At 62.7% G+C, this 57,015-nt stretch carries 55 protein-coding genes and 2 pseudogenes (1 of these 57 only partly in view); 17 read left to right on the top strand and 40 right to left on the bottom strand.

Annotation, left to right across the window (positions count from 1 at the left end):
- Positions 1–397 precede the first annotated feature (397 nt).
- Positions 398–862 carry a 3'-5' exoribonuclease gene (locus DID96_RS01870; RefSeq protein ID WP_124597584.1) on the top strand — a complete coding sequence of 155 codons (465 nt, stop codon included), beginning with the start codon at positions 398–400 and terminating at the stop codon, positions 860–862.
- Positions 863–965: 103 nt separating this feature from the next.
- Here DID96_RS01870 and DID96_RS38180 read toward each other — a convergent pair whose 3' ends face one another.
- Entirely contained in the window at positions 966–1,301 is a 336-nt protein-coding gene (locus DID96_RS38180) for a hypothetical protein (protein WP_185732152.1), read from the bottom strand.
- Positions 1,302–1,730: 429 nt separating this feature from the next.
- Between DID96_RS38180 and DID96_RS01880 the strand changes: the two genes are divergently transcribed.
- Positions 1,731–1,967: a hypothetical protein gene (locus DID96_RS01880; RefSeq protein WP_260463780.1), complete on the top strand. Its 237-nt coding sequence runs from the start codon at positions 1,731–1,733 to the stop codon at positions 1,965–1,967.
- A 176-nt stretch (positions 1,968–2,143) separates the two neighbouring features.
- On the opposite strand, the gene DID96_RS01885 is transcribed toward DID96_RS01880, so the two are convergent.
- The 9 genes from DID96_RS01885 to DID96_RS01925 form a co-directional block, all read right to left on the bottom strand.
- Positions 2,144–3,145: an NADP-dependent oxidoreductase gene (locus DID96_RS01885; protein ID WP_124597585.1), complete on the bottom strand. Its 1,002-nt coding sequence runs from the start codon at positions 3,143–3,145 to the stop codon at positions 2,144–2,146.
- Between the two features lie 55 nt (positions 3,146–3,200).
- Positions 3,201–4,184 carry an NADPH:quinone oxidoreductase family protein gene (locus tag DID96_RS01890; RefSeq protein ID WP_124597586.1) on the bottom strand — a complete coding sequence of 328 codons (984 nt, stop codon included), beginning with the start codon at positions 4,182–4,184 and terminating at the stop codon, positions 3,201–3,203.
- Positions 4,185–4,307: 123 nt separating this feature from the next.
- The gene (locus DID96_RS01895) at positions 4,308–5,171 is read right to left on the bottom strand and encodes an alpha/beta fold hydrolase (RefSeq protein ID WP_124597587.1); all 864 of its coding nucleotides are present in this window, start codon (positions 5,169–5,171) and stop codon (positions 4,308–4,310) included.
- Positions 5,172–5,241: 70 nt separating this feature from the next.
- The gene (locus DID96_RS01900) at positions 5,242–5,823 is read right to left on the bottom strand and encodes a TetR/AcrR family transcriptional regulator (RefSeq protein ID WP_124597588.1); all 582 of its coding nucleotides are present in this window, start codon (positions 5,821–5,823) and stop codon (positions 5,242–5,244) included.
- A gap of 45 nt (positions 5,824–5,868) precedes the next feature.
- Complete coding sequence (locus tag DID96_RS01905) at positions 5,869–7,119, bottom strand: NADH:flavin oxidoreductase/NADH oxidase family protein (RefSeq protein ID WP_045579693.1); 1,251 nt, start codon at positions 7,117–7,119, stop codon at positions 5,869–5,871.
- A 6-nt stretch (positions 7,120–7,125) separates the two neighbouring features.
- On the bottom strand, positions 7,126–7,524 hold the full coding sequence (locus DID96_RS01910; protein WP_124597589.1) for a helicase: 399 nt from the start codon (positions 7,522–7,524) through the stop codon (positions 7,126–7,128).
- A 56-nt stretch (positions 7,525–7,580) separates the two neighbouring features.
- On the bottom strand, positions 7,581–8,426 hold the full coding sequence (locus DID96_RS01915) for an alpha/beta fold hydrolase (RefSeq protein ID WP_124597590.1): 846 nt from the start codon (positions 8,424–8,426) through the stop codon (positions 7,581–7,583).
- A gap of 246 nt (positions 8,427–8,672) precedes the next feature.
- Complete coding sequence (locus DID96_RS01920) at positions 8,673–9,461, bottom strand: SDR family oxidoreductase (protein ID WP_124597591.1); 789 nt, start codon at positions 9,459–9,461, stop codon at positions 8,673–8,675.
- A 56-nt stretch (positions 9,462–9,517) separates the two neighbouring features.
- Positions 9,518–10,600: an alkene reductase gene (locus DID96_RS01925; protein ID WP_124597592.1), complete on the bottom strand. Its 1,083-nt coding sequence runs from the start codon at positions 10,598–10,600 to the stop codon at positions 9,518–9,520.
- A 132-nt stretch (positions 10,601–10,732) separates the two neighbouring features.
- On the opposite strand from DID96_RS01925, the gene DID96_RS01930 reads away from it, so the two are divergent.
- The gene (locus DID96_RS01930; protein WP_124597593.1) at positions 10,733–11,362 is read left to right on the top strand and encodes a TetR/AcrR family transcriptional regulator; all 630 of its coding nucleotides are present in this window, start codon (positions 10,733–10,735) and stop codon (positions 11,360–11,362) included.
- An 85-nt stretch (positions 11,363–11,447) separates the two neighbouring features.
- On the opposite strand, the gene DID96_RS38185 is transcribed toward DID96_RS01930, so the two are convergent.
- The 3 genes from DID96_RS38185 to DID96_RS01940 all read right to left on the bottom strand — a co-directional run bounded on the left by DID96_RS38185 (position 11,448) and on the right by DID96_RS01940 (position 14,646).
- Positions 11,448–11,624 (bottom strand): hypothetical protein, encoded by a 177-nt coding sequence (locus DID96_RS38185; protein ID WP_185732153.1) that lies wholly within the window; start codon positions 11,622–11,624, stop codon positions 11,448–11,450.
- A gap of 161 nt (positions 11,625–11,785) precedes the next feature.
- The gene (locus DID96_RS01935) at positions 11,786–12,775 is read right to left on the bottom strand and encodes an alpha/beta fold hydrolase (protein ID WP_260463781.1); all 990 of its coding nucleotides are present in this window, start codon (positions 12,773–12,775) and stop codon (positions 11,786–11,788) included.
- Positions 12,776–12,993: 218 nt separating this feature from the next.
- Entirely contained in the window at positions 12,994–14,646 is a 1,653-nt protein-coding gene (locus DID96_RS01940; RefSeq protein ID WP_124597594.1) for a GMC family oxidoreductase, read from the bottom strand.
- 739 nt (positions 14,647–15,385) lie between these two features.
- On the opposite strand from DID96_RS01940, the gene DID96_RS01945 reads away from it, so the two are divergent.
- Both DID96_RS01945 and DID96_RS01950 read left to right on the top strand, forming a co-directional pair.
- Positions 15,386–16,099 (top strand): winged helix-turn-helix transcriptional regulator, encoded by a 714-nt coding sequence (locus DID96_RS01945; RefSeq protein WP_260463782.1) that lies wholly within the window; start codon positions 15,386–15,388, stop codon positions 16,097–16,099.
- 1,310 nt (positions 16,100–17,409) lie between these two features.
- Positions 17,410–18,132 carry an OmpW/AlkL family protein gene (locus DID96_RS01950; protein ID WP_409333753.1) on the top strand — a complete coding sequence of 241 codons (723 nt, stop codon included), beginning with the start codon at positions 17,410–17,412 and terminating at the stop codon, positions 18,130–18,132.
- 424 nt (positions 18,133–18,556) lie between these two features.
- On the opposite strand, the pseudogene DID96_RS01960 reads toward DID96_RS01950, so the two are convergent.
- From DID96_RS01960 to DID96_RS02090, 27 genes and pseudogenes are all read right to left on the bottom strand, one after another.
- A pseudogene (locus DID96_RS01960) lies at positions 18,557–18,903 on the bottom strand (transposase); the annotation flags it as partial.
- A gap of 362 nt (positions 18,904–19,265) precedes the next feature.
- Positions 19,266–20,069 (bottom strand): metallophosphoesterase, encoded by an 804-nt coding sequence (locus tag DID96_RS01965; RefSeq protein ID WP_185732154.1) that lies wholly within the window; start codon positions 20,067–20,069, stop codon positions 19,266–19,268.
- A gap of 66 nt (positions 20,070–20,135) precedes the next feature.
- Positions 20,136–20,381: a hypothetical protein gene (locus DID96_RS01970; RefSeq protein ID WP_060343152.1), complete on the bottom strand. Its 246-nt coding sequence runs from the start codon at positions 20,379–20,381 to the stop codon at positions 20,136–20,138.
- 414 nt (positions 20,382–20,795) lie between these two features.
- Positions 20,796–22,400: an IS66 family transposase gene (tnpC, locus tag DID96_RS01975; RefSeq protein WP_124457133.1), complete on the bottom strand. Its 1,605-nt coding sequence runs from the start codon at positions 22,398–22,400 to the stop codon at positions 20,796–20,798.
- Positions 22,401–22,499: 99 nt separating this feature from the next.
- The gene (gene tnpB, locus DID96_RS01980) at positions 22,500–22,853 is read right to left on the bottom strand and encodes an IS66 family insertion sequence element accessory protein TnpB (protein WP_185658309.1); all 354 of its coding nucleotides are present in this window, start codon (positions 22,851–22,853) and stop codon (positions 22,500–22,502) included.
- The gene (gene tnpA, locus DID96_RS01985; RefSeq protein ID WP_260435033.1) at positions 22,853–23,332 is read right to left on the bottom strand and encodes an IS66-like element accessory protein TnpA; all 480 of its coding nucleotides are present in this window, start codon (positions 23,330–23,332) and stop codon (positions 22,853–22,855) included. Before tnpA ends, tnpB begins: the two co-directional genes overlap by 1 nt.
- Positions 23,333–23,522: 190 nt before the next feature.
- Positions 23,523–23,765, bottom strand: coding sequence for a helix-turn-helix domain-containing protein (locus tag DID96_RS01990; RefSeq protein WP_060343153.1), 243 nt, complete (start codon positions 23,763–23,765; stop codon positions 23,523–23,525).
- 101 nt (positions 23,766–23,866) lie between these two features.
- Entirely contained in the window at positions 23,867–24,235 is a 369-nt protein-coding gene (locus DID96_RS01995; RefSeq protein ID WP_124492152.1) for a hypothetical protein, read from the bottom strand.
- A complete protein-coding gene (locus DID96_RS02000) occupies positions 24,232–25,872 on the bottom strand; it encodes a hypothetical protein (RefSeq protein WP_124597597.1) in 1,641 nt (546 codons plus the stop codon). The genes DID96_RS01995 and DID96_RS02000 overlap by 4 nt, the downstream gene beginning before the upstream one ends.
- A gap of 392 nt (positions 25,873–26,264) precedes the next feature.
- Positions 26,265–28,181: a hypothetical protein gene (locus DID96_RS02005; RefSeq protein ID WP_124597598.1), complete on the bottom strand. Its 1,917-nt coding sequence runs from the start codon at positions 28,179–28,181 to the stop codon at positions 26,265–26,267.
- The gene (locus DID96_RS02010; RefSeq protein WP_124597599.1) at positions 28,153–29,319 is read right to left on the bottom strand and encodes a site-specific integrase; all 1,167 of its coding nucleotides are present in this window, start codon (positions 29,317–29,319) and stop codon (positions 28,153–28,155) included. The genes DID96_RS02005 and DID96_RS02010 overlap by 29 nt, the downstream gene beginning before the upstream one ends.
- A 363-nt stretch (positions 29,320–29,682) precedes the next feature.
- Positions 29,683–29,949: pseudogene (locus DID96_RS02015) on the bottom strand (DUF924 family protein); the annotation flags it as partial.
- Positions 29,946–30,695, bottom strand: coding sequence for an alanyl-tRNA editing protein (locus DID96_RS02020; protein ID WP_124597600.1), 750 nt, complete (start codon positions 30,693–30,695; stop codon positions 29,946–29,948). The gene DID96_RS02020 and the pseudogene DID96_RS02015, both read right to left, overlap by 4 nt.
- Positions 30,696–30,798: 103 nt before the next feature.
- On the bottom strand, positions 30,799–31,209 hold the full coding sequence (locus DID96_RS02025) for a group II truncated hemoglobin (protein WP_042585938.1): 411 nt from the start codon (positions 31,207–31,209) through the stop codon (positions 30,799–30,801).
- Positions 31,210–31,251: 42 nt separating this feature from the next.
- On the bottom strand, positions 31,252–33,756 hold the full coding sequence (locus DID96_RS02030; RefSeq protein WP_260463789.1) for an ABC transporter permease: 2,505 nt from the start codon (positions 33,754–33,756) through the stop codon (positions 31,252–31,254).
- A 167-nt stretch (positions 33,757–33,923) separates the two neighbouring features.
- On the bottom strand, positions 33,924–34,541 hold the full coding sequence (locus tag DID96_RS02035; RefSeq protein WP_124597602.1) for a DUF4126 domain-containing protein: 618 nt from the start codon (positions 34,539–34,541) through the stop codon (positions 33,924–33,926).
- A gap of 187 nt (positions 34,542–34,728) precedes the next feature.
- Complete coding sequence (gene sugE, locus DID96_RS02040) at positions 34,729–35,049, bottom strand: quaternary ammonium compound efflux SMR transporter SugE (RefSeq protein ID WP_124597603.1); 321 nt, start codon at positions 35,047–35,049, stop codon at positions 34,729–34,731.
- A gap of 167 nt (positions 35,050–35,216) precedes the next feature.
- Complete coding sequence (locus DID96_RS02045) at positions 35,217–35,504, bottom strand: DUF333 domain-containing protein (RefSeq protein ID WP_124597604.1); 288 nt, start codon at positions 35,502–35,504, stop codon at positions 35,217–35,219.
- A 134-nt stretch (positions 35,505–35,638) separates the two neighbouring features.
- A complete protein-coding gene (gene kdpE / locus DID96_RS02050) occupies positions 35,639–36,337 on the bottom strand; it encodes a two-component system response regulator KdpE (RefSeq protein ID WP_124597605.1) in 699 nt (232 codons plus the stop codon).
- The gene (locus DID96_RS02055; RefSeq protein ID WP_124597606.1) at positions 36,330–39,185 is read right to left on the bottom strand and encodes a DUF4118 domain-containing protein; all 2,856 of its coding nucleotides are present in this window, start codon (positions 39,183–39,185) and stop codon (positions 36,330–36,332) included. The genes kdpE and DID96_RS02055 overlap by 8 nt, the downstream gene beginning before the upstream one ends.
- Before the next feature lie 162 nt (positions 39,186–39,347).
- The gene (gene kdpC / locus DID96_RS02060; RefSeq protein ID WP_124597607.1) at positions 39,348–39,929 is read right to left on the bottom strand and encodes a potassium-transporting ATPase subunit KdpC; all 582 of its coding nucleotides are present in this window, start codon (positions 39,927–39,929) and stop codon (positions 39,348–39,350) included.
- Positions 39,930–39,956: 27 nt separating this feature from the next.
- Positions 39,957–42,068 (bottom strand): potassium-transporting ATPase subunit KdpB, encoded by a 2,112-nt coding sequence (gene kdpB / locus DID96_RS02065; protein ID WP_124597608.1) that lies wholly within the window; start codon positions 42,066–42,068, stop codon positions 39,957–39,959.
- A gap of 39 nt (positions 42,069–42,107) precedes the next feature.
- The gene (gene kdpA / locus DID96_RS02070) at positions 42,108–43,913 is read right to left on the bottom strand and encodes a potassium-transporting ATPase subunit KdpA (RefSeq protein WP_124597609.1); all 1,806 of its coding nucleotides are present in this window, start codon (positions 43,911–43,913) and stop codon (positions 42,108–42,110) included.
- Complete coding sequence (gene kdpF, locus DID96_RS02075) at positions 43,910–44,002, bottom strand: K(+)-transporting ATPase subunit F (protein ID WP_006752209.1); 93 nt, start codon at positions 44,000–44,002, stop codon at positions 43,910–43,912. The genes kdpA and kdpF overlap by 4 nt, the downstream gene beginning before the upstream one ends.
- Positions 44,003–44,310: 308 nt before the next feature.
- Complete coding sequence (locus DID96_RS02080) at positions 44,311–45,285, bottom strand: quinone oxidoreductase (RefSeq protein ID WP_124597610.1); 975 nt, start codon at positions 45,283–45,285, stop codon at positions 44,311–44,313.
- A 257-nt stretch (positions 45,286–45,542) separates the two neighbouring features.
- Complete coding sequence (locus DID96_RS02085; RefSeq protein WP_124597611.1) at positions 45,543–45,935, bottom strand: methylglyoxal synthase; 393 nt, start codon at positions 45,933–45,935, stop codon at positions 45,543–45,545.
- 60 nt (positions 45,936–45,995) lie between these two features.
- Positions 45,996–46,775 carry an SDR family oxidoreductase gene (locus tag DID96_RS02090; protein WP_124597612.1) on the bottom strand — a complete coding sequence of 260 codons (780 nt, stop codon included), beginning with the start codon at positions 46,773–46,775 and terminating at the stop codon, positions 45,996–45,998.
- Between the two features lie 244 nt (positions 46,776–47,019).
- On the opposite strand from DID96_RS02090, the gene upp reads away from it, so the two are divergent.
- From upp to DID96_RS02150, 12 genes are all read left to right on the top strand, one after another.
- Positions 47,020–47,670: a uracil phosphoribosyltransferase gene (upp, locus tag DID96_RS02095; RefSeq protein WP_124597613.1), complete on the top strand. Its 651-nt coding sequence runs from the start codon at positions 47,020–47,022 to the stop codon at positions 47,668–47,670.
- Positions 47,671–48,046: 376 nt separating this feature from the next.
- Entirely contained in the window at positions 48,047–48,775 is a 729-nt protein-coding gene (locus DID96_RS02100; protein WP_124597614.1) for a YebC/PmpR family DNA-binding transcriptional regulator, read from the top strand.
- A 104-nt stretch (positions 48,776–48,879) separates the two neighbouring features.
- A complete protein-coding gene (gene purD, locus DID96_RS02105; RefSeq protein WP_124597615.1) occupies positions 48,880–50,157 on the top strand; it encodes a phosphoribosylamine--glycine ligase in 1,278 nt (425 codons plus the stop codon).
- Between the two features lie 117 nt (positions 50,158–50,274).
- Complete coding sequence (gene hemF / locus DID96_RS02110) at positions 50,275–51,198, top strand: oxygen-dependent coproporphyrinogen oxidase (protein ID WP_124597616.1); 924 nt, start codon at positions 50,275–50,277, stop codon at positions 51,196–51,198.
- A 119-nt stretch (positions 51,199–51,317) separates the two neighbouring features.
- Complete coding sequence (locus tag DID96_RS02115; RefSeq protein ID WP_409333754.1) at positions 51,318–51,974, top strand: nicotinate-nucleotide adenylyltransferase; 657 nt, start codon at positions 51,318–51,320, stop codon at positions 51,972–51,974.
- 4 nt (positions 51,975–51,978) lie between these two features.
- The gene (gene rsfS / locus DID96_RS02120) at positions 51,979–52,428 is read left to right on the top strand and encodes a ribosome silencing factor (RefSeq protein ID WP_124597618.1); all 450 of its coding nucleotides are present in this window, start codon (positions 51,979–51,981) and stop codon (positions 52,426–52,428) included.
- A 19-nt stretch (positions 52,429–52,447) separates the two neighbouring features.
- The gene (rlmH, locus tag DID96_RS02125) at positions 52,448–52,918 is read left to right on the top strand and encodes a 23S rRNA (pseudouridine(1915)-N(3))-methyltransferase RlmH (RefSeq protein WP_124597619.1); all 471 of its coding nucleotides are present in this window, start codon (positions 52,448–52,450) and stop codon (positions 52,916–52,918) included.
- 51 nt (positions 52,919–52,969) lie between these two features.
- Positions 52,970–53,602 (top strand): nucleoside triphosphate pyrophosphatase, encoded by a 633-nt coding sequence (locus DID96_RS02130; RefSeq protein WP_124597620.1) that lies wholly within the window; start codon positions 52,970–52,972, stop codon positions 53,600–53,602.
- Positions 53,603–53,610: 8 nt separating this feature from the next.
- Complete coding sequence (gene rng / locus DID96_RS02135) at positions 53,611–55,080, top strand: ribonuclease G (RefSeq protein WP_124597621.1); 1,470 nt, start codon at positions 53,611–53,613, stop codon at positions 55,078–55,080.
- A 67-nt stretch (positions 55,081–55,147) separates the two neighbouring features.
- Complete coding sequence (locus DID96_RS02140; protein WP_124597622.1) at positions 55,148–55,483, top strand: YggL family protein; 336 nt, start codon at positions 55,148–55,150, stop codon at positions 55,481–55,483.
- Positions 55,484–55,749: 266 nt separating this feature from the next.
- A complete protein-coding gene (locus DID96_RS02145; RefSeq protein ID WP_124597623.1) occupies positions 55,750–55,950 on the top strand; it encodes a hypothetical protein in 201 nt (66 codons plus the stop codon).
- Between the two features lie 38 nt (positions 55,951–55,988).
- Positions 55,989–57,015 carry the 5' portion of a collagen-like triple helix repeat-containing protein gene (locus tag DID96_RS02150; RefSeq protein ID WP_124597624.1) on the top strand. The gene runs 227 nt beyond the window's last position, so 1,027 of the gene's 1,254 nt are visible here — the first part of the coding sequence; it begins with the start codon at positions 55,989–55,991; its stop codon lies beyond the right edge, outside the window.

The following is a 57,015-nucleotide window of genomic DNA, read 5'->3' on the forward strand; positions in this document are numbered from 1 at the left end:
CCTTGAATTCCATTGCCGCCCAACTCTCCGTTGCTCGTGCCATTCGCGCGTCATGCAAAAAGCAAGAGTAAACGGCAAGCCGCGAAAGTTTACAAGCCGCTCACGCCGACTTGTGTGTAATGGAATGCTCTAAAATACCCGAAAAACGGACAATCAATTTCCCTTTATTTTCATACGCTTAGCCGAATGTGCGCTGTCCATTTTTTCTTACGCACAAATGGACATTCATGAGCCCACCGTCCGTTTCTATCCTGCATTGACCGCCCCGTGCTCAAGTAAATGCAACATGCTCCAATCAAGCCGCGCCGTCGCGACTCACGGCGTTCAGCATCGTCTATCGCGCACTCAGCGGATGTGTGAACATTCTTCCGGAGTAAGTTCGTCGGGGAGATAAGTTATGCCGTTCCATGTCTTTGTTGACACTGAGTTCACTGATTTCATCGATTGCGACCTTATCAGCATCGCTCTCGTTGCCGAAGACGGTCGTGAGTTCTACGGTGAACGCTCAGATTTTGATCTATCAAGCTGCAGCGAATTCGTCCGTGCGGCGGTGCTACCTCAGCTTGGGCAATTCCCCGAGCAGGTGTATTCCCGCGAAGCCTTACGGTGCGCCCTCCTGACATGGCTATCGCAACTGGAGGACGAACTCCCTCCTCGTATGCTGTGCTTCGACTACGGCGGTGACTGGGAACTGCTAGTTGATCTTCTGGGTGACGTTCCCTCTGGCTGGCTTGCGTGCCGTCTCGGCGAAGAGGCATTAGATATACATCGCATGGAGATGTACTTCAAACAATACGGTGGTCGGCACCACGCACTCTTCGACGCCCGCGCAAACTGTTATGCGACTCAAGGCCGACTTTAAACACCGCATTGTTCAATCCAGCTCAAACGGCAGAACCTATCCTTCGAATGGAAAGTGCACATACTGTCACATCAATGCAATTCTCGAAGCCCCGAAATCATATTTACTCGTCACGAATAATCACACCCCAGCGCCTCACTTTAATTCTGTTAATCAACGACCGCTTCCCAATAGTCGTTAGTGCTGCGGTGACATTCTCATTGACCTGCTCTCGGTACTCCAAGCCGACCGGAAGACGCAATATTCCATTTACAAGCTTCTGTAAAGCCGGCCCTTGGTTCGCCATCAGCAGATCTACGATCTGCGCCGGCTGAGCACGAACGAAAGCCGGAACTATACGATCGTCCCACTGTTCGTTTTCGACGATGATCGTTGCAGCCTGCTCCAAAGACAGCGCATCTTCGGAGCTGTTAAACGCTTCAAGACAACGAGCCCGCAAGCGTGGATCCCCACTTGCCTACTACGTTGTGTATCGGAGCGACTGCTCCGCGCTACCCAAACTCACCACATTCCGCGATTGGCTACTTGAAGAGGCTGCAGCCTAGCCAGTGCTGTGTCGCCAGGGCGTAACGCTCGCGGACAGATCACCTTTGTGGTGCTGGCGTCGACCGCGCTCGCGGCAACCAGACCAACGCGATGGCGGCCAGCACTACTGGAGGAATGATCAACGAGGTGACGACAACCAGATCGCACCAACACATCGAATGCCGCATTTCCAATCAAACCAGCTACCCGCAGCGTACATGCTGGCCTGACTGCAGTGCCACCGATGTATCTAGGAATGCTTGGATGACGCCCGGTCCGCGGCGCGCCCCGAGCCACGGGAATGCGCTGCACCGGCTATCCGTTACCCGATCCGGAACAGCGAATGCAGATCATCCTTGAGAAGATCGAACACTTGCGACGCTCGACAGGGAAGGTTATCGAACTCGAAGAAGGTAGCGCAACGGGCCTTGCGGAACGCACTGACCTGGATCTGCGCCAACTTCATCGCATCGTGATCGATGCGTTCGCGATTGCGCTCGCGACCAGAAAAGGTATTGCCACGCTGGCGCTATCACCCCCGGCTAAGCGACACGCGATCGGGTTCACGCGTCATGGATAGATGGCTGTGCAGCATTGCCGCCGAATCCTCGTTCAACGGGGTACGCATCGGGAAAATCACGCTCGCTCCCGTGTGTGCGGTCGACGACTGGCGCCAGCTCGCCCAGGGTCAGGCGTATCGAGAGTCTTGCATCATTGCCGAGCTCGGCACGCCTCAACAATCAACCCTTAGGTACCTTACTTGATCTTGACCACGACTTTGCCCTTGGCGCGTCCTTGCGCCAGGTACTCAAGCGCTTCCTTTGCCTGTTCAAACGGAAACACCTTGTCAATCACAGGATGGATGCGTTCTGACTTGAGCAATTTGCCAATCTCGGCGAGTTGAGCGCCGTCAGGGCGGACGAAGAGAAACGAGTAGGTGACGTCCCGCTTTTTCGCAAGACGCATGATCTTACGGCTCATTAGGCCGAATACGAACCTCAGGACAAAGTTCAGCCCGCGAGCACGGGCGAACGCTGCGTCCAGCGGCCCGATAAGAGAGACGACCTTGCCTCCAGTGTTAAGGATTCCGATTGATTTCTCAATCGCATCACCCCTGATCGTGCCAATCACCACATCGTAGCCGCGCAACACTTTCTCGAACTCTTGCTTCTTGTAGTCGACTACCTCGTCCGCGCCCAAGCTTGTAACCAATGGGATATTACCCGTGCTGGTGTTGGTCCCCACTTTAGCACCAAAATACTTGGCCAATTGGATCGCGAAAGTGCCAATACCGCCCGAGCCCGCAGGAATGAACACCTTCTGACCCACCTGAAGATTGGCACGTTCCTTCAGCGCTTGCCACGAAGTGAGTGCGACCATTGGAACTGAGGCGGCCTGCACGAAGTCGAGATTATCCGGTTTTGGGGCTGCTGCACTCTCCGGTACAACAGCGAATTCGGCGATAGATCCTCTTCCAAGGTCGAACAGACTTGCAAAGATAGCGTCGCCTTTCTTGAAGCGGGTTACGCGGCTGCCAACATCGATCACAATGCCAGCCAGATCGCTACCCATAGTTGCGGGCAGTTGGAACTTCAATACGGGTTTGAACATTCCCGTCGGAATCATGTTGTCGATCGGGTTTACCCCTGCAGCGTGAACTTCAACCAGTAATTCATCGGGCTTTAACGTGGGGCGCGGAACTTCGGCGAACCCAATCTCGGGTGATTTGCCATAGCGTTTGAATGTGAGTGCTTTCATGTTGCTCTTACTCCGATGTTGCGTTGTATTGTGAAGGCGCTGGACTGAGCCGCGCTCACGCCCACGGTTGGAGAACTACCTTGCCGGTGGTATGGCGTCCTTCGAGCAAACGATGTGCTTCGGCGGCTTGCGAGAGCGGTAACACCGTTTCTGTTTGCAGCGTCACTTTGCCGGATAAGACCAGTCCGATGAGCTCCGACAGCGTCGACTGAATCAGCTCGGAGAACGCCAGGTACGCGCCGACATAAAAACTGGTGATGGTGAGGTTGGGGACCGTCAGAGTCCATGGATCAATCAGGCTGGATTTGCCACTCGACTGGCCGATGAAGATCAAGCGCCCGAACGGCGCCATAGACTTGAACGCCTCGGCAAGATTGTCGCCTCCGGCTGTCTCCAGGACTATATCGACACCCTTGTCGTTGGTCAGCGTGCGTACTTGAGCGGCCCAATCGGGGGCTGTATAGTCTACGGTCGCATCCGCCCCCAAACTTTCGGCCAAGGCCCGTTTCGCAGGGGTGCTAGCGGCAGCGATGACCTTGCCCGCGCCATAAAGCTTGGCAAGTTGTACAGCGAGCGAACCTACACCGCCCGCAGCAGCTTCTACCAATACAGTTTCGCCAGGTAGAAGTCGAGCTGCCTTGCGAAGTACCAAGGCAGCGGTCAAACCGTGGGCGACCAACGCCGACGCGCGTACCGCGTCGAGCCCGGGTGGCAGCGGTATCACAATGCCAGCTGGCACACGGGCGTATTGAGCATATCCCCCCGCTCCCGGGGCAGCCATCACCGGCGTACCTACAGGGAGCGAAGTCACCGCCTTGCCGACAGCAGCGATTGTGCCGGCCACCTCGGCGCCGAGCATGAACGGCGTGGGGGACGGCTCGGGATAGTCGTCGCCGCGACGACGCATGACATCGGCGAAGTTCACTCCAGCCGCTTCGACGCGAATGAGAACCTCGTCGTCGGCAAGTGAGGGATCTGGCACATCCTCATAAACCAGCGTTTCAGGGCCTCCAGTCTTATGAAATCGAACTGCTTTCATTTCCTTCTCCAAATTTCGGTGATGTTTTCGGCAAAGCGCGTCGTCGACGAATTTTGGTCGAGAATCATGCGCGCTCTGCCGGGGTTCACGAGAATCTTCATACGCCGCTGGACCGCAAAGTATTCATTGCGATAGGAACTCCAGTGCCGTGGGTACGAAGCTGGTGTAATGCTGGAAGATTCCACCATGGCCGGCGTCTTGATAAATGACGAGTTGTGCATCGGGGATGCGGCGGGCCATATCGTGGCTCAGAGCGGTGGGTACCATGATGTCGTTATCCCCATTGGCGATCAGGACTGGCATGGGCAGATTGGTGAGGTCCTGGGGCGCCTGCTGGCCCCAAGCCTTGATCGCCTTGAGTTGATGGAGGAAGGCGCGAGGTGTCGGCCTCTTGTCACGGCCAGTCTTACGTTCCTTCAACCGTTTCAAGAAGGCGCTTGCTGCCCGCCGGCCATTGGTTGTGGAGGTGAAGAACAGATAGGCCTTTGGATCGCGCAGCGTTAGCAGGCCTTTGAGCATCAGTGGCCAAGTTACGGCACCCACACGATCGATGCCGTGACCGCCGGCGGGACCCGTGCCAGTGAGGACGAGCTTGCGCACCATGCCTGGCGCCTTGAGAGCCACGTCCTGCGCCACGAATCCGCCAAGCGAGAAGCCAAGCAGATCGACTCGATCAAAACCCAATGCATGAATCAGCGCAATGGTATCGCGCGCCATCTCCCCCACGGTCACCGGAGCGATACCGCCGGATAAGCCAATTCCGCGATAGTCGACGGCGATAATTCGATGCTTGTGAGCCAAGCCATCGACGATGCGCGGGTCGAAGTTGTCCAGCACGGCCCCCCAATGATTTAGCAAAACTAAAGGAATTCCGCCATGCGGACCCAGTTCGCGGTAGGCGAAGGTGGTTCCAGCCGCCTTGACGAAGTTGTTCGGTGCTCGAGCAAACGACGTCGTCGATTGGGTGTCTGGGTTGATGCTCTTCATCATTGACTCCTTGGGCTCTACTTTCATATGTCGAGCATCATGCTGACGGGTAAAAAAAAGTGGTCGGAATTCAATCCGCGCCGCAAGCAAGATGCTCGAGAGCTGCTTCAAGCATCGAGTCGGACAACGGCTCTTCGTCGACAGCTCGCGCCAGGATCACGGCCCCAATCATCGTTGCCGCGATCGCCAAGGCACGCTTATGCGCGTCGGGCTCGCCCCAATCGGCCGATTGGCGGGAAACAACTTCGATCATGTCTTTGATACGGCGCGTTATGGCGCGTCGTACAGCCGGCGCTTGACGCGGCATTTCCGTTCCCAGTGCGGCGATTGGGCAACCGGCCTCCGGGTTCTTTACATGCTCCTTGGACAGATAAGCTCGTAAGAGCGCCCGCAGGGAATGCTCGGCGGGCACGGCGGCCGTACAGTGCGAAAAGGTGGCGATGGCATCGGCGCCCGCGCGATCCGCCAACTCGACCAGCATTGCCTCTCTTGACGCGAAATGTCCGTAAAACCCGCCGTGGGTGAGGCCCGCTTGCTTCATGATGTCGGCAATGGCGACGCCGTCATACCCGCTGCGACGGATCACGCGCGCGCCAGCGTCGACGATGCGCTCGTGCGTGGCTTCCTTTGATCGGGTGATGGATCGTTTCATTGGACGTTCATCAACGATGAGTATCTAATCGCAAGCGCTCGGCGCTCAACTGCGCGCCCGCAGACGACGCGTGCGAAACGTTCCCCAGCCGCTGGTGAATGCAGACTTCAAGAATGCCGCAAGCCCGCTCTCGCCGGGGCGCGGTTCTCTACCCCTCGCAATGCGCTTGAGCTGGCGTGTGTACCACAGCACCTCCATGATTCCGATGCGATCGATAGCCTTGAGGCCGGTACTGATTGGGTGCACCTGCTGCAGGCTGTCGCGCCCTTGAAGCAACGCGACGGGGGCATCAGGATCGATCGCGAGCAGACGCGCCAAGCCGACCACATCCAGCGCGCTGGAGTGGAGCGCCGCATTCATGCCGGCAGCCGTGCGGAAACCACCGGTCACCATCAGTGGCACTTTGACTGCTGCGCGCACCTTCTGTGCAAATTCAAGGAAGTAGGCTTCTCGGGCCGCGGTGGATTCCTTCTTCGGTTCTCGCATCGCCCCGCTCATGGCCGGTGCCTCATAGGTACCGCCAGAAATCTCGATCAGGTCGATGCCCGCATCGGTCAACGCGCGGATTGTCTCGATCGATTCCTCTTCCGTAAAACCACCACGCTGGAAGTCGGCCGAATTGAGCTTGATGCCAACCGGGAAGTCTGGACCGACCTGCCGGCGGATTTCCTCATATACGGCCAGTACGAAGCGGCGCCGTTTCTCGGGACTGCCACCCCATTCGTCGCTGCGGCGGTTGTGGTGCGGAGAAAGAAATTGGCTAATCAGATAACCATGTGCTCCATGGATCTCTACGCCACTGAACCCGGCCTTCTTGCAAATTGCCGCACTGCGCCCGAAACGTTCGATGATTTCTTGAATCTCGGACGTGGTCGCTTCGCGCGGTGTCTCGAAGAATGCTGCCATGTCCTCGCGGAAAGGAACCGCAGAGGGCGCCAGGTTGAAGGCGTTCAAACCCTTGGTCGACTGCTTTCCGGGATGGTTAAGTTGGACCCAGATCGACGCCCCCTGCGCGGTTGCAGATTCCGCCCATTGCCGCAGCACGGGCAAGTCTGCCTCGTCTTCGATTACGACATTCCCAGGCTCGCCCAAGGCGCGGCGGTCGATCATTACGTTGCCTGTCATGATCAGTCCGAGCCCCGAGGCAGCCCAGCGTCGGTACAACTGCACCAGGTCAAGTGTTGGGCGATTATCGTAGGTGCCCAGGGTTTCACTCATGGCGGCCTTGGCGAGCCGGTTACGCAGAGTGCTGCCATTGGGCAGGCGCAGTGGCTGGTTAAGCAGATCTGGTTTCATGGCAACTCAGAAAACGGTGCGGTCGTAAGGCAAGACGACTTTCGGAGGCTGCAGGAATGCCGTAAGGCCCTGGAACCACAACACTTCCCGGAAGTCACCACTGATGGTCAGGTCTTTACTGCCCACCCCCCGGAGGAAAGCCGCTTGGGCGTCCTTGGCCGACAGAATCTCGAAGCCTTTGGCCGCACTAGTAAAGGTGAGCGTAAATCGAGGAGTCGCTGCCAGCCCCGAAGATGATCGGACGGTGCCATCTTTGATAACAAAGTAGCGCCCGGCACCCGAAACCGTACGAATCTGAAATACCAGGCTCTTGGACTCGACGTAACGCGCGGCGCTGGCGTCGCTCCTGATCTTGCGTCTCAGCATCTGGGCAAACGCCCACAACAGGAACTTGAACTTCAGCATTTCTGACCATCCTTTTGACATGCAAAAAGTGCGTTCGGACTATGACGACCGTCGCGTCACTCGCTCAGGAACTGAATTGCGTGACCCAAGAAGCGTTGCGGGTACTGGAACTGCGCGGCGTGGCCGGCGTCCGGGTAAATGAACAACTGAGCGTTTGGCAAGTTGCGAGCCATGTAAAACGAATTAACCGTCGGGACCATCACGTCGTTCACGCCGTTGAGGATGAACGTCGGCTGCCGGATGCTGCGCAGATACGCAAAAGGATCGTTTTCCGAGAGCCTCGGCATGTACAGCATGTTGGCCTCGATCTGCGCGATCGAGACCTCCGGCGAGGATGGTGGATCTTGGTCGGCTCGCATATGACGCCGCTCCCAGAACTCCCTTGCTGCCCGCTCAGCCTCTGCTGATCGGCCGAAGAATAGGTAAAGGAAGTCTTCGAACGCCGGGACCGGATTAACTGCTGTCGTCAACACGCGCTGCTCCATTTCGGGATTTCCCCCGCGCGGCCCGGTACCCAGCAGCATCAGCTTGCGCACGAGCTCGGGATGGCGCCAGGTCAAGTCCAGCGCCTGAAACCCTCCCAACGAAAAACCCAGAACGTCGATTTGCTGCAAGCCGAGTGCGCGAACGAAGGCCGCCGCGTCATCGGCCATGTCCTCAATGCGAGTTCGTGGTTGCCCGCCGGAGGACGCGACGCCGCGACCGTTGTAGAGAATGACTTCGCGGCTCTGGGCAAGCCCATCCGTCATTAGTGGATCCCAGTTGTCCATGCCTCCGCGAAAGTGCTGCAGAAACAGTAGCGGCGGCTGCGATGAGTCAGCCTTACCCCAGCGGCGGTAGGCGAATCGAGTACCGTCGACATCCACGAAGCGCGTGGGCGTAGTGATATGGTTGTCAGTCATGTATTCACCTATTGAGGACGTGTGTCGAGATGTCGGTCTCGTTGCCGCAGCTTCAATGCGCCAGAACTTCCAACGCTTGGAGGCGCAAAGTCCTCGTGGTATTAGTCCTTCCGCCGTTTTGTGCAATCACCGCGTTGACCTCGGAGAAACGTGAAACAAGCCCGGGGTGTAATATCAGCATGCAGCAAACGGCTCTTCACAGATCAGGCACGACCTGGCTCGCACCAAAAGCGGAAGCGGCAATAGTCAGGCATCGAGCTGATACCACTCAGCCGCGTGTGCTTGTCGAATGTCCGACATCAGTCCCTGACGAGCGCCATCCAGTGCCTCCCACCGCCCGGCCACGTGCAGCGGTGGGATCGTGACCAGTTCGCGGCGGTCGAACCCAATCAGTGCCGCGTCAACTAACTCTCCGACCTCCATAACCTCAGGAAGCGTGTTCACGTCAACTCCGGCGCGCTCCCAGATCTCCGTGCGCGTCGCCGCCGGCAGTACCGCTTGCACGTAGACGCCTTTGGGTGACAACTCGAGGTTCAGGCCTTGCGACAGGAACAGCACGAATGCCTTGGTGGCACCATAGATCGACATGCCGAATTCGGGTGCGAAACCTACAACCGAGCCAATATTGACGATCGAGCCGTTACCGGAATGCACAAAGCGTGGAGCGACCGCGGCAGCCAACCTCGTCAGTGCCGTCGTGTTGAGCGTGATCAGACGCTCGATGCTCTCGGAGGTTTGCTGCAAAAAGTCGCCCGATTGAGCCATGCCGGCGTTGTTTATCAGAACTCCGATTTGATTGTCATCGCGCAGACGAGTCTCGAGCGCGGACAGATCGGCGGCCTGGGTCAGGTCGGCCCGCAGCACTTCTACGGCCACGCCGCTTTCCTCACGCAGACGCTCTGCCAAGGCATCCAGTCGCGCCTTGTCACGGGCGACAAGGACGAGGTCATGGCCACGCCGAGCGAAGCGCTCGGCGTAGGTGGCGCCGATGCCGCTCGAGGCGCCGGTGATGAGGACTGTCGGAAGCGTGGTCATGGGTACTTTCCTTTTCAAGGGTTCTTCTGGCGGTGGCTCAATCAAGGGGGCGGGCCTTAGCCGGAGATCGTCGGGTAATCGATATAGCCCACAGCGCCGCCGCCATAGAGCGTCGCCGGGTTGAGTTGCGTCAGGGGTGCGCCGTGCTTCAGGCGCTCGACCAGATCCGGGTTGCTGATAAACGGACGGCCAAACGCGAACAAGTCGGCTCTGCCCTCATTGAGTTGAGTGGTGGCGAATTCCAGGTCGTATCCGTTGTTCGCCAGATAGGTCTGCTTGAAACGGCGGCGCAGCGCGTCATAGTCGAATGCCGCCACGTCGCGTGGGCCGCCAGTCGCACCTTCGACTACGTGCAGATAGACGACGCCCTGGGCGCTGAGCTGGTCGGCGATGTAGTCGTACTGCGCTTGCGGATCGCTGCAGGAAATACCGTTAGCCGGCGAAACGGGTGAGATGCGCACGCCCGTGCGTTCGGCGCCGATTTCCTTGACCACCGCGCCGACCACCTCGAGCAGCAGGCGCGCACGGTTTTCGATCGAGCCGCCGTAATCGTCGGTGCGATGGTTGGCCCCGTCCTTGATGAACTGCTCCAGCAGATATCCGTTGGCGCCGTGAATTTCCACTCCGTCGAAACCAGCGGTAATAGCGTTGGCAGCAGCCTGTCGAAAATCGTTCACGATGCCCGGCAGCTCGGCGAGTTCGAGCGCGCGTGGTTCGGACACGTCGGCAAATCCGTTGTTGACGAAAGTCTTCGTCTCGGCGCGGATAGCGGAAGGTGCGACCGGCGCCGCACCGCCAGGTTGCAAGTCAGTGTGCGAGACGCGGCCTACATGCCAAAGCTGCACGAAGATGCGTCCACCCTTGGCATGTACGGCATCGGTGACCTTACGCCAGCCAGAGATCTGCTCGGGCGTGTACAGGCCGGGGGTGTCCTGATAGCCCTGGGCCTGAGCCGAAACCTGGGTGGCTTCGGTGATGATCAGCCCGGCCGAGGCGCGCTGGGCGTAGTAGGTCGCGGCATGCTCGCTGGGCACCAACCCGGTTCCTGCACGATTGCGGGTCAGCGGCGCCATGACGATGCGATTGGTGAGCGTCAGGCTACCGAGGGCGTACGGCTCGAAAAGCGATTTCTCTGACATGTTGTTCCAGCGTTCGGTGTTGGGAATGACTCAATGATGATGATCATAATCCAACATGTCAAGACTTTGATGACGACCGACATCAATGTATAGTCGGACTTCATACAGAAACTCGTCCACGGTAGAGGAAAAGTGAAGGTCACTAAGGCACAGGCCCAGGCCAATCGGGCCCACGTTGTTGAAACTGCGTCCACCCTATTCAGGGAGCGCGGCTATGATGGGGTCGGAGTAGCCGATCTGATGGGTGCAGCTGGTTTTACCCACGGCGGCTTCTACAAGCAATTCCGCTCGAAGGCCGATCTGATCGCGGAGTCGGCAGCCTGCGGCATGGCGCAGACCGTTGCGCTATCGGCTGGGGTCGACACATCGGAGTTTGTGCGACTGTATCTCGCGCGCGAGCACCGGGACTCGCGCGGAACCGGCTGCACGATGGCTGCGCTGGGCGGAGATGCCGCGCGTCAATCCGAAGCAGTCCGCGCCACATTCGCGGACGGCATCGAAAGACTGCTGGCGGCGCTGTGCCAAGAGCGTGGTTCGTCGGACGGTGCAGCCTCGGCGGAGGCGCGAGCCAACTGCCTCGACATCATGGCGCATGCGGTCGGCGCCATTGTGTTGTCGCGCGCGTGCCCGGATGATTCCCGACTGGCCGACGAAATCCTAACGGTATGCCGCGACAAGATCCTAGCGACCCTGGGGCCGTCGGCGGCAGCATGCGAACCGGCGCACGATCATGGTAACGACAGCTCAGCTAAGCAAAAGTGACATGGGGCACCGATGGCCCCTTACTGGACGGTGTTGCATTTCAAGGAATGGGGACTTTCAACCACCGATACACGTGCGGGGCCGACTACCGTTCTTGCCTTTGATCATTCGGCTCCAAACCGTCCATGACCCACGCATGGATAGCCGTTAACGTTCCGAGGTCGAGATCCCTGGGATCGGTCGCACCGAAATATTGAACCCATTTTTTGAATATATCGGCCTGCCACACGGCAGACGTGCTACTACGGAAAGTATCAGTCATGATGGAATCCTTATGATTCTTGATGTTCGAAAATGACAGACTGACACCATGCTCGGCGCGAATCGGGAAACTAGCCGTCTGCTGCGTCAAACTTGCCGTTCTTCCCACTACGCAAGCCTGCTTAGGAGGATCGAGCGCCCTTGCGGGCGCCACCTTCAAACTTATTCGCCAAGGAACGCGAGTGCTTTTGGCACGAAGTCCGCGTAGAACTGAAACACACCACCATGGCCCGAATCAGGGTAGATGATGAGCGTGCTGTTCGGCAGGCGCCGCGCCAAATCCTCGGAGTTCTTGCTTGGAACCATCCGATCGCTATCGCCGTTGACAACTAACACTGGGTTCTGCACAACCGAAAGGTTCTGTGGCTCTTTCTGCCCCCATGCGCGAATCGCCTCCAATTGAGCCCCAAAAGCGGTCAGGGAGATTTTTTTGTCTCGGTTTTCCGAACGCTCCTTCAAACGAGCCAGAAACGCCTTTCCTGCTTCGATACCATTTGGTGTTCGGGTGAAAAATAAGTACTGCTTCGGATCCTGGCCAGTGAGGAACCCTCGAAGCATGTCGTAGAAGGTAACGCTGGTCACCGCACTGATGCCCTCCCCGCCGGCAGGCCCCGTTCCCGCGAGAATAATTTTTCGGACGAGTTCCGGCTGCTTCAACACGATTTCCTGTGCAACCATGCCGCCCATCGAAAAACCAAAAAGATCTACTTTTTTGTACCCCATGGCCTTGATGAAGCTAATGGCATCATCAGCCATCTGATCAATCGAATCGGATGGCGAGCCACTGGAGGCTCCGACACCACGATTGTCGAACGTGACCACATGATGCTCCGCAGCGAGGCCGTCCACCACTCGAGGGTCACAATTGTCTAGCACGGCAGCCAAGTGAGTAAGGAAAATCACCGGTGTACCACCATGCTCCTTCCCGAGCTCCCGATACGCGAAGTCCACTCCTCCTGCAGTGATGGTCTGCGTCGGCACGTCCTTCCAATTGACCTCGAGTTCCTGTTTTTGTGTCGGTATGCTGATCTTCTCGCTATCTGACGATACCTCACCTGCCCGAACTGGCGAGGAAATGAGAGTTGCGGCTAGGGCTAGTCCGATGACACCTGACTTCAATAGATGGCGCATTGCATTGATCTCCATGATCATTCTTCGACGACGCTAATAGCGGAAAAATCGTGTCAGCGGTCAAGCCCGCTTGTACTTAGTGCGACACCTGAAGCTGTCCAGCGCCGGTACAGTTCGGCGAGTCTGGGCGTCACATGGTTGTCGTACCTACCCAGTGCCTCACTTAGGGCAACTTGGTGAGCCGGTTGCTGTACACGCTGCCATTGGGCAGGCTCAAGGGCCGGTTCAACGGGATGCCGTTAGTTGTAAGCGGACTGGCCATAGGAGACACTCGAAAGATGGGGAACGTGCGACGACTTCGCAGGAATGTGGGACATCGCGTGCTCAGTCAGCGCCGTGATAGTGAGACTCGGATTCACACCAAGGTTGGCACTGAGCATCGAGCCGTCACAGATCAGCAAATTTTGATAACCGAAGACGCGGTTCTGAGCGTCCATCACCCCGCGCTCGGGCGAGTCCGCCATTGCGCATCCGCCCATGCAATGCGCCGTCGTTGGAATGTTGAATAGAATTTCCGTCAGCAACGTCGTTGGGATGCCGCCCAGGGCCCTCGCCCCCTTTTCAACAAAGTTGTTGGCTTCAGGGATGAAGGTAGGGATCGGGCCACCTTCAGTGCACAACTGCTTGCCAAACGGCCAATACCAGCGACGCTTGAACTGCATGTTGATAAAGGCGTCCACCGTCTGCATTACAACGAACAGTATTGTCTGGCGTGCAAATCCGAAGGGGTTGTGCACACGTATTGCTTTCACCGGATGTGTTGCCAGCGTCCATAGCCAGGTAAAAATCCGCGTCCACCCGGCACGCCCGCCAGATAGTAAGGTCATCATCAGACCTGTAGCGTCCGAACCTTCCGGATAACGCACCGCGCCGATGTGCGTCCGTTCGTCGATATAGACGCCGGCACCACCGGCTACGCCGGGCGACATGCTCTTGTCTTTGGCCGGAAAGCGCACACCGACGAGAGACTCGGCATTTGTGCGCACGCGCTTGCCGAGGTCATCACTGATGCGCGGCAGGGAGCCGCTCTGCTTAAGGCGGAACAACAATTCCATCGTGCCCAATGAGGACGCGGCAAATATCACCCCGCGGCAGCGGAAACTGCGTCGTTGCTTATTGAACCATGTGGTCGAGCGCTCAGTGAAGACTTCGTAGCCGTTGCTCCCGTCTTCCTTACCGTCGAGTGGGCGCACGTCCACCACCCTGGTTTCGGCAAAAACCCGCGCCCCACGCTTTTCAGCAAAATAGAGATAATTTTTGTCAAGCGTATTCTTGGCGTTGTGCTTACAACCCACCATACAGCCACCGCAACCGACACATGTCCCGCGCTCCGGACCTTCGCCGCCGAAGTAGGGATCGGCATAGGTTTTGCCGCCAGCCTCACCGTTTGGTGCAAAGAAAGTCGCCACACGGCCGTTGTGAAACGTATCGCCTACGCCCTGCAATTCCGCCATCTTCTTGAGCCGAAAATCGGCCTCGCCCAGAATTCGGTTCTCGGTCACCCCGAGCATTCGTTCAGCCATGGCGTAGTACTGGGGCATGACACCCTTCCAGTCCTTCAAGCCCGCCCACGAACCCTCGTCCCACACTCTTTCGGGCGGTACCAGTAAGGCGTTCGCGTATGTGATGGAACCACCACCGACTGCGTTTCCGCTCAAGACCATGACGTGGCGGAACAGCCGCATGTTGTAGAAGCCGAACATCTTCAGACCAGGTCGCCACATCCAGCGCCTCGCGTCCCAGTTGGTCTTAGGAAAATCTTCAGCTGTCCAACGCCGCCCCATCTCCATCACACCAACCGAATAGCCCTTTTCAGTGAGACGGCAGGCGGACACGCTACCGCCGAACCCTGAACCGATGACGATATAGTCAAAATCATATGAAGTACTCATCTGGAGCACCTCGAGCCTTCTCGAGTCCGGCTCTCTACACCCATATTGGCGAATAGCACGTTCATGGTTTGTCTCCGTTTCCTGGTTCTAGTAGTCTTCAGCAGCGTAGTCGACGAAGGACCGCGATCCAAAACGATCTCGTGGGGATAGATCCGCACGAATGAAATCAGCGCCCCCCATCATTCAGGTATCCGTACCGATAAGAGAAGACCCCGTTCAGTCCACCAACCGTCACACCGCGTTAGCTTGGGCGCAGTATCGGACCGCCGCCGACCAGGGCGAAAGGCACAAATTCGGGACCGACGTTACGACCACCGACAACACTATACGCTTGGTATAGCACAATGACTATACAAAAAATATAGTAGAATGTGTAGTGCGCGCTCAGAACCCCGAGACTGGAGAAAACGCATGGGTCCGGTTACGACGCAGACATCGCGAGACCTCAAGGTCGCGCTGCCGTTCGATCAGACCGCCCCGCGTGCCATGGCGTCTCTGCGCGAGAAGGCGCGACAACGAATACCCCTTTTGCTGCGGCAGCGATCGCGCGGCCAGTCATCGCCTTCTGGGACGACCCGACGTGTGCGCTGGGTGTGTTGCCCCGAGGAGATTCAGGACGTGACTCAACGGATACCCAACGCAGCGGCAGATTTGCGATGGCAAGGCACGCCTTGTCTGGAAAATCTTCCCTACGGATGCTGGTGTCCGCAAGGCCGTCCGTCAATTTCCCGTCTGAGCCGTGACCATCACCTTCCAACCGGCTTTGCTTAAGCAGGGCCTTGTACAATGTGACATGCCAAACAAAACCTACGGTCAACTTTGCCCAATGGCCCGGGCATTAGACGTCCTCGGCGATCGTTGGACGCTTCTCGTGATCCGCGAACTCTTGCTGGGCCCGAAGCGGTTCAAGGATCTGCTAGCGATCTTACCGGCCATGGGTGCAAACCGGCTGTCCGAGCGCTTGGCCATGCTGGTAGAGAACGATGTCATCCAACCGACCACGTTGCCAACATCCGCCGCTACGCCAGCTTATGAACTGACGGAAATGGGCGAACAACTGCGCAAGCCTGTGATTGCACTCGGGCTCTGGGGTCTGCGCCTGCCGCTCGATGAGCGCATCGATCCGTCCACGGCCCGTGCGGAACTCATCGCACTGTGCTTGACCGGGTCGAGCGATCCCGCCGTGAGCGCCGGCTTACAAACATTGTATGAGTTCCATGTGGGCGCGGAGATTTTCCATGTCCCGGTGAACCACGGAAAGGTGCTGATCCGTTCCGGCCCCAGCACAGAGCCTCCCGACGTCAAGATACAGTGCGACATGGGGACATTCATGGCTCTGGCTTTGCGCGAAGTCACTCCTACGCACGCACTCCGCGAAGGGCGCGTATCCCTCCTGCAAGGAAGCAGGCAGGCGTTCACACAGGTATTCAAGATTCTCGAATACAAGCCCTGATGTCTTGCCGGAGTTCGGCTGAACTCACAAATATCCAAAGCTTCAGATACCCACGAATCCCGGCCGAACCATTTGCGCTGCCTGCAGCATCGCGCAGCGAATCCAACTGCCATGTAAGCAAGCTTGGTTGGCAACCGATGCGCGAAGACGCGCCATGAGGGCAACGGCGCGGTAATCTTTGGATTCAAACGAGCTGCCTGGCCGACCAGTATCGGCTTACAGTCGATGCTCTCGCGAAAGTCGACCGAACTGCAACGCATCCAGACGGGTACCGTCGCTTCTCGGCGAGCGCACGGCCTCATTAATATCCTCTGGCCTCGATAACCGGGGGCACGAGTCCCGCCCTCAGTCTCAGTCATGATCCGAATTGGTGTGAACCTCCCCGGTCGCACCCCGGATCGGCACGGTCAGAGTCGCCACGGATGGCGTTACGCGATCGCAAGAAATTCACGTTCGCGAAACTGAGTCAGCCTCGCTCAGGACATCAACAACCCTGGGTATCTGGCGCTGGCACGCGGTGCGTTCGACATCCGTCTTGATCCTCAGAATCAGGAGACTTGGTGGCAGTCTATCGGGCCGGATCGACTGCTTCACCCTGTAGAGGGTTCCGCCTCGCGCTGGACCAGTTGTGGTTTTCACCAACTATACATTTTGTATAGCACCGATACTATACGAGTCATATACTCCAAAGCGGTTGCCAGTGACATCAGACGAACACCGATGCACGACATGCACGGGGGCATCAGATGGATCCGACACTGCCAAGGAGGTGTGCCTCCCATTTATCCAGCTTCCGAGTATGCACCATGCGCAAACTGGCCTTGCTCGAGAAAGTCTCATTGATTCAGCGTCTGCGCCGGACGAACGGCAGCGCACTCGGAATCTGGGTCCGTAAAGCGCTAATGAACAAGGCGCTGAGCACCCACGACTACTACAGAGCACTAATACGCCTCGAACAGTTTCGGCGTTGGTCGAGATCGGGCGTGGGATTACCTGTCGCGCGGAGTGAAATATTCAGCACACTGAGAATAATTATATAAACTCAATCAACAAACAATTAAATCAACACAAAAATCAATTCTAATTCAATTTCATATTAATATCGACACCGCGCCGCTATAAAATTCAATCAATTCGGATTCCTATCATATAAATTTACAAGTTTCCACCAACCCTACCTTGCGTCGATCTATCACTGAATATCTCAACGCAACGGAATTAGTCCAGTAGCGCAATCACGGCCGGTATCCAGTTGCTTTGCCGCTTCAATTTATCACCTTGAACGTACAATCGGAGGAGACAGGATGTTGATGAAACAAGTTTTGGTGGTTGCTACCGCGTTGCTAACGTGCTCGGCAGCCCAGGCACAAAAAACCGGAGATCTCGTCGCTAACTTAGGTTGGTTCCATCTCGCACCACTGGACTCCAGTGACCCACTGAAAGTCCGCGCGCTCGGAACCAGTGTTACTGCAGCGGGCACTGGTACGTCGGTTGATAACGCAGATACGCTCGGATTCGCCACTACGTACTTCATTACCGACCACATCGCGGCTGCGGCCGTGGGCGGTATTCCGCCAAAATTTCGGCTGAGCGGCACCGGATCGCTCAGCGCTCTCGGGCGTGCAGGATCGGCATATGAATGGAGCCCGACAATATTGTTGAAGTACTACTTCAACGATGCCACAAGCAACCTTCGACCGTACCTCGCGGGAGGAGCCGCCTATGTTTGGTTTAGTGACGTGAAACTTGAGCCCGTGGCATCTAGTGGCGCACTTTTATACTCACCAGGGCTCGGGGCCGCGCTTGAGGGACCGACTACGGTCAAGTTGAGCCGCTCGCTCGCGCCCGTAGTCAATGCAGGCTTGACCTATAACATCAACCAACACTGGTCGATTGATGCCTCGCTTTCGTATATGTGGTTGTCCGTCCGGGCAACGCTGACAACACAGTCGAAAGTAGGTATCGTGACCAGCAGCGCAAAGCTAAAAGTCAATCCCATCATTTCGTTCGTATCGATTGGATACAAATTCTAACGCTCGCACTATCAATCTGGAGCATATGTTCAGGCCGTCGGTACGGCCGCCGACCACAACGTCGCGGCGTTCAATCTGGGCAACTCCGGCGGTTTCCTCCTTGGCGGACTGACTTTGGCAGGCAAGAGCGCCCCGGCGGAGGTCTAAGTCGACGAGGCTTTAGCGATCATAGATCTGTCGTTGTCGCAATGTATCGATGGCCTTAGCGCTATTCGGCTGCGCGACCCCGCAACGCGTCTGGAGAATACTGAGCATGCGCTGACCATCCGATCCCCGCCCACGCGGGGATCAGTACTTCTAGTCCTGCTGGTACTTGAATTCTTCGAGATCGATACAGGAAACGCCGATGTGGACGCAGACGTTCGGGATTTTCGCGGCATTCGGCTTGAGCATGAGCGACGCACTTGGCCGCATCCAGTCCTCCTTGGTCATGCTTGGGAATCAGGATCGGTTCGAAACTGCCGTCGCGATCGCGGGGAACTTCGACCCGAACCGGGACACGATCGGTGATGACCGTCTTGCCACTGGCGCCGTTGCTCTCGTCGACCTGACTGAGCGGCTTGGGCTGACCCGGCGGGTAGCCCAGATGCAGATTTATTTCGGCTCCCATCGCGCGTTCGATGACTGCCTTGTTGAACGCCAGCATAAAGTCCTGCACCTCGGCCGGCGTCATCGGCCCGTTGACCAACTAGTCCAGCAGTTCCTTGGCTGTTAAGGCAGCGACCCGCGGGCCGCTGCCTGGGATGCTACCGTTCTTCGTTTCTTCTTCATCGGCATATCCATGACTTTTATCTCTCATGATATGCCCCGCCCACAAAATGACGGATAGGCCCATGGTCGCAGAGCAGTGTTGTGGCGCCTCCGGGGCCGACTGCATCAGTCGACTCTCGGCCGAGGCTGTGTAAAAACAGCAGCGTCGGGCGCTGGAGCACCGGTAGGCGTCAGGAGATTCGCGCGGCGCCACCGTGCTCAGCATCAGTTGAACGTAGCCGGTTAGCCGAATCCGGCACAAAACCCTTCGGTTGCCTACCCAAGCCCGGCCTGACGTTGGCCGCCGTGCCGGAGCACGCCTCCCGCTCGCCTTGAGTGTCAATCCGCTCGGCTTTAACGACAAACGACAACACCCTATCGGCTCACCCTGCCTCAGAGCACGATAGTAAGTGTGGCAAATCATTAAGATTGAGTACAGTTAGTGTGCCGCCATATACAGCACCAGTGTCAATGTTGATCACGTTCCCTCGGACCGTCGGCTTAGGAACTGGCGTATGGCCGACAATCGCGGCAAACACGCCATTAATCTCTCTGTGAGGGTCGAATGTCGCGCTCCTCAGCCCCCCTACAGGCAGACCGAATACTGTAGCTAGGCTGGGCGAAAAATCCCTACCGTCACCCTCCCTGTACTCGCGCCAACGGCTCCGTTGCCACAACACCTGTCGGCGCACCAAATCTCCCCGCCTCTCATCTCCAAGCGCTGCGGTCAATTTCCCCCAATCGTCAAAGGGCACGTCAGCATGTAAGAGCGCGATGAGACCGCTACTGCTTTCAATTTCGATGGCATAGGGTAATGACGCCATGAAATTTGCGAAACGCTTTGCTCTACCACTTCCGTCAGCCATCGCGATGAACCACTCAGCGCCGTTGGCCAGCAGTTGATCACTCGACGTGTAGCCAGTGTACCAACGCAAGATCATGTCTTCATGATTGCCGCGAATTGCCTTGATCTTATGCTGGCGAACGGCATCGAGTACCAATGTTGACTCTGGACCGCGGTCGACTAAGTCACCAACGCTGAACAGACGGTCGTTGCGAGAATCGTAGGCAACGGAAGCGAGTTTTTCGTCTAGTAGCGAAAAGCAACCATGCACATCGCCGACGACGAAGTCACGCCCTTGAGTGTTGAGCGCATAGCGTCTAACGGCGCGGTATGGTTTCTTCACGATCCGGCGACCACCAGTTCAGTGACTGTTCAGATTCAATCGCAACGGTTCCGAACGCCTCCAATGCTAGTGGTAATGGACATGCAACCGCGACAGGTCCCAGCCGATGTGAGTTAGGATATTCTCCGCCTGCTGCCTTGAACATGGAATTTCGACGTACCCCAGCGACGAGTCAAGTGCTATGCCCAATGTGCGCGCTTTGACGCTGTATCCGGCATCTGCAAAATCATCGAGTGCCATGACGACGGTGACTTTCGACTCTTCGGCAATTACCCAGACCATCCTATCCGGGTAGACGATGTCGACCTTCACACCACAATCCGCCGGGCATGTGACCGTGCCAGCAGGGTTGGTTACCGTGGAATTCGTTCGCGCGGGCATCTCTAATCCCAAAGAGTCAGGGTTGGAATCATTGTGACTCAAAAACCACCGACGCGAAAGAGGGCTAGCACCTTCTGTTTGGGACGACAAACAAATAGTGACAGATGCCCGTGTTCCAACAGAATGCCGCCAAGACTGCACCCATGCTAGCGTGCGACCTCGCAGTTGGAACGTCGATTCAGCAGGGGTATTTCGTAAGCGGTAAATTCAGCACACCGAATGGAGAATCATTTGCAACTGTTGGGCGAGCATAGCCGCATCGCGACGGCCGAGGTTGACCGGCGATGTCCGCAACTGAGTCTCGGTAGAGTGCGCCGGCGCGATGGCCGGAGCGCGCTCGCTGTGTCAGCTCACGCTCGCCTCGGCTTGTTGCTTCACGTAGTTGAACGGCAGCAGGTCGCTGATGTCCGCGTCGGGAGCGCGTTGCGGCAATTCGGTCAGCACATGCAGCAGCCAAGCGTGCGGTTCGACGCCGCAGGCGCGGCATGTGAGCATCATGCTGTAGACCATCGCGCTCGCCTTCGCGCCAGCCTCCGTGTCGCTGAACAGCCACGATTTTCTCGCAGTGGCAAACGGCCTGATGTCACGCTCGATGACGTTGTTATCAAGCGGCAGACGGCCGTCATCGACGTAGCGGATCAGATACTGCCATTGCCGACGGCAGTAACCGATCGCTTCGCCGAGCAAGCTCTGCGGCAGAACCTTCGGTGCCAGCTCGTCAAGCCAGGCCTTGAAGGCGGTCAGCAGCGGCACGCTGTGCTGCTGCCGCAGGCGATACCGGTAATCGGTCAGCGTTTCGCCTTCGGGCAGCGTCTGCTTGGCCAGCGCTTCGACCTGATACAGTGCTTGGAAGAACTCGAGTGCCTTCGTGATGCGGGAACTCGGTTTGTTCTTCTGGCCCTTGAGCGCGTCCGTAAACAGCCTCCTTGCATGCGCAAGGCACCCAAGGTGCGTCGCCGTCTTGACCGTGCGCCAGGCAGGCCAGCCGTCCGTCATCAGCGTGCCAGCGTAGTCGCCGAGGAACGCGCGCGGATGCTCGCCACCGCGCCCCTGCTGATACTCGAACAGCACGACCGGCTGGTCGCTATCTGCGTCGCTCCGATACACCCACATATACGACTTATCCTGCGCGTTTCGCCCCTGTTCCTTGAGCACCTGGACCGTGGTCTCGTCGCCGTGGATCAACCACTGGCCTCGCAGAACCTGCTTGAGTGCGTCGTAGATCCGCGTGTAGTGCAGCTCGGCCGGGCGGATGATCCAGTTCGCCAACGTGCCGCGGCTGACCGCAATGTTCGAGCGCGCGAGCACGTCCTCCATCCGGTACAGCGGCGTGCCGTCGACGTACTTGCCGGCCGTGACGGCGGCGATCATCGACGGACTTGCGTGACTGCCCGGCAAGGGCTGCGCCGGCATCGGCGCGACTACGATCGGCGTACGCACGCCGTGGCGTTCGCAGTGCCGGCACGCATATTTGGCGCGCGCATGTTGCAGCACCGACACCTTGACTTCCATGTGCAACTGCTCGCTGACGTCTTCGCCCATACGATGCAGCGCCTTACCGCAGCACGGGCAAGTTTTCTGCCCTTCGGGCAGGTCGTACTCAATGCGCTCGCGCGGCAGATCCGCGGGCAGCGGCTTGCGACCTCGCTTACGGGGCTCAGGCTTGTCGAGCTCCGGCAATCCAGTGTCCGGCAGCGAAGGCGCGTCACTGTTGTCTGCGTCGTCCGGATCAGCGTCGGCGGCATCTTCGGCCTCGTTGAACACGCGATCCTTGCGCTTTTCGCTCTTTGGCGCGTACTGCCGGGCCAGTGCGAGACGATATTGCTCTTCCAACGCGTCGAGGCGCTTGGTCAGTTCGTCGATCCTGGCATCGCGCTCGGCGAGACCTGCTTCGAGTTCGTGGATGTAGGCCTTGGCGGCCTGCGGCAATCGGGCGAGATCGGCTTTCATGCGCTTCACGATAGCGAAGCGCGGCGTCGCACAGGTTTACGGAGATGTGTAACAGTCGGGACGGCCGTTGTTGGCCAACAACGTTCGCAATACCGCTCCTCAACTCGTGAAGCAGTACTGTCGTGCGGGATGCGGACGCAGTGCGTCGAGATCGACGCCGTCGAGCAGCAGGTGGAGCTGGTCGACCGTGAGCTCGATCACGGCCTGTTGACGACGGGGCCAGGCGAAACGATCTACCTCGAGCCGTTTCAACATCAGCCAGAAGCCGGCCCGGTCATAGAGCAACAGCTTCACGCGATCCCGTTTCCGGTTGTGGAATCCGAAGACGGCTCGTGCGAGCGGATCGAGATGCATCGACTGTTCGACCATCGTCACCAGCGTATTCAGTCCGGCCCGGAAGTCTATCGGCTCGCGGTGCAGGTAGATCCGCAGGTCGTGGTCGAAGCGGAACATCAACCCGCTCCCAACGCGGCAATCATCGCCGTGACCAGCGAGGTGTCTCGCCCAGAGCATTCGAGCTCGAGCACGACACCGTTAGGCAGTGTCGCCGACAAACGCGCCAGCGGTGCCGCTCGCGGCGACGGACGGGGCGGATCTCGTTGCAGCAACGGCTGCGGGGCTGGCGGTGCCGTTTCCGCAGGAGCCGATGCCGGTGACCCGTCGATCAAGACGACCGGCACGAAGGCTGACGGCGTTTGCGCCATAGCATCATGTGAAGCGCCGGCAACTTCCCGTCGCTCTTCCAGTTGTACCCATTTGCGCAACTGGTTCGCATTGACCCCAGCCTTCAGCGCCAGACCCGCCAATGACGCGCCCGGCCGGCGGCAGGCTTCGATCAACTTACGCTTGCCCTCCGGATCGTATCGATGCTTGCCATCCGCGCACGTCCGGGTCACGCGCAGGGGGAGAAAGTCAAAGTCAGTGTCGGTCATCATCTGCGTCCGCAATTCAAGTCTGCGGACGCAATCGTGGATCGATTCGGCAGCGCTGCCTAGGTGCGGAGAATTTCGCGCTTACGGTATTTCGAATTCCCCAACGTACGCCCGCTAAGTTCGAACCTGCCGACTTGGCACAAGTTGGAGCGCCACTGTCGCACCCAGCACTTCGCGCCAACCAGCGGCATCAGTAGTCTAACAACTTGGCGACCGGCACTTCCAACGCAATCGCCAGCCGCTCCAAATTGTCAAGTGAAATATTCCGTGACTGTCGCTCGACATGAGCAACGAACGACCGATCAAGTCCGCTGTAGTGCGCTAGGTCTTCTTGCGTCCACTCCCTCTCCGCGCGCAAGCGGCGAAGATTGATCGCGAGCAATTCACGAGCAGATTGGGGATGAGGAGGCGGAGCGATGCGGGTGCGCGGCATGCGCAGAATACTGCGAACATCCCACCACTTAGTCAGTAGCCTTTAAGTCACATTATTTTCGTCATAGAAACCACTCCCAGTCGTCTATCCTCATGCTCAATTTAGCGCCGTCGAATGGGATAGAGCTTATCTCCTGTCAGCTTTGCTACTGTTTTCCGCAATTCGAACAATTCCAGAACCAGGGACAACTCTCTCGCCAAAGCTGCATCCAACGCAGCCTGCAACTCCTTTGTGCTCTGCTTGGTTCGGGCAGCGTGCTCTGCATGCCTCAGCCGAGGTTGCCTCTGTTCGATGGCTGCTTCATCAATGCATTTGATGAGTTCAGCGAACTGTATTCGTGATTTCTTAATGCTTCCCTTCCCTCGCCCAGCTTCCAAACTGACAGCATCCTTAGTTATCTTCGTTCCTTTCGGAACAATCGTCGATGTCCCTTCCCTAAGTCTCGTTAGGGCCTCGAAGTATTCTTTCATGCCTTTCGCCTAGACTTGTCAATATGACTCTTCGCGAGTTCGTATCCTTGTCGAAGCGCGCCCAAGTCTGCCTCTTCGTGACGAAGCTCTGAAGACTCTGGATCGATCTTTCGGAGCGCTTCTACTTGCCTCGCTTTGATTCGAATCACCCGCTCGGTCATTCCGAGATGACCGACCATGTTCCTACAATTGTTTGCGACACAATTGGTATTCAGCAAATCAATTGGGTTCATGTCGCACCGCTCCGGGTTGACACATCCCCCTATAGGTGTCGGCTTCCAAGCGATCTCCCCCCTCTGGAAACGGCGGATCGTCTCGTCGCGATCATGAAGCAAGCTCCCGTCCTTATCGCGACAACGCAATCGAATAAACTGAATGTGTCCACCATAAAGGAGATCAGCGTCTTCGCTGCATAGAACTTTCGCAGCGTAGGCAAGATATTGACTTAGTGGCTGAGTCTCCCGCCATTCTTGACCAAAATGAGGTTGAGCACGCTCCGCACCAATGAACTCTCCCGCAAATGCAGAACCACGAGCGTAATAGAGAGACATCTCCTGAGTGATGTGCTGCAGTTGGCGTTTCAGGGTCGGCAGTGACACAAGCCCCGAGCGCTGCGCGTAGAGAGCAAGTGATCGGCGAAACTGATGAGATTTCAATTTCCAGGGCGCACCAATCCTAAAGTCTTTCTCTTGAGACCAGTTGCGATGTGGATCGATTCTCTTCAACTCCATCAGATCGTGTTCTTCAATGATCGGCTGGATCTTCGCCCTCAAGGTCTTGAAGCGACTCCCGCTTGCGACTCGCAGGTCCGACGGTCGGTCAAACCTATCTTTTTGTTCCAGTAGGTATGCGGGATGAACGAACAGATGCCGCGCCGGAAGTCGACCGGCATCGTCGGACAGATCGTCGCCTCGTCCGTTGTAAACTGCTCTCGATATCCGTTGCGCCAGCAGAATCGCCTCTCGCCCGCTTGCACTTGTCACCCACTGTGTTAACTTGATCTTTCCATGGGTAAGCTTGGTCACGCGGCCTTTGACAATAAGATGCGTCGCTCCATCTCGATGCACCTGCTCTAGGCAGTTGTATGGCAAGGTCGACACCTCGTTCAGGCGCATACCTGTAAAGGCTTGAACCTGAAGTGATGCAACGACTTGCGCCTCGAGCAACGCAGTCAGTAGACCGGCCTTTGAACGCAAATACCCCTTCGCCTCCCAAAACGCCGACAACCCATACAGACGCAAAACCTCCGAGAATCCGGGCCGCCAACCGTCAAATTCCAGTCCCGATTTTGATCGGATGCCTGACTGCGCACTCCGGTCGATTCCAAAGCAGGGATCGTCCACGCATGCTCGTACGATTCCCAAGATCGCGTCGATCACACGCTCGTAGTCATGCACTTCTTGGGAAAGGGCCGCTAGAACCAGAGAGTAGATTCGAGTAGGAATTGGTGCTGTCTGCTTTAATCCGTCACGGTACTCGCCAGCAGCGGCGACAAGAAAGCTGAGCGATTTCTTACCAGCCACCGCGAAACCGACTCTCTGCGGCCCCAATTCACGTAATGTATGTAGGATAGCGAGGAACACTTTTGCCCGCCCAGCAACACTCAGTTCGTCGCGTAGGAGGTCCGGATTTATCAAGACATCTCGGACTCTGAGACCTTCTCTTTCGCACGTGCGGGCAATCCTACGCAAAGTATCTAGGTAGGGCTGTAGCGTCTTGTTCGCCAGCCCGTTACCCGGACGAAGCCACATATGCACGAATAGAATCCATCTCATCTCACTCATCAAATCTTGGCGACGCGGGGTTACGCCACTCTTGTCCGCCCAGAATTTGAATTTCAGTAACTCTGGCTTCCCATCAGTCGCGTATGGCGAACGATCCCAGACCATGTCTCCGTAGCGCGATAGCGCGCTCCCGTCGGTCGCCCGTGTCACGACAAAGTCATCGTGCGGGACGCGATCGGTGGACGGAACGTATTCATCCGAAGGCCCCGACTCAGGAAAGCGTCTCGTCTTTGCCCGGTACGCAGTCATTGCAGTTCCATCCCAAGTTCGATCAACGTATCCAACTTGGTCGCCCAAAATGGCGACAACTCACCGTCGACATCGACTTCGCGCTCCAGCCGCTCAACAAGGGCGGTGTCACGGCTGCGGATCAAATCCAGGTAAAACTCTAAGGCACGCAGTACGGGACCGAACGCCTCATTTTGCTCTTCGACACTACCCGCATACCGTGCTGATACGCGAATACAGTGTCGAGCGCTGAGGAGCTTTCGTGCATCCACTTCGTCCGCATGGATTCGGTACTTCTCGCAGAATAGGCATCCTTCCCCCCGCTTACAGTCAGGCTCGACGGGCGGCCTATCGATGATAGGTTTAGGCTCATCCGGAGTCGCGCATGCGCCGGTCGAGCGCTCAGCAACAACCGCACCACGGGTGAGAATCACATTTTTTGCATTTTCCGCCAATCCTAGGTAGGCCCCCATCTCCATAAAATGATCGGCCTCAGTTCCATTGCTATAGTTTTCAATTGATGTCGCCACGGAGTGCTGCATAACTGTTGCAGCGAGGATAGGATCCCCTTTCCGCACCACGTAATCCTGCTTCGACGCCCGCCACTGCCGTGGAGAAATTTTCGGCACATCGGGGGACAATTTCCTCAAAATCGTATAGAAGTGATGAACCCCCGCAGGCCTAAATCTCCGGATAACAGTCGATCGGCGAGGATCATACGTAAAAAACAAATACTCCCACTTTCGCCCCATAAGCAGAAATTCTCGCAAACGAAGATATTGCCTAAAAATAGGCATATACATCACTCCGATCTCGAATTCCTGCGATTTTCCACCCGCACGATATTTGATCACCCGAATACCCTGCCGGGCGATGACGGGGTTTTCAACAGCCCTCGCAATGTCACCACTCCATAGCACGTCAGCAGACGATGCTGCATTCATACCCGTCACCGCCATGAACAAAAGATGGAATGCATAACATGCGGTGATGCCACGCCACAATCTTCCCGGATGATGAGGATCCGCATTCGCAGCCGCAATGATTTTCTCAGCACGTGCGACGGCGATAGCCGCATCCCGAGGCTTAGAATAAAATCTCTCAACCTCACTCAGACTCCGAATACGCCCGACATCCCTATCATAAACATACCCAACAGGCGCATCAAAATTCCAATCATTCAATGGGAATATCCAAATACGCCCATTTGGGTAATTCTCGCAGCGAGGAACCTCCAACGCATACGGAAATTGATTCAACCCACCACTAGTCGTTCGATTGAGTACTAAGTCACTAAACCCGCAAAACAGACACTCGCACCATGCCAAAACCGAGGATCGCGCCTGGTCATCCGGCAACACGGTTGACTGAACAAGATATTTTGTCTGAGTTAAAACGTTTACGCCCTGCGCAAAGTCGTCAACCTCATAAAAATCTTGGAGCACAATAGCGACCTGCCTCTGCTCCATCGCCCCACTATTTTGACCGAGCAAGTGTTGATCAACTCGACGCCGAATATCGGCACTCCACTCACGATAAGCCGCCTGAGCACTGCCTATTCCCTGAAGAACGTCCCCATGAGAATTTTCATCGCACCAGTCTATAAACCTCGAAAATGAGCGAAATCTCGCAATCAAAGTATAAGGTCTTACCGACCCACTTACGGAAGAATCTTTAACAATCTCAACCAGCCGCCTAATCGAGCTTGCGCGAGATATGCTATATGACTCAAAGTCGACTCGTCGCCCACCTCCCGCCCCTCTCTTTTTCGCATCGCGCCTCAAATAGCATAATGCACCAAAATCAATCGATTGGGAGTAGTAAAGCTTGACCACAACCCGATCAACTCGCAACATATCACCATCATTCTTCCGAGTTAAATCTAAAAACCTCACTTCCCGCGGTTTAAATTTTACCATCACCTCCCCCGACATCCATTGCCATCTCGACGAGGCCTCTCAGGCGAACCTCCCAATCATCTTGTATCTTTTGTTTAATTTTTAAATTTCCACGATACTTGAGATAACGTTCAGTCGTGGCTAATGATTCATGACACATACGAACGCGTACAAAATCCAACACGTGAGAGTATGCAATTTCACGCCGATCCATGAGGGGCACCATCTCGTCGACCATATTCATTCCAAATGTGGCCCGCAAATCATGGAATCTATATGAAAATGAGGCATCGAATGTTTTTCGAATTTCTGGAATTATATATTCCGCGATATACTGACGAACAGCCTGCCCCCTTGGAATGTATTTCCGATGCAACCCGGAATTAGATCCCTCCTCTTGACTAGAGGCGTACATTGGCGCACCACGCACCGTAAGAAATAGATATTGGCCTGGAGAATCATCCCCCGCTCGTTTGCGTCGAATCTTTGCTCGATCGCTGTGCGCATAAATTCGCAACTGCTCATGAAACCAGATGGGAATTCGAAGTGTTTGTTTCTTACTGTTCTTCGTGTCGACCCCTGTTCCAGGCCCGACGACGCAGACCGACTCAGTGCCGTCGGCGCAAAGTCGAAATGCATCTCGCACCCTGAATGTCAAAACAGTTTGCATTCGAGCGCCGGAGAGTAGTGCCAAGAGATGTATAAGAGTCATCTCTGTATTACCTAGCTTTTGTAGAGTGACCAAAAGCCACTCCTGTTCAAGCTGAGTTAGCGGCCTTAATTCTCCACCGTCCCGGATGTACTCGCTATATTCGTCTTCTTGTTGAGTGACATTGATTCCCAAGTCAGTTGTCTTAACCGCTAGGACCCTGGTCTGTCCGTAGGCCCCATGAGCCTGGATGAGAACCTCCCCATCCTTCCACGGCGCGTACTCTGGCTTGATCAAGCCTTCGTCGACGAGCCAACGATAGAATCGGACGATTAGCCGAATCCGTCGTTTCGCCGTTGTTGGGGCCAGCGTTCCGTCCCACACTTCGTGGACTAGGTGACTTCGGAAGCGATATGTCGGCCTGAGGAACTTATGGCTGGGAAAGTGACGCCAGTCGACATCCGCCTCCTCCAGAAACCGGCAGTAGGCCGCAAGATCTTCTGCCTGGCTGAGAAATGTCGTCATCTTCGGGTGCGGTCGCCCCTCCACGGCTGCAAAGATGAAGAGATTCGCCTCATCCCAAGGGACCCCACTCCCTCGGAGGACCAACGGGTAGGAATCGAATGCCGACCGCACCCACTTCGGCTTCCCAATTTGCCCTGGGCCTCCGTCGCAAGCAGCCTTTGGTCGAACAAAGTAGTAGCCCCCTTCGGGCAAATCAATTTGTTCGGCTGATCCGTCCCCGTCTTCTGCCGACTCAGATACGACATAGCGAGGAAGCACGGTTTTGCGCGCATGTCCCGTCATTGCCGTTCCTTCTCAAAGAGAACGGCGTCCATTTTCGGGTAACTTTCAGGTAGCCACAAGAACTGGATTACTTGTACGTATGCGCGAGAACTGGTCGAGCACGACGATCAGCGCGAGCGTGCCGAGCGGCGACACGGCCCAGTGGTCGCAGGCGCCGTCGCACGCCGCATCGAGCAACGCGCCGTAACGCTCGCGCAGCACCGTATCGAGCGCCGCGCCGCCGTTGAACCACATCTTGCGTTCGACGCCGAATTCCGCCGAGCCGGGCATGCCGAACCAGAAATCCAGCACCTCGCCCGCGCGCGGGTCGAGTGCCCCATCGTCGTTGTTCGCGTGATTGACCGTCATGCAAGCTCCAGTACAAGGCGTCGCGTGCGCGCGCTCTTCTTTTCGAGTTTCGCGACCCGCAGGCCGCCGATTTCCGACGTGTTGCGCACGTGCGTGCCGCCGCACGGCTGCAGGTCGACGCCGTCGATCCGCAACAGCCGCACGCGGCCGAGCCCCATCGGCGGCTTCACGCTCATCGTGCGCACGAGTTCCGGCCGCTCGGCCATTTCGTCGTCGGTGATCCATTCGGTCGTGACCGGATGCGCGCCGCCGATCAGATCGGCCAGCCGCCGCTCGACGTCGTCGCGGTCGATCGGCTCGGCCGTCGCGAAATCGAGCCGCACGTAGTCGGCGGTCACGCTGCAGCCGTCGACCGGATACGGCAGCACCGCGCACATCAGGTGCGCGGCAGTATGCAGGCGCATGTGCCGGTAGCGGCGCGCCCAGTCGATTTCCGCGACGATCCGCGCGCCGGGCGCGAGCGCCACGAGTGCGACGAGTGCCGCGAGGCCCGCGTCCTGGCCCGGCGCCGGCACGTGCGCCGCGTCGTCGGGCGTCGCGCCGTCGAACTTCGCCTTGCGCGTATCGTCGATCGCGATCGACGTGCCGTCCGGCAGCGTCAGCACGCCGCTGTCGCCGGCCTGGCCGCCGCCGAGCGGATAGAACACCGTGCGGTCGAGCCGGATGCCGTCGTCGCCGAGCGCCGTGACGACCGCTTCGCAGCGGGTCAGGTACGCGTCTTCCCGAAACAATGCGTGTGTCGTCATGGGGAAAATCTCGTGTTGAACGGGGAGCGGCCAGTGTCACGCGCAGCCGCACCGCCGGCCAGACGCACTGCGGGCGGCAGCCGGGCAGCGGCGTACCGGTCGATCAACCGGGCCGGTTGCGCATCCAGTCGGCGGTATCGTAGAACGAATGCATCAGTCGCTCGCGCAGCGGCTCGGGCAGGCCGACGTCCTCCATCGCCCACGCCATGCAGCGCAGCCACTGGTCGCGCTCGACCGACGCGATCGGAAACGGCAGGTGCCGTGCGCGCAGGCGCGGATGGCCGAAGCGGCTGATGTAGTGGTCCGGCCCGCCGAGCCAGCCGCACAGGAACCAGAACAGCCTGTCGCGCGAACCGTCGAGCGACGCCGGATGCAGCGCGCGGATCTGCGCGAACTCCGGCTCGAGGTCCATCAGGTCGTAGAAGCGGTCCACCATCTCGCGCACGCGGCCTTCGCCGCCCACGAGTTCGAACGCGGTCGGCTGCGACGGCGCGTCGTCATTCACATCGGTCATACGGATAATCGGAAATCAGGGTCATCAGGGCCGCGGCGACGCTCATGCGTCGCGCAGCGATTGCAGCGCGGGACGCCGCAGCACATTATGCAGGCTCAGCCAGCCGGCTGCACTCGTGCAGGCCACGCCGGCCGCGATGCCGGCCGGCACGAGCCACGGATCGACCGCGAGCCGGAAATCGAACACGCGCGACGCGAGCACCCAGCCGACGCCGATCGCGCCCGCCGCGGCGAGCGCGCCGGCCAGCACGCCGACGACGACGAATTCCGCGCGCTGCACCGCACCCACCTGCGCGCGCGACGCGCCGAGCGCGCGCAACAGCGCCGCCTCCCGCACCCGCTCGTCGCGCGAGCCCGCGAGCGCCGCATAGAGCACCAGCACGCCGGCTGCGAGCGTGAACACGAACAGGAACTGCACCGCGCTGACCACCTGCAGCATCATCCGCTGCAATTGCGCGAGAATCGGCGCCACGTCGATCGCGGTCAGGTTCGGATAGCGCGCGATCAAAGGATCGAGCAGCGCCGCGCGCTCGGCCGGCAGGTGGAAGCTCGTCAGGTAGATCGCCGGGAAATCCTGCAGCGCAGCGGGCGGCATCAGCACGAAGAAGTTCACGCGGAACGTGCCCCAGTCGAGCTTGCGCACGCTAGTGACCGGCGCCTCGATCGGCAGGCCCGTCACGTCGAAGCGCAACACGTCGCCCGGCTTCACCGCGAGGATCTTCGCGAGCCCCGCCTCGATCGAGATCTGCGGGGTTGCCGACGTGCCGAACCAGTCGCCGGACGTGATCCGGTTGTCGGGCGGCAGCTCGGTCGTATACGACAGGTTGAATTCGCGGTCGACGAGCCGGCGCGCATCGTCGGACGCATAGGCGTCGGGATTCACCGGCTTGCCGTTGATCGCGACGAGCCGGCCGCGCACCATCGGCGCGGGCACCGCGTCGCGTACGCCGTGCGCGGCCAGGTATGCGGCGACGTCGGCGCGCTGGTCCGGCTGGATGTCGATCAGGAACTGGTTCGGCGCATCGGGCGGCATCGATTGCCGCCAGCCGTCGACGAGATCGTTGCGCGTGATCGCGATCAGCAGCAGGCACATCAGGCCGAGCGCGAGCGCGGTGATCTGCAGCGCGCTCGCGGTGCCGCGCCGGTGCAGCGACGCGAGTGCGTAGCGCCAGCCGATGCCCGTCGAGATGCGCCCGTTGCGCACCACGCGCGCCGCCGCGAACAGCGCGAGCCGGACGATCAGCGCGAAGCCGACGAGCGCGCCCGCGAAGCCGCCCGCGACGATCAGCCCGAGTTTCAGGTTGCCCGCGGCCGCGACGAGGAGCGCCGCGAACAGCGCGATACCGAGCGCGTAAGCGGCCCACGCGATGCGCACGGCGCCGCCCCACTCGCGCCGCAGCACGCGCACCGGCGGCACGCGCGTCAGCGGCGCGAGCGGCGGCAACGCGAAGCCGAGCAGCAGCACCAGCGCCGCGCCGATACCGATGAGCGCCGGCCACAGCGTCGGCGGCGGCAGCACGACATCGATCAGACTGCCGAGCGCCGCGAGCAGCAGCCAGTGGCCGCCGTAGCCGAGCAACGCGCCCGCCACGCCGCCCGCGACGCCGAGCCCCGTGAATTCGAGCGCGAACAGCGCGCCGAGCGTGCGGCGGCTGACGCCAAGGCAGCGCATCGTCGCACAGCCGTCGAGATGGCGCCGCATGTAGCGCTGCGCGGCCATCGCGATCGCGACCGCGGCGAGCAGCCCGGTCAGCAGCGCGACGAGCGTCAGGAAATGGCGCGCGCGGTCGAGCGTCTGGCGCACCTGCGGCTGGCCCTCCTGCAGCGATTCGAGGCCGACGCCGCGCAGCTTGCCGTCGTCGACGCGCGCGTGCGCGTAAGCCTCGAAGCGCGCGACCGCATCATCGGCGCCGGCCACCAGCAGCCGGTAGGTGACGCGGCTGCCGTAGCCGGTCAGCCCGGTCGCAGCAAGTTCGTCTGCGCGCATCATCACCCGTGGCGAGAAATTCACGAACGAGAAGCCGCGATCGAGTTCGCGCGAGATCGATGCCGCGACCGTGAACGTGCGCAGCCCGACTCGTACCGTGTCGCCGATCTTCAGGTGCAGCGCATCGAGCAGCACCGGGTCGGCCCATACGGTGCCGGGCGCCGGAATCGCGGCCGCCTTGCGCGCGGGCGCACCGACGGCCGGCACGATCTCGACGGCGCCGCGTAGCGGATAGCCGGGCGACACGGCCTTCACGGCCGCGAGCCGCGCAGGCGGCGCGTCGCCCGTCGCCTCGCCGACGGTCGAGCCGATCATGCTGGGGAAGATCGCGGTGGTCGCGGTGCGCAGGCCGAGCGTGCGCGCCTGCTGGTCGAACGATGCGTCGACCGGATGATCCGAGCGCACGACGAAATCGGCGCCGAGCATCTGCCGCGCGTCGCGCTCGAGGCCCTGACGCAGCCGGTCGGCGAGAAAACCGACGCTCGTCAGCGCGGCGACCGCCAGCACCAGCGCGAGCACGAGCAGCGTCAGCTCGCCTGCGCGCCAGTCGCGCCCGGTCATGCGCGCGGACTGCCGGAGCAGGTCGCGCCAGCCGAAGCGCGCGGCGTGCGCGGGTCCGCTAATGTCGCGTGGGCCGACGGATGGCGGCTCCATGGATGGAGGCTCCACGGATCGCCGCCCCACGGATCGCCGCCCCACGGATGGCCGCCCCACGGATGGCCGCCCCATCAATCCCGCTTGCTCCCGACCGAGTTGAGCCGCGTCACCATGTGGTTCGCCATCCCGCGAAAGCCACCCGACACGCCGCGCCACAGCCGCGGCACCGCCCACACCGAACCCGCGATGAAAGCGGCCAGCAGCACGAGGAACAGCAGCGGCACGAAGAACGCGAGCGCGAGCCCGCCGAACACGAGGCCGTCCTCGGTCGACGACGCAATCCAGTTCGAGATCGGTTCGGGCGACAGGTTGATCAGCGCGCGCGTGCCGGCCTTCGTGATGTGCGCGGCGCCCGCGAGCGAGCCACCCGCGAGGCCTGCGACCGCGAGCACGGTCGGATCGGCGTGGCCGAGCGCGCCGGCTGCGAGCACGGCGCCGGCCGGGATGCGGATGAACGTATGCACCGCATCCCACAGCGAATCGAACGCGGGAATCTTGTCTGCGAGGAATTCGGTGATCGCAAGCACGCCGGCGGCGCCGATCACCCACGGCGACGTGAGCACCGCGAGCGTATCGGGCAGGTGGAGCCAGCCGGCACGCGCCAGCACGCCGGCGATCAGCACCGTCAGGTACAGACGCAGGCCGCTCGCCCATGCCAGTCCCGCGCCGAGCGAAATGGCTTCGATCATGGCCCTCTCCTTGCACTTTCCGTGCGTTTCGCCGATCGATCAGGATGGCCGGCCACGCGGCGCGTGGCGGCCGGCGGCGCTTGCCGTGTCGCGCTCGGCGCGCGACGCAACGGCATTCAGGCTCGAATGCGTTCCATTATAGACAGGGAAGCCGGCGCGCCGGCGCAAATCCCCATGAGGACAATCCTCAGGTGGCGGACGACAGCTTGAGGCCGATCAGGCCGACGACGATCAGCGACGCGCTCGCGATGCGGGCGACGGTCAGCGCCTCGCCCATCATCACGATGCCGAACACGAATGCACCGACCGCGCCGATGCCGGTCCAGACCGCGTACGCGGTGCCGAGCGGCAACTGGCGCATCGCAACCGCGAGCAGTCCGAAGCTGGCCAGCGCCGTGACGATCGTAAATACCGACGGTCCGAGCCGCGTAAAACCTTCTGACGATTTCATGCCGGCCGCCCAGGCCACTTCCAGCAAACCGGCGATCAACAACAGTACCCACGCCATTTCGACGCGCTCCATGGATCAGACGGGGCCGTCCCCGTTGAAGCGAATGGCCCGGGGTCGTCCCCGGGCGGCGCCGAGTATAACAAGCGGCTTACGGTCTTGCAGGCTGCCGCGGCGAAAGCCGTGGCCGCAGCGACGGAGCGACCGGGCAGGCGTGCGCGGCGCGATCAGTGCGTCACGCGTTTCGTCGCGCCGGCGCCGACGCAGCGGTCGTCGCGGTACATCGCCCATTCCTCGCACACGCGGCCGTCCTTGAACACGCACATGCCGATGTCGCCTTGCGGCGAGCCGCGGACCACGTGGCGGCCGCCGAGCTTCACGCAGTTCACCGACGCCGGATTTGCGAGCGCCGCCTTCGGCGGCTGCGGCTGTTGCTGTCCGGGCGGCAGCGGTTGCGCGCACACGCCGGACACGGCGAGCGCCAGCGCACAGGAGAGGGCCAGTCGGGCAAGCATCGTACGCTCCTCGTTCCGTTCGCAGAACGGCCAGCATAACGGGGAATCCGCGATCCGTGTACAACGACGAAGCGCAGGCGCGCGCGCCGTGCCGCGCGGCAGGCGCGCTCGCCGCGGTCGTTACGCGGCGGCCGTCACGCGGCGCCGACGAGCCGGTAGCCGACCCCCGTCTCGGTGATGATGTATTCGGGCTGCGCAGGGTCGCGCTCGAGCTTCTGGCGCAGGTGCGCCATGTAGATGCGCAGGTAATGATGGCTCTCGACGTGCGACGGCCCCCATACGTCGCGCAGCAGCTGGCGGTGCGTGAGCACGCGGCCCGCGTGGCGCACGAGCGTCGCGAGGAGGCGATATTCGAGCGGCGTCAGGTGCACGATCTCGCCGTCGCGCCAGACCTGCCGCATCGCGAGATCGACGCTCACCGTGCCGAAGCACACCTTCGGCGACTCGTTCGCGCCGCCCTGGTTGCGCCGCCGCAGCTGCGCGCGGATCCGCGCGCGCAGCTCCGACACGCCGAACGGCTTGGTCAGGTAGTCGTCGGCGCCCGCATCGAGCGCGGCCACCTTCTCTTCCTCCTGCGTGCGCGCGGACAGCACGATCACGGGCACCTCGGACCAGCCGCGCAGCTCGCGGATCACGTCGAGGCCGTCCGCATCGGGCAGGCCGAGATCGACGATCACGAGATCCGGCTTGCGCGTCGCCGCATCGATGAGCCCCTGCTTGCCGGTCTCGGCCTCGAAGACGGCGATGTCCTCCTCCTCGAGCGCGGCGCGCACGAAACGGCGGATCTGTTTTTCGTCCTCGATCAGGACGACGGTCAGGCTCGGTTCACTCATGGTCTGGCGGTGGCTCGGATGATGACGGCGCGTACGGCAGCGCGTGCAGCGCCTCGGCTTCTTCTTCGGACACGACGGGCGCGGCGGGCGGCGTCTCGACTGGCAGCGTGAACCAGAAGCGCGCGCCGGTCACGTGCCCGTCGGGGGCCGTGCGGTTGAGCGCGCCGATTCTACCGCCGTGCGCCTCGACGATCGCGCGGCAGATCGCAAGGCCGAGGCCGATGCCCGGCGTCGCGGATTCCTTCTCGCCGCGCGTGAACTTGTCGAAGATCCGCGTTTCCATCCCCGGCGGCAGTCCGGGGCCGTAGTCGTCGACATGCACGCGCACGAACGGCAGACCGTCTTCGCTGACGCGTTCCGCGCCAATTTCGAGCGGCGTGTCCGGCGGCGTGTATTTCGCGGCGTTCTCGCACAGGTTCGTAAACAGGCGCTCCATCAGCACCGCGTCCATCTGCAGCAGCGGCAGGTCGGGCGGCAGCGCGACGCGCGCCGGATGCCGCGCGAGCACGCGCCGGCACGCGGCAAGCGCCGCGCCGACGGTTTCCTCGAGCAGCGACCACTGGCGCTTCAGCTGCAGGCTACCGGCCTGCAGCCGCGCCATGTCGAGCAGGTTGGTGACGATGCCCGTCATCCGCAGCGCCTCGTCATGGATCGCCTCGACGAGCTCGTCCTCGCGCGGCCCGTGCCGCGGCGCGGCCGCCGGTTCGCCGGACTGCGCGGCCGCGCGCGCATTCGCGAGCATCGACGAGAAACCGACGATCGTCGTGAGCGGCGTGCGCAGGTCGTGCGAGATCGCCGACAGCAGCGAGTTGCGCAGCCGCTCCGACTCCATGCTGACGAGCGCGTCGCGCGCGATCTCCACGTAGTGCACGCGCTCGAGCGCGAGCGCGATCTGCGCGGCGAACGCATCGAGCATCCGCTGCTGCTCGGGCACCTCGAGCTCGCGCGCATCGTTCGACACGACCGCGAGCACGCCGCGCGTGCGCATCGGCGCTTTCAGCGGCAGGTACAGCGCGGCCGTCGCGGGCAGCGTGTCGGTGCCGTGGCCGGCCGGCTTCTGCTGGTCGTACACCCACTGGCCGACGTCGTTGTCGAGGTCGGGGCCCGTCAGCGTGACGGCGGCATCCGGCTCCTCGATCTTCTGCTGCACCTTGTCCGCGCTGTCCGGCAGCAGGATCGCGACGCGCGCGCGGAACACCTCGCTCACGTGCCGGCTGCCGATTTCGACGATCTGCTCGGTCGTCAGCGCCGCGGCCAGCTCGCGCGCCATCGCGTACATCGCGCCCGTGCGGCGTTCGCGCCGCTGCGCGACGCTCGCCTGGCGGGTCAGCGTCGACGTCAGGTGGCTGATCACGAGCGACGTCAGCAGCATCCCGAAGAAGGTCAGCAGGTATTGCGTGTCGCTGACCGAGAACGACATGCGCGGCGGCACGAAGAAGAAATCGAACGCGGCGACCGACAGGAACGACTGCAGCACCCCCGGCCCGCGCCCGAGGCGCACGGCCGAGAACACGACGCCGAGCAGGTACAGCATCACGAGGTTGGTCAGGTCGAGCCGCTCGGACACGACGTTCGCGACCACGGTGATCGCCGCGCAGATCGCGGCCGCATACGCGTAATGGCGCGGCGGCGAGCGATGGCCGCCGAGGCGCGCGAACGCGTCGCGCCAGTCGCGCGCGCGCGCGTCGAGCGGCGCCGCGCGCACCTCGTCGCTCGCCGATGCGCGGATCAGCATCAGGTCGACGTCGCCCGCGCGCTCTGCAAGCTTCTCCCCGAACGGCCGCGCGATCCAGCGCGCGATGCCCGTCTTCTGCGAGCCGCCCGCGACGACCTTCGACACGTTGCGCACCTTCGCATAGCCGATCAGCGCAGCCACCGCGTCGCTGCCGGCGAGCGTCGCCGTCTCCGCGCCGAGCTCGGCCGCGAGCTTCAGCGCGTTCAGCGTGCGCTCGCGCTGCGCGTCGGGCAGGCGCTGCAGCTTCGGCGTCTCCACGTAGACCGCGATCCAGTCGGCCTTCAGGCTCGCGGCGAGCCGCGCGGCCGCGCGCACGAGCGTCGGCGCCTCGGGCCCCGGCCCGACGCACACGAGCAGCCGCTCGCGCGCCTGCCAGATGCGCTGGATCGAGCGGTCGGCGCGGTATTCGCGCATCTGCGCGTCGACGCGGTCCGCAGTGCGTCGCAGCGCGAGTTCTCGCAGCGCGATCAGGTTGCCCTTGCGGAAGAAGTTGCGCACCGCGCGCTCGGCCTGCTGCGCGAGATAGACCTTGCCGTCGCGCATCCGCGCGAGCAGCTCCTCGGCGGGCAGGTCGACGAGCGTCACCTCGTCGGCCGCGTCGAACACGCGGTCGGGCACGGTTTCCCATACGCGGATGCCGGTAATAGCACCGACCACGTCGTTCAGGCTCTCGAGATGCTGGACGTTGACGGTCGTAAAGACGTCGATCCCCGCGTCGAGCAGCTCGTACACGTCCTGCCAGCGCTTCAGGTGGCGGGCGCCCTGCACGTTCGAGTGCGCGAGCTCGTCGACGAGGATCAGTTCGGGCTTGCGGGCGAGCGCGGCGTCGAGATCGAATTCGGCCAGCGTGCGGCCGCGGTATTCGATCCGCGCGAGCGGCAGCACGTCAAGGCCGTCGAGCAGTGCGGCGGTTTCGCTGCGGCCGTGGGTTTCGACGATGCCGACGACGACATCGACGCCGTCCTGCCTGCGCTGGCGCGCGGCCTGCAGCATCGCGTAGGTCTTGCCGACGCCGGCGGACGCGCCGAAGAAGATCTTGAGCTGGCCGCGCCGCTGCTTTTCTTCGTCGCGCTGCAGCTTGTCGAGGAGTTGGTCGGGATCGGGGCGGTTCATGCGTGTGAACGGCAGCGCACGTCAATTGGCGCGTGTACGAGCATTGTTGATCCAAATCGCCACAAAAGGCAAAGACGGCGCAAGCGCGCCGCCGGGCGGTGGCGGATCCCGCGCGGCGCAGTGCCGCACGGGATGCCGGGTACTGCGGGTGTCGTGCCGCGCTCAGTGCGCGGCCTGGGCCGCGTCGAGCGCGAGGTTCAGCTTCAGCACGTTCACGCGCGGCTCGCCGAGCACGCCGAACTGGCGGCCCGCCGTGTTCGCGGCGACGAGCTGCGCGACCGCGTCCGGCGACAGCTTGCGCGCCTTCGCGACGCGCTCGACCTGGTAAGCCGCCGCGGCCGGCGTGATCTCCGGATCGAGCCCGCTCGCGGACGCGGTCACGAGGTCGATCGGCACCGGCTTCGACATGTCGGTGCCCGCGTCGCGCAGCGCGGCGATGCGCGCCTTCACCTGGTCGGATAGCGACGGGTTCAGCGGGCCGAGGTTCGAGCCGCCGGAGCCGCTCGCGTTGTACGGCATCGGCGAAGTCGCCGACAGCCGGCCCCAGAAGTACTTCGGCGCGTCGAACTGCTGGCCGATCAGCGCGGAGCCGACCACCTTGCCGTCCTTTTCGATCAGGCTGCCGTTGGCCTGCGACGGGAACGCGGCCTGGCCGAACACGGTCATCACGGCGGGATACGCGAGCCCCGTCACGGCCGTCAGCACGACGAAGATCACGATAAGCGGACGAATCAACGTTTTCATGGCGAATTTCCTTCAGGTGAGGCCGCTTCAGGCCCAGCCAAGTGCGGCGAGCGTCATGTCGATCAGCTTGATGAACGGGAACGGCAGCAGCACGCCGCCGAGGCCGTAGACCAGCAGGTTACGGCGCAGCAGCGACGCGGCGCCGAGCGGACGGTACGTGACGCCCTTCAGCGCGAGCGGGATCAGCGCGACGATGATCAGCGCGTTGAAGATCACCGCCGACAGGATCGCCGACGCCGGCGACGTCAAATGCATGATGTCGAGCACGCGCAGTTGCGGATAGGTCGTCACGAACGCGGCCGGGATGATCGCGAAATACTTCGCGATGTCGTTCGCGATCGAGAACGTCGTCAGCGAGCCGCGCGTCATCAGCATCTGCTTGCCGATCTCGACGATCTCGATCAGCTTGGTCGGGTTCGAGTCGAGGTCGACCATGTTGCCGGCTTCCTTCGCCGCCTGCGTGCCGCTGTTCATCGCGACCGCGACGTCGGCCTGCGCGAGCGCCGGCGCATCGTTGGTGCCGTCGCCCGTCATCGCGACGAGGCGCCCTGCCGCCTGGTGCTCGCGAATCGTCGCGAGCTTCGCCTCCGGCGTCGCTTCCGCGAGGAAGTCGTCGACCCCCGCTTCCGCCGCGATCGCCGCCGCGGTCAGCCGGTTGTCGCCCGTCACCATCACGGTCTTGATGCCCATCTTGCGCAGTTCCGCGAAGCGCTCCTTGATGCCGCCCTTCACGATGTCCTTCAGCTCGATCACGCCGAGCACACGCGCAGCGCCTTCGCGCAGCTCCGCGACCACGAGCGGCGTGCTGCCGCGGCGCGCGACATCGTCGACCGCGCGGCGCACCTCTTCCGGGAAGCGGCTGCCGTGCGTCTCGACGTAGCGGCGGATCGCGTCGGCCGCGCCCTTGCGGATCTCGCGGTGCGGCGCCCCGGAGGAAGTCCCTTCGGGGGACAGGTCGACGCCGCTCATCCGCGTCTGCGCGGAAAAGCCGATGAACGTCGCGTGCAGTTGCGCCATGTCGCGCTGGCGAATGTTGAAGCGCTCCTTCGCGAGCACGACGATGCTGCGGCCTTCCGGCGTCTCGTCGGCGAGCGACGACAGCTGCGCGGCGTCCGCCAATGCTTCCTCGGTCACGCCCGGCGCGGGCACGAACGTGGACGCCTGGCGGTTGCCGAGCGTGATCGTGCCGGTCTTGTCGAGCAGCAGCACGTCGACGTCGCCGGCCGCTTCCACCGCGCGGCCCGACGTCGCGATCACGTTCGCCTGCATCATCCGGCTCATCCCGGCCACGCCGATCGCGGACAACAGGCCGCCGATCGTCGTCGGGATCAGGCACACGAGCAGCGCGACGAGCGCGGTGATCGTCACCACGTGGCCGGACTTCATGGCTTCGACCGAGAACATCGAGAACGGCAGCAGCGTCGCGGTAGCCAGCAGCATCACGATCGTCAGCGCGACGAGCAGGATCGTCAGCGCGATCTCGTTCGGCGTCTTCTTGCGCTTCGCGCCTTCGACCATCGCGATCATCCGGTCGAGGAACGCCTCGCCGGGGTTCGCGGTCACCCTCACGACGATCCAGTCGGACAGCACGCGCGTGCCGCCCGTCACCGACGAGAAGTCGCCGCCCGATTCGCGGATCACGGGCGCGGATTCGCCGGTGATCGCCGATTCGTCGACGGACGCGACGCCGTCGACCACCTCGCCGTCCGCGGGAATCGTGTCCCCAGCCTCGACCAGCACGACGTCGCCCTTGCGCAGCTCGGTCGCGGTGGTGATGCGGATCGGCGACTTCGGATGCGGCTCGTTGAGCTTCTTCGCCATCACGTCCTTCTTCGCGCTGCGCAGCGACGCGGCCTGCGCCTTCGAGCGGCCTTCGGCGAGCGCCTCCGCGAAGTTCGCGAACAGCACCGTGAACCACAGCCACAGCGCGACCGCGAGGATGAAGCCCGCGGGCGCCTCGGCCTGGCCGACGAGCGCGGCGATCCACAGGATCGTCGTCAGGATGCTGCCGACGTACACGCAGAACATCACCGGGTTGCGGAACTGCGTGCGCGGCGTGAGTTTCTTGAACGACTCCACGATCGCCGGGCGCAAGAGCGCCGGATCGAACATGGAGCGGGTTGCGGAATGTTGAGTCATGGCGATCTCTTCAATGCCTTTTGTTTGTCAGCGCGCCGCTCAGGCGCCCAGCCACATCATCAGGTGCTCGACGCCGGGCCCGAGCGCGAGCGCAGGCACGTAGGTCAGCGCGCCGACCAGCACCACCGTGCCGAGCAGCAGCACGACGAACAGCGGACCGTGCGTCGGCAGCGTGCCGCTCGTCACCGCGATGCGCTTCTTCGCGGCGAGCGAGCCCGCGATCGCGAGCACCGGCACGATCGTGCCGAAGCGGCCGAACCACATCGCGATCGCCGTCATCCAGTTGTAGAACGGCGTGCCGACCGTCAGGCCCGCGAACGCGCTGCCGTTGTTGTTCGCGGCCGAGCTGAACGCGTACAGGATTTCCGAGAAGCCGTGCGGGCCCGGGTTTGCAATGCCGGCCTTGCCGGCATCCGCGAGCACCGCGATCGACGTGCCGACCAGCACGAGCAGCGGCGTGAGCAGCACGACGATCGACACCATCTTCATCTCGTACGCCTCGATCTTCTTGCCCACGTATTCGGGCGTGCGGCCGATCATCAGGCCGGCGACGAACACCGCGAGCAACGCGAACACGAGCATCCCGTAGAGGCCCGAGCCGACCCCGCCGAATACCACTTCGCCGAGCTGGATCAGCAGCATCGGCACGAGGCCGCCGAGCGGCGTCAGTGAGTCGTGCATCGTGTCGACCGCGCCGCACGACGCAGCCGTCGTCGCAACCGTGAAGATGCTGCTCTGCGCGATGCCGAAGCGCGTTTCCTTGCCTTCCATGTTGCCGCCCGCCTGCAGCGCGCCCGCCGACTGGTCGACGTGCAGCGCGTTGAGCGTCGGGTTGCCGGCCTGCTCGGCGCTCACCTCGACGCCGACCGCGACGGTGAACGCGACCGTCATCGCCGCGAGCACCGCGATGCCCTGCCGGCGGTCGCCGATCATGCGGCCGAATACGAGGGCCAGCGCCGCCGGGATGATCAGGATCGCGAAGATCTGCACGAAGTTCGCAAACGGCGTCGGGTTCTCGTACGGATGCGCGGAGTTCGCGTTGAAGAAACCGCCGCCGTTGGTGCCGAGCATCTTGATCGCTTCCTGCGACGCGACCGGGCCCATCGCGAGCGTCTGCTTCGTGAGCGGGGTCGGCACGGTCACCGGGTTGCCCTTTTCGTCCTTGACAGGGTTGCCCTGCGCGTCGAGCTTCGGCGCTGCATAGGTGCTCGTCTGCAGCGCCGGCACGTCCTCGTACGCCTTCATGTTCTGGATCGCGCCCTGGCTGATCAGCAGCGCGGCGATGATCGCCGACAGCGGCACGAGCACGTAGAGCGTCACGCGCGTCAGGTCGACCCAGAAGTTGCCGATCGTCTGCGCGGTATGGCGCGCGAAACCGCGGATCAGCGCGATCACGACAACGATGCCGGTGGCCGCGGACAGGAAGTTCTGCACGGTGAGGCCGAGCATCTGCGTCAGGTAGCTGACCGTCTGCTCGGGCGTGTAGTCCTGCCAGTTCGTGTTGGTGACGAAGCTGACGGCCGTATTGAACGCGCCGTCGACCGTCATCGCGCCGAACGCCTGCGGGTTGCCGGGCAGCAAGCCCTGCAAGCGCAGCAGCGCATACAGGAACAGCGCGCCGAGCGCGTTGAACGCGATCGTCGCGATCGCGTATTGCTTCCAGCTCATTTCGCGGCTCGCGTCGACGCCGGCGATGCGATACAGGATGCGCTCGAGCGGGCCGAGCGCGCGCACGACGCGTGAGCTGCCATCCATCACCGCGGACAGGTAGCGCGCGACCGGCACGGCCGCCGCGAGCAGCGCGACGACGAACAGCAGCGACTGGAACAGATTGTTCGCGTTCATTCGATGTCCTCCGCGCGCAGCAGCGCAAAGACAAGATATGCGAACAGCAAGGCGGTCGAAGCGCCCGCCAACCACAGCATCCAGGTCATGCTCGCCCCCCGCGGCCGTATTGCGCGAGCTTCTCGCAACCGGCGATCAAGCCAGCGATCAGTGCCGTAAACAGCACGAGACCGCCGATGAAAACCGCATCCATTTTGGTGTTCTCCGTCGTCGAAATCAGACGACTAGAACCTTATTGGAACGCGCGTAAAGGACGGGTCAAAGGTGTCGGGACGGGTGTAAAAAACGCGTAAACAGGCAGGCGGGACTGGTGGAGACAGGCGGGACAGGCAGTGGCAGGCGGCGCCGCAGCGCCGCCCGGGAGTCGCGCGCCGGCGGCAAGGCCGGCGCGGCAGGGTCACGGAACGAGGATCGTCGAGCCGGTCGTCTTGCGCGACTCGAGGTCGGCATGCGCTCGCGCGACTTCCGCGAGCGGATAGCGCTGGTTGATGCTGGTCTTCACCTTGCCCGACAGGATCACGTCGAACAGTTCGGCAGCGGCCGCTTCGAGATCCGCGCGTTTCGCGATGTACGAGAACAGCGTCGGCCGCGTGAAGAACAACGAGCCGCGTGACGAGAATTCCTTCGAGTCGATCGGCGGCAGCGGGCCCGACGCGCTGCCGAAGCTGACGAAGTAGCCGAGCGGCGCGAGGCAGTCGAGCGAGCCGACGTAGGTATCCTTGCCGATCGAATCGTAGACGACCGGCACGCCCGCGCCGTTCGTGATCTCCTTCACGCGCTGCGTGAAGTTCTCGCGCGTATAGACGATCGTATGGTCGCAGCCGTGCGCCTTCGCGAGCTCGGCCTTCTCGTCGGAGCCGACCGTGCCGATCACGGTCGCGCCGAGGGCCTTCGCCCACTGGCACACGAGCAGGCCGACGCCGCCCGCCGCCGCATGGATCAGGATCGTGTCGCCGGCCTTCACCGGATACGTGCGGCGCAACAGGTAATGCGCGGTCAGGCCCTGCAGCATCACCGATGCCGCGTCGTCGTAGCTGATCCCGTCCGGCAGCCTGACCAGGCGCTCGGCAGGCATCACGCGCTCCTGCGCGTACGCGCCCGGCGGCTGCCCGACATAGGCGACGCGATCGCCCGGCTTGAACGCGGTCACGCCGGCGCCGACCGCCGTCACCTCGCCCGCCGCCTCCATCCCGAGGCCACCCGGCAGTGGCTGCGGATAGAGGCCCGTACGGAAATACACGTCGATGTAGTTGAGGCCAACCGCGTGCTGCCTGATGCGGACTTCGCCCGCCTGCGGCTCGCCGACCTCGACGTCGACCCACTTCATCACTTCGGGGCCGCCCGCGTGGTCGTATCGGATTGCTTTCGGCATCGTTTCGCTCCTCGTCTTCGTCTGTTGTAGGGGGACACTCCGGGTTCGGCGATACGGCGCGCCCTGCTCCGGCCTTTAGCCGGACGGGCCGCGCATCGCGACGCCAGATTCTCGCGCGTCGCGGCGATCCGTGCATTGCCCTGCCGTCAGCAGGGACTATCAGGGACAATCAGGGGCGATGCGTGCGGTCCGACGCGCCGCCAGGCCGGCCGCACCTGGCCGGCCGCACCGAGACGGCTCCGCCCAGGCCGCGCTACCTACGCGGCCTCCGCCATCTTCCGCATCAGGTCGTCGAGCAGCATCCGCGCAGTCGCCACGTTGGTCGCGCACGGCACGTTGTGCACGTCGCACGCGCGCACGAGCGCGGTGATATCCGGATCGTGCGGCTGCGCGGTCATCGGGTCGCGCAGGAACACGACGATGTCGACCCGGCCCTCGGCCAGCTCGGCGCCGATCTGCAGGTCGCCACCGAGCGGCCCCGACAGCTTGCGCTCGACTTCGAGCCCGTGCGCGGCCGCGATGCGGCCGCCCGTCGTGCCGGTCGCAACCAACCGGCAGCGCGCGAGCGTCGCGCGGTACTCGCCCGCGAGCGCGACGATCTCGTCCTTCTTCGCGTCGTGCGCAATCAGTGCGATGCAGAGTGTGCTCATCTCCAGGATCCTTCGTCGTTTGGTGTGTTGTCGTTGTAAAAGCCGGCGGCGCCGCGCCCGTCAGAATGTGCCCGGGTAAGCGCCGCCGTCGAGCAGCCAGTTCTGCCCGGTGATGTAGCTCGCGTGCACGCTGCACAGGAACGCGCACGCGGCGCCGAATTCTTCGCGCGTGCCGAGACGGCCCGCCGGAATCTCCTGTGCGCGCCGCGCGCGCATTTCGTCGACCGTCACGCCCTTCGCCTGCGCCGACGCGGCGAGCGTCGTCGCGATCCGGTCGGTGTCGAACAGCCCCGGCAGCAGGTTGTTGACGGTCACGTTGTGCGCGGCGACCTTGCGCGCGAGCCCGGCGACGAATCCGGTCAGCCCCGAGCGCGCGCCGTTCGACAGCGCGAGCACGTCGATCGGCGCCTTCACGGCCGAGCTCGTGATGTTGACGATCCGGCCGAAGCGGCGCGCGATCATCCCGTCGACGGTCGCGCGGATCAGCTCGATCGGCGTCAGCATGTTCGCCTCGAGCGCGCGGATCCAGTCGTCGTGCGAGAAATCCCGGAAGTCGCCCGGCGGCGGGCCGCCCGCATTCGTCACGAGAATGTCCGGCTGCGGGCACGCGGCGAGCGCGGCCGCGCGCCCGTCCGGCGTCGTGATGTCGCACGCGACCGCGGTCACGGTAACGTTCGCCCCCGCGCGGATCTCCTCCGCGGTCTCCTCCAGCGTGTCGCGCGTGCGCGCGACGATCACGAGGTTCACGCCCTCGGCGGCCAGCGCTTCCGCGCAGCCGCGCCCGAGGCCCTTGCTTGCCGCGCACACGAGCGCGGTCTTGCCTGCGATGCCGAGATCCATCGTCGATATCCGTTTGGTAACAGCGCGCCGGCCGGTGCCCCGTTCGCGCCGATGATCGGCGTCAGTCAACGCCAATCGACGCCAATCGGCGGCGAACGTCCGCGGGCGGCGCGCGGGTTGTCGGTCAGACGTCGATAATATCCGGATCGTGCGAGCCGTCTTGGTAAACTTGCGTCCATTCGCGCAGTCGGGCCCGTCGCCCGGCTGCGCCCCCGATACCCTTTTGCCCGCAGGGCGCCCCGTCATGAAACAGGACAGCCGTTTCCCGAATCTCTTCATCCTCGATCACCCGCTGATCCAGCACAAGCTGACCCACATGCGCGACAAGGACACGTCGACGCGCACGTTCCGCGAACTGCTGCGCGAAATCACGCTGCTGATGGGCTACGAAATCACCCGCAACCTGCCGATCACGACCAAGCGGGTCGAAACCCCGCTCGTCGAGGTCGACGCGCCGGTGATCGCCGGCAAGAAGCTCGCGATCGTGCCCGTGCTGCGCGCGGGCATCGGGATGTCGGACGGCCTGCTCGACCTCGTCCCGTCGGCGCGCGTCGGCCACATCGGCGTCTATCGCGCGGAAGACCACCGGCCGGTCGAATACCTCGTGCGCCTGCCGGATCTCGAGGACCGGATCTTCATCCTGTGCGACCCGATGGTCGCGACCGGTTACTCGGCCGTGCACGCGGTCGACGTGCTGAAGCGCCGCAACGTGCCGGCCGCGAACATCATGTTCGTCGCGCTCGTCGCCGCGCCGGAAGGCGTGCAGGTGTTCCAGGACGCGCATCCGGACGTGAAGCTGTACGTCGCGTCGCTCGACTCGCACCTGAACGAGCACGCGTACATCGTGCCGGGGCTCGGCGACGCGGGCGACCGCCTGTTCGGCACGAAGAACTGACGGGTACGGTCGTCCGGGGGCCGGCCTTCCGGGGTATGGCCACCCGGGGTATGGCCACCCGGGGTATGGCCACCCGGGGTATGGCGACCAGGGGTACGGCCGTCCGGGATACGGCCATCCGCAGTACGGCCAACCGGGGTACGGCCCGTCCGGCGAACCGATGGGCCGGCCGTCCGGCCTCCGCCGGTTTCGCGGCGGCCGGACCCGGCCATCCGGCCATGCTCAACGGCCCCAAGCGGACGCCCGCCGCGTGATAAAATCTCGCTCCACTCGACACGCGCGGCCCCCGCGGCTTCACGCCCGCCCGAACGGCCGCCGATTCAACGACACATTGGCTTAAACGCCCGCGCAACGCGCCCGGGCGACGGAGAAACGTATGGCTGGTCACTCGAAATGGGCCAACATCAAGCATAAGAAGGCAGCGGCCGACGCGAAGCGCGGCAAGATCTGGACTCGCCTGATCAAGGAAATTCAGGTCGCAGCGCGCCTCGGCGGCGGCGACATCGGCTCGAACCCGCGCCTGCGTCTCGCGGTCGACAAGGCGGCCGACGCGAACATGCCGAAGGACAACGTGAAGCGCGCGATCGATCGCGGCGTTGGCGGCGCGGACGGCGCGAACTACGAAGAAATCCGCTACGAAGGCTACGGCATCAGCGGCGCGGCGATCATCGTCGACACGCTGACCGACAACCGCACCCGCACGGTCGCGGAAGTGCGCCACGCGTTCTCGAAGTTCGGCGGCAACATGGGCACCGACGGCTCGGTCGCGTTCATGTTCGATCACGTCGGCCAGTTCCTGTTCGCGCCGGGCACGTCGGAAGACGCGCTGATGGAAGCGGCGCTCGAAGCGGGCGCGAACGACGTCAGCACGAACGACGACGACTCGATCGAAGTGCTGTGCGACTGGCAGGAATTCTCGAAGGTGAAGGACGCGCTCGAAGCCGCCGGCTTCAAGGCGGAACTCGCCGAAGTGACGATGAAGCCGCAGAACGAAGTCGAATTCACGGGCGACGACGCGGTGAAGATGCAGAAGCTCCTGGACGCGCTCGAGAACCTCGACGACGTGCAGGACGTGTACACGAACGCCATCGTCGTCGAGGAATGAGATGCCTGCCGCCGTGCTTCGTTCGCGGCGGCGGCCCGACCGATACCGCGGCCGGCGCGCCTGAGCGTGCCGGCCGCCCTGTTTTCTAGTCTGCGGGGAATCCCATGAAACTACTCGTCGTCGGTTCCGGCGGTCGCGAACATGCGCTGGCGTGGAAGCTCGCGCAGGCGCCGCGCGTCCAGATGGTCTACGTCGCGCCCGGCAATGGCGGCACGGCGCAGGACGAGCGTCTGAAGAATATCGACATCACGTCGCTCGACGCGCTCGCCGATTTCGCGGAAAGCGAAGGCGTCGCGTTCACGCTCGTCGGCCCGGAAGCGCCGCTCGCGGCCGGCATCGTCAACCTGTTTCGCGCGCGCGGCCTGAAGATCTTCGGCCCGTCCCGCGAAGCGGCGCAGCTCGAAAGCTCGAAGGATTTCGCGAAGGCGTTCATGAAGCGTCACGGCATCCCGACCGCCGAGTACGAAACCTTCTCCGACGCAGCCGCCGCGCATGCGTACATCGACGCGAAGGGTGCGCCGATCGTCGTCAAGGCCGACGGCCTCGCCGCGGGCAAGGGCGTCGTCGTCGCGATGACGCTGGAAGAAGCGCACGAAGCCGTCGACATGATGCTGTCGGGCAACAAGCTCGGCGACGCCGGCGCGCGCGTCGTGATCGAGCAGTTCCTCGACGGCGAGGAAGCGAGCTTCATCGTGATGGTCGACGGCAAGCATGCGCTCGCGCTGGCTTCCAGCCAGGACCACAAGCGCCTGCTCGACGAGGACCGCGGCCCGAACACGGGCGGCATGGGCGCGTATTCCCCTGCCCCGATCGTCACGCCGCAGATGCACGCGCGCGTGATGCGCGAGATCATCATGCCGACCGTGCGCGGGATGGAGAAGGACGGCATCCGCTTCACGGGCTTCCTGTACGCAGGCCTGATGATCGACAAGGAAGGCAATCCGCGCACGCTCGAATTCAACTGCCGGATGGGCGACCCGGAAACGCAGCCGATCATGGCGCGCCTGAAGAGCGATTTCTCGAAGGTCGTCGAGCAGGCGATCGCAGGCACGCTCGACACGGTCGAGCTCGACTGGGACCGCCGCACCGCGCTCGGCGTCGTGCTGGCCGCGCACGGCTATCCGGACTCGCCGCGCAAGGGCGACCGCATCAACGGCATTCCGGCCGAGACCGAACAGGCGGTGACGTTCCACGCGGGCACGACGCTCGACGGCGACAAGCTGACGACGTCGGGCGGCCGCGTGCTGTGCGTGGTCGGCCTCGCCGATTCGGTGCGCGAAGCGCAGCAGCATGCATACGACACGATCAACCAGATCAATTTCGAAGGCATGCAGTACCGCCGCGACATCGGCTACCGCGCGCTGAACCGCAAGAGCGCGTGACGTTGGCAACCGGCGCCGCCTGTCGCGGCGGCGCCCTCCTCTGCCGGGGTTCGATAGAATGCCCGGCAGATGCATTTTTATGCACACCCTTTTCCGAAGGGGGCACCCAGTCCTGACATGACCGATTCGACCTACGACGTGGCGCGCGTGCGCGCGTACCTTCAAGGCTTGCAGACGCGTATCGCCGACGCGCTCGGCGCACTCGACGGCACGCCGCTCGCGACCGACACGTGGCAGCGCGCGCCTGGCGAGCAGCTGCGTGGCGGCGGCTGCACGCGCATCCTCGAAGACGGACAGGTGTTCGAGCGCGCGGGCATCGGCTTTTCCGACGTCGCGGGCGACGCGCTGCCGCCGTCGGCGAGCGCGGCGCGCCCGCAGCTCGCGGGCCGCGGCTTCGAGGCGATCGGCGTGTCGCTCGTGCTGCACCCGCGCAATCCGTACTGCCCGACCGTGCACATGAACGTGCGGATGCTGATCGCGACGAAGCCCGGCGAGGAGCCGGTGTTCTGGTTCGGTGGCGGCATGGATCTGACACCGATTTACGGCTTCGAGGACGACGCGCGACACTTCCACCAGACCTGCAAGGACGCGCTCGATCCGTTCGGTGCGGACCTGTATCCGCGCTTCAAGAAGTGGTGCGATGAGTATTTCTTCCTGAAGCACCGCAACGAAGCGCGCGGCATTGGCGGAATCTTCTTCGACGATTTCGCGGAGCCCGGTTTCGAACGCGCGTTCGAGATGATGCAGAGCGTCGGCGATGCGTTCCTCGCCGCGTACCTGCCGATCGTCGAGCGCCGCCGCGACACGCCGTACGGCGAGCGCGAGCGCGCGTTCCAGGCGTATCGCCGCGGCCGCTACGTCGAATTCAACCTCGTGTTCGACCGCGGCACGCACTTCGGCCTGCAAAGCGGCGGCCGGACCGAGTCGATCCTGATGTCGATGCCGCCCGTCGCGAACTGGCGCTACAACTGGCAGCCCGAGCCGGGCTCGCCGGAAGCGCGTCTGTACAGCGACTTCATCGTGCCGCGCGACTGGGTCTGAGCCCCGCGCGCCACTGCAACGACAGCAACAAACGCAACACACGTAACTGAAAGGACCCGTTTCTGGACACCACCGCCCGACCCGCCCCGCTGCCGCGCCCGCTCTTGCGTCGCATTGGCCTGCTGGGCGGCACGTTCGACCCGATCCATGACGGCCACCTCGCGCTCGCGCGCCGCTTCGCCGAGGTGCTCGGCCTGACCGAGCTCGTATTGCTGCCCGCCGGGCAGCCGTATCAGAAGCGCGACGTGTCCGCGGCCGAGCACCGGCTCGCGATGACGCGTGCCGCCGCGCAGACGTTCGCGCTGCCCGGCGCGACGATCAGCGTCGCGACCGACGAGATCGAGCACGCGGGGCCGACCTATACGGTCGATACGCTCGCGCGCTGGCGCGCACGTGTCGGGCCCGATGCGTCGCTGTCGCTGCTGATCGGCGCCGACCAGCTCGTGCGCCTCGACACGTGGCACGAATGGCGGCGGCTGTTCGACTACGCGCACCTCTGCGTGTCAACCCGTCCCGGCTTCGATCTTGCTGCGGCGCCGCAGGCGGTCGCGCAGGAAGTTGCCGCGCGGCAGGCCGGCGCCGACGTGCTGATGGGCACGCCGGCCGGGCACCTGCTGATCGACACGACGCTCGCGTTCGACATCGCCGCGACCGACATCCGCGCGCACCTGCGCGACTGCCTCGCGCGCCGCGCACACATGCCCGACGCGGCGGCCGAGCACGTGCCGCCCTCCGTGTGGGCCTATATTCTTCAACATCATCTCTACCAGTCCTGATCTCATGGATATTCGCAAACTGCAGCGCGTGATCGTCGACGCCCTCGAAGACGTCAAGGCGCAAGACATCAAAGTGTTCAACACGGCCCACCTCACCGAACTGTTCGACCGCGTGATCGTCGCGTCCGGCACGTCGAACCGCCAGACCAAGGCGCTCGCGTCGAACGTGCGCGACAAGGTCAAGGAAGCCGGCGGCGACGTCGTCAGCTCCGAAGGCGAGGACACCGGCGAATGGGTGCTCGTCGACTGCGGCGACGCCGTGGTGCACATCCTGCAACCCGCGCTGCGCCAGTACTACAACCTCGAGGAAATCTGGGGCGACAAGCCGGTGCGCATGAAGCTCGGCGGCGGCAAGGCGCCGAACGGTGCGGCGGCAGCGCAGGCCGACGACGAGGAAGACGAGGAAGAAGCACCGGCACGCCCGGCGCGCAAGACCACCGCGCGCCGCCGCTGAGTCGTTACGAATCGTCCCGATGAAGCTCTTCATCCTCGCGGTCGGCCACAAGATGCCCGGCTGGATCGCGTCCGGCTTCGACGAATATGCGAAGCGGATGCCACCCGAATTGCGCATCGAGTTGCGCGAGATCAAGCCGGAACTGCGTTCCGGCGGCCGCAGCGCCGAAAGCGTGATGGCCGCCGAGCGGCAGAAGATCGAGGCCGCGCTGCCGAAGAACGCGCGGATCGTCGCGCTCGACGAGCGCGGCCGCGACTGGACCACGATGCAGCTCGCGCAGGCGCTGCCCGGCTGGCAGCAGGACGGCCGCGACGTCGCCTTCATCATCGGTGGCGCCGACGGCCTCGATCCGGAGCTGAAGGCGCGCGCCGACCTGCTGCTGCGCATCTCGAGCATGACGCTGCCGCACGGGATGGTGCGCGTGCTGCTCGCCGAACAGCTTTACCGGGCGTGGAGCATCACGCAGAATCACCCCTATCACCGCGCATGACGCGTCGTCCTCGCGACGCGCGCCCCACGCGCCCAACGAGATAACGACACCATGCCGTCCCGCATTTCCTCCGAGCTGTTCCCGACCCTTTACCTCGCTTCGCAAAGTCCGCGCCGCCAGGAGCTGCTGCAGCAGATCGGCGTGCGCTTCGACCTGCTGCTGCCCCGCCCCGACGAAGACGCCGAAGCGCTCGAAGCCGAGCTGCCCGGCGAAACCGCCGACGACTACGTGCTGCGCGTGACCGTCGCGAAGGCGCACGCCGCGCGCGCGCGCCTCGTCGCGAGCGGCAAGCCCGCCGCGCCGCTGCTCGTGGCCGACACCACCGTGACGATCGACGGCGCGATCCTCGGCAAGCCCGCCGACCCCGCCGACGCGCTCGCGATGCTCACCCGCCTTGGCGGGCGCGAGCACGAAGTGCTGACCGCGGTGGCCGTCGTCGACGCGCGCGGCGAGCTGCTGCCGCCGGCGCTGTCGCGCTCGTCGGTACGCTTCGCGGCCGCGCCGCGCGACGCGTTCGCGCGCTACGTCGAGACCGGCGAGCCGTTCGGCAAGGCTGGCGCATACGCGATCCAGGGGCGCGCAGCCGAGTTCGTCGAGCGAATCGCCGGTTCCCATTCGGGTATCATGGGTCTGCCCCTTTTTGAGACTGCCGCGCTGCTGCGCGCTGCGCGCGTCGACTTCTGAATTCCACCATGAACGAAGAAATCCTGATCAACCTCACGCCGCAGGAAACGCGGGTCGCACTCGTCCAGCAAGGCGCGGTGCAGGAGCTTCACGTCGAGCGCACGCTGTCGCGCGGGCGGGTCGGCAACATCTATCTCGGCAAGGTCGTGCGCGTGCTGCCCGGCATGCAGTCGGCGTTCATCGACATCGGCCTCGAGCGCGCGGCATTCCTGCACGTCGCCGACATCTGGCAGCCGCGCCTCGCCGGCGAGCCGCAGGCGAGCACGCCGCACCAGCCGATCGAGAAGACGGTGTTCGAAGGCCAGACGCTGATGGTCCAGGTAATCAAGGATCCGATCGGCACGAAGGGCGCGCGACTGTCGACGCAGGTCAGCATCGCGGGCCGCACGCTCGTCTACCTGCCGCAGGAGCCGCATATCGGCATCTCGCAGAAGATCGAGAGCGAGGCCGAGCGCGAGGCCGTGCGCGCGCGGCTGACCGCGGTGATCCCGCCGGACGAGAAAGGCGGCTACATCGTGCGCACGATCGCCGAGGACGCGACTTCCGACGAACTGGCCGGCGACGTCACCTACCTGCGCAAGACCTGGACGACGATCGTGGCCCAGGCGCAGCGGCTGCCGGCAACGAGCCTGCTGTATCAGGATCTCGACCTCGCGCAGCGCGTGCTGCGCGATTTCGCGAACGACGACACGACACGCATCCAGGTCGATTCGCGCGAGACCTACCAGCGCCTTTCCGAATTCGCGGCCGAGTTCACGCCGGCCGTGAGCCCGAAGCTGCACCACTACACGGGCGAGCGGCCGCTGTTCGACCTGTACAACATCGAGACCGAGATCCAGCGCGCGCTGTCGCGCCGCGTCGACCTGAAGTCGGGCGGCTACCTGATGATCGACCAGACCGAGGCGATGACGACGATCGACGTGAACACCGGCGGCTACGTCGGCGCGCGCAACTTCGACGACACGATCTTCAAGACCAACCTCGAGGCCGCGCACACGATCGCGCGGCAATTGCGGCTGCGCAACCTCGGCGGGATCATCATCATCGACTTCATCGACATGGAGAACGCCGAGCATCGCGACGCGGTGCTCTCCGAGCTGAAGAAGGCGCTGTCGCGCGACCGCACGCGCGTGACGGTCAACAGCTTCTCGCAACTCGGGCTCGTCGAGATGACGCGCAAGCGCACGCGCGAATCGCTCGCGCACGTGCTGTGCGAGCCGTGCCCGACCTGCCAGGGCAAGGGCCAGGTGAAGACGTCACGCACTGTGTGTTACGACATCCTGCGCGAGATCCTGCGCGAGTCGCGCCAGTTCAATCCGCGCGAGTTCCGCGTGATCGCCGCGCAGCAGGTGATCGACCTGTTCCTCGATGAAGAGTCGCAGCATCTCGCGATGCTGATCGACTTCATCGGCAAGCCCGTATCGCTGCAGGTCGAGTCGAATCTCAGCCAGGAGCAATATGACATCGTGCTGATGTAAAGCGCGACCATCCGGCCGCCGCGCGCAGCATTTCCCTTTCCACCCAGACACTCACGCATCCAACACCATGAGCAAGCAACACAACCGGCGCCAGCGCAAGAAACTCCACATCGGCGAATTCCAGGAACTGGCCTTCACCGTGTCCGCGCAATTCCGCGGCGAACCGAGCGACCTCGAACGCGGCGAACTGATCGACGCGTTCATCGACTTCGTCGAAGCGAACGGGTTGCTGACCGTCGCGTCCGCGGAAGAAGACATCAACGCGTACGTGATCTCCGGCGCGCCGCGCGGCACGACGACGGAAGCGGATCGCGAAGCAGTACGCGCGTGGCTCGGCGCACGGCCGGAACTCGCACAGGTCGAGCTCGGCGCTTTCACCGACGCCTGGTATCCCGAGGCCTGAGCGTCCCGCCGCATCGACGGCCGCGGCCACGCGCCCGGCTGTCGAGGGCAGGCCGCTGCCGCGCGCACGCGCACCGCAGCCGCGCCTGCCTGCTCCCCCCTCTCCCGCTGCGCTGCCTCTCCTCCTTTCCCTCCTCCCGCTGCGATCCGCGACCGCGTTGACATCGCATTCCCCGACCGCGCGAATGAATCGGACGCTTACTTCAATTTAACGATGGTTAAAGGAAGTCTCGCGCCCGTTCCCCTACTCTGATCGCGAAGAATCCGATGAATCACGGCGCGATCGGAAAGCAATACGAAAGAATGTCAGCCGTTCGTTTCAAACGCGATCCGGATTCCGACCAGGCAAAACATCACGGCACGACGACAGGCCAGACAGGGAGACAACCGATGACATGCCGCCCCCATCCACCACACTTCGGCGAGATGTTCGCCAGCGACGCATTGCCGACGGCGATGCCCGCCTGACCCCCGCTCCATTGATTCGACACGAGGAAGACACGACCATGCTGAACGTTAATCGCCAAGCACTCCGAACGACCCTGATCGCAGCGGGCGTCGCGGCCCTGCTCTCGCTGTCCGCGTGCGGCGGCTCCGGCTCGCTGAGCCAGGGCACCGGCGGCTCCGGTTCCGGTTCGAGCGACACGACCGCCACGACCGGCGCCGCCGGCAACGGCTCGGCCAGCGGCAGCGGTTCCGGCAGCGCGAGCGGCAGCGGCACCACCACGACCGGCAGCACGACCGGCGGCACCACCGGCAGCACATCAGGCAGCAGCGGCGCGTCGGCCAATGCAATCGGCCAGACTGCGGCGGCGTCAGGCAACATCGTGACCGCCGCGGGCGGCGCGGTCTCCGGCGTCGGCACGGCGATCGCCGGCCAGTCGCTGCCGGGTGCGAGCCCCGCGACGACGCAAGGTCTCGGCACCGTCGTGCAGGACGCGGGCGCCGCCGTAACGACGCTCGGCAACGGCATCGGCTCGGGGCTCGGCCAACTCGGCGCGTCGTCGAATCCGGTCGGCACGACGGTCGCGAGCACGGGCGGCGTGGTCACGAATCTCGGCAACGCGGTCGCGGCAACCGGCGGCGTCGTGTCGAGCCTCGGCGGCAGCGGTTCGGCGCTGTCGCCGCTCGCACCCGTCACGTCGCCGGTCGGCGGCGCGATCACAACGCTCGGCAACACGCTCGCGGGAGGTGGCGCGACGCTCGGCACGCAGCTGTCGACGGGCCCGGTCGCGCAGGTCACGGGGGCCGCGAGCTCGGCGATCACGCCGATCACGTCGACGGTCGGCTCGCTCACGCAGACGGTCGGATCGGGCACGCCGCTCGGCGCGCCGCTCACGAACATCGTCACGACTGTCGGCAACGGCGTCGCGAGCGCCGGCACGACGATCGCGAAGACCGGCAACAACCCGGTCACGACCGGCGTCGGCAACGTGGTGACGGCCACCGGCAACACGGTCGCGACCGCGGGCACCGCGCTGCTCGGCGGCGGCGGTGCAACGGGCGCGGCCAATCCGCTCGCGCCGGTGACGG

This window comes from Burkholderia sp. Bp8963 (genome assembly GCF_003854275.1).
GTDB lineage: Bacteria > Pseudomonadota > Gammaproteobacteria > Burkholderiales > Burkholderiaceae > Burkholderia.

What these genes read in the sequence shown, in the direction of transcription:
- kdpA (WP_124597609.1), bottom strand. Translation starts at nt 43,913, where the DNA reads ATGAACGCGAACAATCTGTTCCAGTCGCTGCTGTTCGTCGTCGCGCTG.
- DID96_RS02080 (WP_124597610.1), bottom strand. Translation starts at nt 45,285, where the DNA reads ATGCCGAAAGCAATCCGATACGACCACGCGGGCGGCCCCGAAGTGATG.
- DID96_RS01900 (WP_124597588.1), bottom strand. Translation starts at nt 5,823, where the DNA reads ATGAAACGATCCATCACCCGATCAAAGGAAGCCACGCACGAGCGCATC.
- DID96_RS01870 (WP_124597584.1), top strand. Translation starts at nt 398, where the DNA reads ATGCCGTTCCATGTCTTTGTTGACACTGAGTTCACTGATTTCATCGAT.
- DID96_RS02025 (WP_042585938.1), bottom strand. Translation starts at nt 31,209, where the DNA reads ATGACCGATGTGAATGACGACGCGCCGTCGCAGCCGACCGCGTTCGAA.
- DID96_RS02130 (WP_124597620.1), top strand. Translation starts at nt 52,970, where the DNA reads ATGCCGTCCCGCATTTCCTCCGAGCTGTTCCCGACCCTTTACCTCGCT.
- DID96_RS02035 (WP_124597602.1), bottom strand. Translation starts at nt 34,541, where the DNA reads ATGATCGAAGCCATTTCGCTCGGCGCGGGACTGGCATGGGCGAGCGGC.
- kdpC (WP_124597607.1), bottom strand. Translation starts at nt 39,929, where the DNA reads ATGAAAACGTTGATTCGTCCGCTTATCGTGATCTTCGTCGTGCTGACG.
- DID96_RS01920 (WP_124597591.1), bottom strand. Translation starts at nt 9,461, where the DNA reads ATGACCACGCTTCCGACAGTCCTCATCACCGGCGCCTCGAGCGGCATC.
- DID96_RS01925 (WP_124597592.1), bottom strand. Translation starts at nt 10,600, where the DNA reads ATGTCAGAGAAATCGCTTTTCGAGCCGTACGCCCTCGGTAGCCTGACG.
- kdpE (WP_124597605.1), bottom strand. Translation starts at nt 36,337, where the DNA reads ATGAGTGAACCGAGCCTGACCGTCGTCCTGATCGAGGACGAAAAACAG.
- DID96_RS02085 (WP_124597611.1), bottom strand. Translation starts at nt 45,935, where the DNA reads ATGAGCACACTCTGCATCGCACTGATTGCGCACGACGCGAAGAAGGAC.
- sugE (WP_124597603.1), bottom strand. Translation starts at nt 35,049, where the DNA reads ATGGCGTGGGTACTGTTGTTGATCGCCGGTTTGCTGGAAGTGGCCTGG.
- tnpB (WP_185658309.1), bottom strand. Translation starts at nt 22,853, where the DNA reads ATGTTCCGCTTCGACCACGACCTGCGGATCTACCTGCACCGCGAGCCG.
- kdpF (WP_006752209.1), bottom strand. Translation starts at nt 44,002, where the DNA reads ATGACCTGGATGCTGTGGTTGGCGGGCGCTTCGACCGCCTTGCTGTTC.
- DID96_RS02005 (WP_124597598.1), bottom strand. Translation starts at nt 28,181, where the DNA reads ATGTCGGGGGAGGTGATGGTAAAATTTAAACCGCGGGAAGTGAGGTTT.
- rng (WP_124597621.1), top strand. Translation starts at nt 53,611, where the DNA reads ATGAACGAAGAAATCCTGATCAACCTCACGCCGCAGGAAACGCGGGTC.
- DID96_RS01905 (WP_045579693.1), bottom strand. Translation starts at nt 7,119, where the DNA reads ATGAAACCAGATCTGCTTAACCAGCCACTGCGCCTGCCCAATGGCAGC.
- DID96_RS02055 (WP_124597606.1), bottom strand. Translation starts at nt 39,185, where the DNA reads ATGAACCGCCCCGATCCCGACCAACTCCTCGACAAGCTGCAGCGCGAC.
- DID96_RS01995 (WP_124492152.1), bottom strand. Translation starts at nt 24,235, where the DNA reads ATGAAAGAATACTTCGAGGCCCTAACGAGACTTAGGGAAGGGACATCG.
- tnpC (WP_124457133.1), bottom strand. Translation starts at nt 22,400, where the DNA reads ATGAAAGCCGATCTCGCCCGATTGCCGCAGGCCGCCAAGGCCTACATC.
- DID96_RS01990 (WP_060343153.1), bottom strand. Translation starts at nt 23,765, where the DNA reads ATGCCGCGCACCCGCATCGCTCCGCCTCCTCATCCCCAATCTGCTCGT.
- tnpA (WP_260435033.1), bottom strand. Translation starts at nt 23,332, where the DNA reads ATGACCGACACTGACTTTGACTTTCTCCCCCTGCGCGTGACCCGGACG.
- DID96_RS01895 (WP_124597587.1), bottom strand. Translation starts at nt 5,171, where the DNA reads ATGAAGAGCATCAACCCAGACACCCAATCGACGACGTCGTTTGCTCGA.
- purD (WP_124597615.1), top strand. Translation starts at nt 48,880, where the DNA reads ATGAAACTACTCGTCGTCGGTTCCGGCGGTCGCGAACATGCGCTGGCG.
- DID96_RS02145 (WP_124597623.1), top strand. Translation starts at nt 55,750, where the DNA reads ATGAATCACGGCGCGATCGGAAAGCAATACGAAAGAATGTCAGCCGTT.
- DID96_RS01940 (WP_124597594.1), bottom strand. Translation starts at nt 14,646, where the DNA reads ATGAGTACTTCATATGATTTTGACTATATCGTCATCGGTTCAGGGTTC.
- DID96_RS02090 (WP_124597612.1), bottom strand. Translation starts at nt 46,775, where the DNA reads ATGGATCTCGGCATCGCAGGCAAGACCGCGCTCGTGTGCGCGGCAAGC.
- DID96_RS01890 (WP_124597586.1), bottom strand. Translation starts at nt 4,184, where the DNA reads ATGAAAGCAGTTCGATTTCATAAGACTGGAGGCCCTGAAACGCTGGTT.
- DID96_RS02100 (WP_124597614.1), top strand. Translation starts at nt 48,047, where the DNA reads ATGGCTGGTCACTCGAAATGGGCCAACATCAAGCATAAGAAGGCAGCG.
- DID96_RS38185 (WP_185732153.1), bottom strand. Translation starts at nt 11,624, where the DNA reads ATGACTGATACTTTCCGTAGTAGCACGTCTGCCGTGTGGCAGGCCGAT.
- hemF (WP_124597616.1), top strand. Translation starts at nt 50,275, where the DNA reads ATGACCGATTCGACCTACGACGTGGCGCGCGTGCGCGCGTACCTTCAA.
- DID96_RS02140 (WP_124597622.1), top strand. Translation starts at nt 55,148, where the DNA reads ATGAGCAAGCAACACAACCGGCGCCAGCGCAAGAAACTCCACATCGGC.
- DID96_RS01880 (WP_260463780.1), top strand. Translation starts at nt 1,731, where the DNA reads ATGCAGATCATCCTTGAGAAGATCGAACACTTGCGACGCTCGACAGGG.
- upp (WP_124597613.1), top strand. Translation starts at nt 47,020, where the DNA reads ATGAAACAGGACAGCCGTTTCCCGAATCTCTTCATCCTCGATCACCCG.
- DID96_RS02020 (WP_124597600.1), bottom strand. Translation starts at nt 30,695, where the DNA reads ATGACGACACACGCATTGTTTCGGGAAGACGCGTACCTGACCCGCTGC.
- rlmH (WP_124597619.1), top strand. Translation starts at nt 52,448, where the DNA reads ATGAAGCTCTTCATCCTCGCGGTCGGCCACAAGATGCCCGGCTGGATC.
- rsfS (WP_124597618.1), top strand. Translation starts at nt 51,979, where the DNA reads ATGGATATTCGCAAACTGCAGCGCGTGATCGTCGACGCCCTCGAAGAC.
- kdpB (WP_124597608.1), bottom strand. Translation starts at nt 42,068, where the DNA reads ATGACTCAACATTCCGCAACCCGCTCCATGTTCGATCCGGCGCTCTTG.
- DID96_RS02010 (WP_124597599.1), bottom strand. Translation starts at nt 29,319, where the DNA reads ATGACGACATTTCTCAGCCAGGCAGAAGATCTTGCGGCCTACTGCCGG.
- DID96_RS02030 (WP_260463789.1), bottom strand. Translation starts at nt 33,756, where the DNA reads ATGACCGGGCGCGACTGGCGCGCAGGCGAGCTGACGCTGCTCGTGCTC.
- DID96_RS01915 (WP_124597590.1), bottom strand. Translation starts at nt 8,426, where the DNA reads ATGACTGACAACCATATCACTACGCCCACGCGCTTCGTGGATGTCGAC.
- DID96_RS02045 (WP_124597604.1), bottom strand. Translation starts at nt 35,504, where the DNA reads ATGCTTGCCCGACTGGCCCTCTCCTGTGCGCTGGCGCTCGCCGTGTCC.
- DID96_RS01950 (WP_409333753.1), top strand. Translation starts at nt 17,410, where the DNA reads ATGAAACAAGTTTTGGTGGTTGCTACCGCGTTGCTAACGTGCTCGGCA.
- DID96_RS01910 (WP_124597589.1), bottom strand. Translation starts at nt 7,524, where the DNA reads ATGCTGAAGTTCAAGTTCCTGTTGTGGGCGTTTGCCCAGATGCTGAGA.
- DID96_RS01885 (WP_124597585.1), bottom strand. Translation starts at nt 3,145, where the DNA reads ATGAAAGCACTCACATTCAAACGCTATGGCAAATCACCCGAGATTGGG.
- DID96_RS01935 (WP_260463781.1), bottom strand. Translation starts at nt 12,775, where the DNA reads ATGATCATGGAGATCAATGCAATGCGCCATCTATTGAAGTCAGGTGTC.